The organism is uncultured Enterococcus sp. (assembly GCF_913775425.1).
In the GTDB taxonomy this organism is placed as follows: Bacteria; Bacillota; Bacilli; order Lactobacillales; family Enterococcaceae; genus Enterococcus_G.
Map to the genome: position 1 here is coordinate 57672 of NZ_CAJYIS010000011.1, position 57671 is coordinate 115342.

At 38.3% G+C, this 57671-nt stretch carries 48 protein-coding genes and 1 tRNA gene (2 of these 49 cut by a window edge); 44 read left to right on the forward strand and 5 right to left on the reverse strand.

The window, feature by feature from the left end; translation table 11 throughout:
• The 4 genes from QZ413_RS01075 to thrB all read left to right on the forward strand — a co-directional run.
• Positions 1 to 915, forward strand: partial view of a phospho-sugar mutase gene (locus QZ413_RS01075; RefSeq protein ID WP_297074654.1) — the 3' portion only. Its footprint begins 810 nt before the window's first position; 915 of the gene's 1725 nt are visible here — the last part of the coding sequence; its start codon lies beyond the left edge, outside the window; it ends in the stop codon at positions 913 to 915.
• Positions 916 to 976: 61 nt separating this feature from the next.
• Positions 977 to 1279, forward strand: a complete 303-nt coding sequence (locus tag QZ413_RS01080; RefSeq protein ID WP_297074656.1) for a metalloregulator ArsR/SmtB family transcription factor — start codon at positions 977 to 979, stop codon at positions 1277 to 1279.
• Positions 1280 to 1380: 101 nt separating this feature from the next.
• Entirely contained in the window at positions 1381 to 2649 is a 1269-nt protein-coding gene (locus QZ413_RS01085; protein ID WP_297074657.1) for a homoserine dehydrogenase, read from the forward strand.
• Positions 2646 to 3530, forward strand: a complete 885-nt coding sequence (thrB, locus tag QZ413_RS01090) for a homoserine kinase (protein WP_297074659.1) — start codon at positions 2646 to 2648, stop codon at positions 3528 to 3530. Before QZ413_RS01085 ends, thrB begins: the two co-directional genes overlap by 4 nt.
• A gap of 136 nt (positions 3531 to 3666) precedes the next feature.
• Here the strand turns inward: thrB and QZ413_RS01095 are convergent, their stop codons facing one another.
• Positions 3667 to 4527 (reverse strand): pyruvate, water dikinase regulatory protein, encoded by an 861-nt coding sequence (locus QZ413_RS01095; protein WP_297074660.1) that lies wholly within the window; start codon positions 4525 to 4527, stop codon positions 3667 to 3669.
• A gap of 92 nt (positions 4528 to 4619) precedes the next feature.
• On the opposite strand from QZ413_RS01095, the gene QZ413_RS01100 reads away from it, so the two are divergent.
• The 11 genes from QZ413_RS01100 to glyS all read left to right on the forward strand — a co-directional run bounded on the left by QZ413_RS01100 (position 4620) and on the right by glyS (position 15076).
• Positions 4620 to 5072, forward strand: coding sequence for a Fur family transcriptional regulator (locus tag QZ413_RS01100; RefSeq protein ID WP_297074661.1), 453 nt, complete (start codon positions 4620 to 4622; stop codon positions 5070 to 5072).
• A gap of 147 nt (positions 5073 to 5219) precedes the next feature.
• Positions 5220 to 5396, forward strand: coding sequence for a 30S ribosomal protein S21 (rpsU, locus tag QZ413_RS01105; protein WP_002356740.1), 177 nt, complete (start codon positions 5220 to 5222; stop codon positions 5394 to 5396).
• A 29-nt stretch (positions 5397 to 5425) separates the two neighbouring features.
• On the forward strand, positions 5426 to 5869 hold the full coding sequence (locus QZ413_RS01110; protein ID WP_297075303.1) for a GatB/YqeY domain-containing protein: 444 nt from the start codon (positions 5426 to 5428) through the stop codon (positions 5867 to 5869).
• Between the two features lie 97 nt (positions 5870 to 5966).
• Positions 5967 to 6974 (forward strand): PhoH family protein, encoded by a 1008-nt coding sequence (locus tag QZ413_RS01115; protein ID WP_297075306.1) that lies wholly within the window; start codon positions 5967 to 5969, stop codon positions 6972 to 6974.
• A 14-nt stretch (positions 6975 to 6988) separates the two neighbouring features.
• Complete coding sequence (locus QZ413_RS01120) at positions 6989 to 9187, forward strand: HD family phosphohydrolase (RefSeq protein WP_297075309.1); 2199 nt, start codon at positions 6989 to 6991, stop codon at positions 9185 to 9187.
• A gap of 4 nt (positions 9188 to 9191) precedes the next feature.
• On the forward strand, positions 9192 to 9671 hold the full coding sequence (ybeY, locus tag QZ413_RS01125; protein ID WP_297075314.1) for an rRNA maturation RNase YbeY: 480 nt from the start codon (positions 9192 to 9194) through the stop codon (positions 9669 to 9671).
• Complete coding sequence (locus tag QZ413_RS01130) at positions 9649 to 10053, forward strand: diacylglycerol kinase family protein (protein ID WP_297075317.1); 405 nt, start codon at positions 9649 to 9651, stop codon at positions 10051 to 10053. The genes ybeY and QZ413_RS01130 overlap by 23 nt, the downstream gene beginning before the upstream one ends.
• A 13-nt stretch (positions 10054 to 10066) precedes the next feature.
• Positions 10067 to 10966: a GTPase Era gene (era, locus tag QZ413_RS01135; RefSeq protein ID WP_297075320.1), complete on the forward strand. Its 900-nt coding sequence runs from the start codon at positions 10067 to 10069 to the stop codon at positions 10964 to 10966.
• A gap of 57 nt (positions 10967 to 11023) precedes the next feature.
• Positions 11024 to 11797, forward strand: coding sequence for a DNA repair protein RecO (gene recO / locus QZ413_RS01140; protein WP_297075322.1), 774 nt, complete (start codon positions 11024 to 11026; stop codon positions 11795 to 11797).
• Between the two features lie 292 nt (positions 11798 to 12089).
• Positions 12090 to 13007: a glycine--tRNA ligase subunit alpha gene (glyQ, locus tag QZ413_RS01145; protein ID WP_297075324.1), complete on the forward strand. Its 918-nt coding sequence runs from the start codon at positions 12090 to 12092 to the stop codon at positions 13005 to 13007.
• Positions 13007 to 15076 (forward strand): glycine--tRNA ligase subunit beta, encoded by a 2070-nt coding sequence (gene glyS, locus QZ413_RS01150; RefSeq protein WP_297075326.1) that lies wholly within the window; start codon positions 13007 to 13009, stop codon positions 15074 to 15076. Before glyQ ends, glyS begins: the two co-directional genes overlap by 1 nt.
• A gap of 34 nt (positions 15077 to 15110) precedes the next feature.
• Here glyS and yidC read toward each other — a convergent pair whose 3' ends face one another.
• Together yidC and QZ413_RS01160 are read right to left on the reverse strand one after the other, a co-directional pair.
• Complete coding sequence (gene yidC, locus QZ413_RS01155) at positions 15111 to 16052, reverse strand: membrane protein insertase YidC (RefSeq protein WP_297075328.1); 942 nt, start codon at positions 16050 to 16052, stop codon at positions 15111 to 15113.
• A gap of 109 nt (positions 16053 to 16161) precedes the next feature.
• Positions 16162 to 16437, reverse strand: coding sequence for an acylphosphatase (locus QZ413_RS01160; protein WP_297075330.1), 276 nt, complete (start codon positions 16435 to 16437; stop codon positions 16162 to 16164).
• Between the two features lie 76 nt (positions 16438 to 16513).
• On the opposite strand from QZ413_RS01160, the gene QZ413_RS01165 reads away from it, so the two are divergent.
• The gene (locus QZ413_RS01165) at positions 16514 to 17275 is read left to right on the forward strand and encodes an RNA methyltransferase (RefSeq protein ID WP_297075332.1); all 762 of its coding nucleotides are present in this window, start codon (positions 16514 to 16516) and stop codon (positions 17273 to 17275) included.
• Positions 17276 to 17440: 165 nt separating this feature from the next.
• Entirely contained in the window at positions 17441 to 17944 is a 504-nt protein-coding gene (locus QZ413_RS01170; protein ID WP_297075334.1) for an HDIG domain-containing metalloprotein, read from the forward strand.
• A gap of 31 nt (positions 17945 to 17975) precedes the next feature.
• Here QZ413_RS01170 and QZ413_RS01175 read toward each other — a convergent pair whose 3' ends face one another.
• On the reverse strand, positions 17976 to 19181 hold the full coding sequence (locus tag QZ413_RS01175) for a YdcF family protein (RefSeq protein ID WP_297075336.1): 1206 nt from the start codon (positions 19179 to 19181) through the stop codon (positions 17976 to 17978).
• Between the two features lie 144 nt (positions 19182 to 19325).
• Here QZ413_RS01175 and QZ413_RS01180 point away from each other — a divergent pair, with 144 nt between their 5' ends.
• From QZ413_RS01180 to QZ413_RS01190, 3 genes are all read left to right on the forward strand, one after another.
• Positions 19326 to 19805 (forward strand): GyrI-like domain-containing protein, encoded by a 480-nt coding sequence (locus tag QZ413_RS01180; protein WP_297075339.1) that lies wholly within the window; start codon positions 19326 to 19328, stop codon positions 19803 to 19805.
• 79 nt (positions 19806 to 19884) lie between these two features.
• Positions 19885 to 20901, forward strand: a complete 1017-nt coding sequence (locus QZ413_RS01185; RefSeq protein WP_297075341.1) for a Gfo/Idh/MocA family protein — start codon at positions 19885 to 19887, stop codon at positions 20899 to 20901.
• Positions 20902 to 20908: 7 nt separating this feature from the next.
• Entirely contained in the window at positions 20909 to 22207 is a 1299-nt protein-coding gene (locus QZ413_RS01190) for a DEAD/DEAH box helicase (RefSeq protein WP_297075342.1), read from the forward strand.
• A gap of 154 nt (positions 22208 to 22361) precedes the next feature.
• On the opposite strand, the gene QZ413_RS01195 is transcribed toward QZ413_RS01190, so the two are convergent.
• A tRNA-Arg gene (locus tag QZ413_RS01195) sits at positions 22362 to 22433 on the reverse strand.
• 135 nt (positions 22434 to 22568) lie between these two features.
• On the opposite strand from QZ413_RS01195, the gene QZ413_RS01200 reads away from it, so the two are divergent.
• The 24 genes from QZ413_RS01200 to QZ413_RS01315 form a co-directional block, all read left to right on the forward strand.
• Positions 22569 to 25244, forward strand: a complete 2676-nt coding sequence (locus tag QZ413_RS01200) for a helicase C-terminal domain-containing protein (RefSeq protein WP_297075344.1) — start codon at positions 22569 to 22571, stop codon at positions 25242 to 25244.
• Positions 25245 to 25326: 82 nt separating this feature from the next.
• Positions 25327 to 25830 (forward strand): DUF5590 domain-containing protein, encoded by a 504-nt coding sequence (locus QZ413_RS01205; protein WP_297075345.1) that lies wholly within the window; start codon positions 25327 to 25329, stop codon positions 25828 to 25830.
• Positions 25831 to 25858: 28 nt separating this feature from the next.
• Positions 25859 to 27049: a pyridoxal phosphate-dependent aminotransferase gene (locus tag QZ413_RS01210; protein ID WP_297075349.1), complete on the forward strand. Its 1191-nt coding sequence runs from the start codon at positions 25859 to 25861 to the stop codon at positions 27047 to 27049.
• 41 nt (positions 27050 to 27090) lie between these two features.
• Positions 27091 to 28389 carry an asparagine--tRNA ligase gene (gene asnS / locus QZ413_RS01215; RefSeq protein ID WP_297075352.1) on the forward strand — a complete coding sequence of 433 codons (1299 nt, stop codon included), beginning with the start codon at positions 27091 to 27093 and terminating at the stop codon, positions 28387 to 28389.
• Between the two features lie 180 nt (positions 28390 to 28569).
• Positions 28570 to 28797 (forward strand): transcription antitermination protein, encoded by a 228-nt coding sequence (locus QZ413_RS01220; RefSeq protein ID WP_297075355.1) that lies wholly within the window; start codon positions 28570 to 28572, stop codon positions 28795 to 28797.
• 107 nt (positions 28798 to 28904) lie between these two features.
• Positions 28905 to 29678, forward strand: a complete 774-nt coding sequence (locus QZ413_RS01225) for a glycosyltransferase family 2 protein (protein ID WP_297075358.1) — start codon at positions 28905 to 28907, stop codon at positions 29676 to 29678.
• The gene (locus tag QZ413_RS01230) at positions 29678 to 30505 is read left to right on the forward strand and encodes a glycosyltransferase (RefSeq protein WP_297075361.1); all 828 of its coding nucleotides are present in this window, start codon (positions 29678 to 29680) and stop codon (positions 30503 to 30505) included. The genes QZ413_RS01225 and QZ413_RS01230 overlap by 1 nt, the downstream gene beginning before the upstream one ends.
• Positions 30502 to 31203, forward strand: coding sequence for a glycosyltransferase family 2 protein (locus QZ413_RS01235; protein WP_297075364.1), 702 nt, complete (start codon positions 30502 to 30504; stop codon positions 31201 to 31203). Before QZ413_RS01230 ends, QZ413_RS01235 begins: the two co-directional genes overlap by 4 nt.
• Positions 31204 to 31297: 94 nt before the next feature.
• A complete protein-coding gene (rfbA, locus tag QZ413_RS01240; RefSeq protein WP_297075366.1) occupies positions 31298 to 32164 on the forward strand; it encodes a glucose-1-phosphate thymidylyltransferase RfbA in 867 nt (288 codons plus the stop codon).
• A 13-nt stretch (positions 32165 to 32177) separates the two neighbouring features.
• Positions 32178 to 32750, forward strand: a complete 573-nt coding sequence (gene rfbC / locus QZ413_RS01245) for a dTDP-4-dehydrorhamnose 3,5-epimerase (protein WP_297075444.1) — start codon at positions 32178 to 32180, stop codon at positions 32748 to 32750.
• A 9-nt stretch (positions 32751 to 32759) separates the two neighbouring features.
• Positions 32760 to 33788: a dTDP-glucose 4,6-dehydratase gene (rfbB, locus tag QZ413_RS01250; RefSeq protein WP_297075368.1), complete on the forward strand. Its 1029-nt coding sequence runs from the start codon at positions 32760 to 32762 to the stop codon at positions 33786 to 33788.
• Positions 33789 to 33843: 55 nt separating this feature from the next.
• Complete coding sequence (rfbD, locus tag QZ413_RS01255) at positions 33844 to 34677, forward strand: dTDP-4-dehydrorhamnose reductase (RefSeq protein WP_297075371.1); 834 nt, start codon at positions 33844 to 33846, stop codon at positions 34675 to 34677.
• A 3-nt stretch (positions 34678 to 34680) separates the two neighbouring features.
• The gene (locus QZ413_RS01260) at positions 34681 to 36171 is read left to right on the forward strand and encodes a glucosyltransferase domain-containing protein (RefSeq protein WP_297075374.1); all 1491 of its coding nucleotides are present in this window, start codon (positions 34681 to 34683) and stop codon (positions 36169 to 36171) included.
• A gap of 120 nt (positions 36172 to 36291) precedes the next feature.
• Entirely contained in the window at positions 36292 to 38127 is a 1836-nt protein-coding gene (locus QZ413_RS01265; RefSeq protein ID WP_297075377.1) for an LTA synthase family protein, read from the forward strand.
• Between the two features lie 397 nt (positions 38128 to 38524).
• A complete protein-coding gene (locus tag QZ413_RS01270) occupies positions 38525 to 41608 on the forward strand; it encodes a KxYKxGKxW signal peptide domain-containing protein (protein ID WP_297075379.1) in 3084 nt (1027 codons plus the stop codon).
• A gap of 152 nt (positions 41609 to 41760) precedes the next feature.
• Complete coding sequence (locus QZ413_RS01275) at positions 41761 to 44391, forward strand: GBS Bsp-like repeat-containing protein (RefSeq protein WP_297075382.1); 2631 nt, start codon at positions 41761 to 41763, stop codon at positions 44389 to 44391.
• Positions 44392 to 44555: 164 nt separating this feature from the next.
• On the forward strand, positions 44556 to 45365 hold the full coding sequence (locus QZ413_RS01280) for an ABC transporter permease (RefSeq protein WP_297075385.1): 810 nt from the start codon (positions 44556 to 44558) through the stop codon (positions 45363 to 45365).
• A gap of 11 nt (positions 45366 to 45376) precedes the next feature.
• Positions 45377 to 46588 carry an ABC transporter ATP-binding protein gene (locus QZ413_RS01285; RefSeq protein WP_297075387.1) on the forward strand — a complete coding sequence of 404 codons (1212 nt, stop codon included), beginning with the start codon at positions 45377 to 45379 and terminating at the stop codon, positions 46586 to 46588.
• Positions 46585 to 49827 carry a glycosyltransferase gene (locus tag QZ413_RS01290; protein ID WP_297075388.1) on the forward strand — a complete coding sequence of 1081 codons (3243 nt, stop codon included), beginning with the start codon at positions 46585 to 46587 and terminating at the stop codon, positions 49825 to 49827. Before QZ413_RS01285 ends, QZ413_RS01290 begins: the two co-directional genes overlap by 4 nt.
• A 13-nt stretch (positions 49828 to 49840) precedes the next feature.
• The gene (locus tag QZ413_RS01295) at positions 49841 to 51973 is read left to right on the forward strand and encodes a glycosyltransferase family 2 protein (protein ID WP_297075390.1); all 2133 of its coding nucleotides are present in this window, start codon (positions 49841 to 49843) and stop codon (positions 51971 to 51973) included.
• A 114-nt stretch (positions 51974 to 52087) separates the two neighbouring features.
• Positions 52088 to 53245, forward strand: a complete 1158-nt coding sequence (locus QZ413_RS01300) for an LCP family protein (protein ID WP_297075393.1) — start codon at positions 52088 to 52090, stop codon at positions 53243 to 53245.
• Between the two features lie 246 nt (positions 53246 to 53491).
• Positions 53492 to 55633, forward strand: coding sequence for a penicillin-binding transpeptidase domain-containing protein (locus QZ413_RS01305; protein WP_297075398.1), 2142 nt, complete (start codon positions 53492 to 53494; stop codon positions 55631 to 55633).
• 126 nt (positions 55634 to 55759) lie between these two features.
• Complete coding sequence (locus QZ413_RS01310; protein WP_297075400.1) at positions 55760 to 56053, forward strand: hypothetical protein; 294 nt, start codon at positions 55760 to 55762, stop codon at positions 56051 to 56053.
• Positions 56054 to 56057: 4 nt separating this feature from the next.
• A protein-coding gene (locus QZ413_RS01315; protein ID WP_297075401.1) for a sodium:proton antiporter crosses the window boundary here: on the forward strand, positions 56058 to 57671 show its 5' portion. It continues 408 nt past the right edge of the window; only the first 1614 of its 2022 coding nucleotides appear in the window; its start codon is at positions 56058 to 56060; its stop codon lies beyond the right edge, outside the window.

The following is a 57671-nucleotide window of genomic DNA, read 5'->3' on the forward strand; positions in this document are numbered from 1 at the left end:
GACTTTTCAACAGTGAAATCACCAAATCCTGAAGAAGCAGGAGCATTTGAGTATGCGATGACACTAGGGAAAAAAGAAGAAGCTGATCTTTTGATCGCGACAGATCCAGATGCAGACCGTTTAGGCGCAGCTGTCCGTTTGCCAAATGGTGACTACCAAGTGTTGACTGGAAATCAAATCGGAGCAATCATGATCCACTATATTTTAGAGGCGCATAAACAAGCCAATACGCTACCAGAAAACGCGGCTGTCTTAAAATCAATCGTATCAAGTGAATTGCCAACAGCGATTGCTAAAAGCTATGGCGTTACGATGATGAACGTGTTGACTGGGTTTAAATTCATTGCAGAAAAAATCGAACAATTTGAAGAAGACCATTCACATACTTTCATGTTTGGGTTTGAAGAAAGCTATGGCTATCTTGTAAAATCTTTTGTTCGTGACAAAGATGCAATTCAAGCGCTTGTTTTATTGGCTGAGATTGCCGCATATTATAAAAAAGCAGGAAAAACATTATACGATGCATTACAAGAAATTTTCGAAACCTATGGCTATTATGCTGAAAAAACGATTTCTGTAACGATGAGTGGTCAAGAAGGTGCAGCAAAAATCGCTGCTTTAATGACGCGTTTTCGTGAACAAGCACCGACTGCATTTGCGGGTATCGATGTAGCCGTTGCTGAAGATTTTCAAGCAGGCACGATCACAAATCTAAATACAAATGAAACAAGTGAAATGACAACACCAGCATCTAATGTATTAAAATACCAATTGGTAGACGATAGTTGGATTGCAGTACGTCCTTCAGGAACGGAACCAAAAATCAAATTTTACATTGGTGTTAAAGCAGATACTAAAGAAGCAGCGGATCAAAAAATCAATGATTTAGAAGCAGCGATTAATGCTTTAGCATAAATGAATGAAAACTAGGATGTTCTTGGTCCTAGTTTTTTCTATCGAATAAAGTAGGTGAATTATGGAAACTTCAGCAAATGAACTCGAACAAGTAGTCCAATTATTTAAAGTATTGAGTGATCGTAATCGCTTGAAAATTTTATTGTTTTTACAAACGGGTGAGAAAAATGTGACCACGATTGCTCAAGAAATGGATATGGAACAGTCTGCCGTGTCTCATCAATTGCGCTTACTGCGAGATAAACATATTGTAAAAACTAGACGCGAAGGAAAGGCGATTTTATATAGTTTAGATGATCATCACGTAGTCGAAGTGTTGACGAAGACCTTTGAACATGTTCATCATCAATCAAGCTTCTTTTGATGGATTTTCAGAAAATCCTAGTTTTTGTGGTCGCTTTTTGTTATGCTAATGGAAATTATTAGAAAACAATGAAAGAGATTTCTTTCAGAAAAGGAGTTTATATGGAAGACAAGCCACTAAATATTGCGATTTTAGGACTAGGATCTGTAGGGGGAAAGGTCGTTGAATTGCTCGCGCATCATCAAAAAAAGATGGTAGATCAAACAGGTAGAAAGATTCAAATCAAAACAGCATTGGTTCGCTCAGTAACACAATCTGATAAACGTTCAATTGCACAGCGTTATGGCATCGAGTTAACAGAGTCGATTGAAACAATCACAAACGATCCAGAGATTGAGCTCGTAATTGAATTACTTGGTCGTATCCATCCTGCAAAAGAATATATCGAAGCGTGTTTGATGAAGCAAAAGAGCGTGATCACTGCAAATAAAGATCTGGTTGCTTCTCATGGCGCATCATTAAATGACCTTGCGCAAACTTATAATGTCGCTTTACTCTATGAAGCAAGTGTTGGTGGTGGTATTCCAATTATCCAAACGTTACAACAGCAATTTGCGTTTGATGAGATTACGAAAATGACGGGTATCTTGAACGGAACCACTAATTTTATTTTAAGTAAGATGCTAGATGAATCACTAAGTTACGAGCACGCACTAGCTTTAGCTCAAGAATTGGGATACGCAGAATCGGATCCGTTTAACGATGTTTCGGGAACCGATGCAGCTTATAAAGCGATCGTGTTGGCACAGGTCGTCTATAAAATCGCCCCTTCACTCGAGCAAGTCGCATTAGAAGGTATCGAAGATCTTTCAAGTGACTATTTAGCGCTTGTCAAACAGTTTGGCTACAAAGTAAAATTATTGACGACGGTCAAAGCAGTAGCTGATCAAGTCGAACTACAAGTGGCACCAACATTGATTGATACGCAACAATTACTTGCTCAAATTGATCAAGAAACCAATGCTTTAGTGATTGAAAGTAAACAGATCGGTCAGACGTTTTTAAGTGGTCCTGGAGCTGGAGCTGCTCCAACAGCTTCTAGCGTATTAGCAGATCTTTATCACTATCTCACAACACAAACATCTACTTCTTCATCGCTAAAGCCAGCCACACTTGGTAAAAAAACGCCAAAGATATACGGGATTTGCTTTGAACAACCGACGCAAATCAAGAAATTTACGAATCAACAATTGACGTGGATTGATACGATCGTACATCAAACCGTTGAAACGAAAACGTATATTATGGTACGTACGAAGCCGATTTTAGAGGCTGAAAAAACGCAATTATGTACACAAATCGCAGAACTTACTTCATTTAGTAAATGCCTAGAGATATTTGATGCTAAAGAAAAAGAGGATGGACAATGAAAATAAAAATTCCAGCAACGAGTGCGAATCTTGGACCGGGGTTTGATTCTTGTGGGATCGCCGTCAATCGTTATCTAGAAATTACGGTAAAAGAAACTACAGATGCATGGGAAATCGAACACGATCTAGGTCAAGATATTGCAAGTGATCAAGAAAATTTACTGATTCAAACTGCCTTATCGGTCACAAAAGACTTAGTTCCACACCGAATTCAGATGACATCGACAATTCCTTTAGCCAGAGGATTGGGAAGTAGCTCTTCTGTGATTGTCGCAGGAATTGAATTAGCCAACCAATTAGGACGACTAAATCTTTCGAATCACGAAAAACTTACACTTGCAACTAAAATTGAAGGTCATCCAGATAATGTGGCCCCAGCGATTTTCGGTCAATTAGCGATTGCTTCTTATGATGCGACAAGTGGTCAAGTGGACAACGTCACTGCGCCTTTTCCCGAATGTGGAATTGTCGCCTACATTCCCAAACAAGAGTTATTGACGAAAACGAGCCGTGCAGTATTGCCAGAGACATTTACTTATCAAGAGGCAGTAAAAGCGAGTGCAATTGCAAATGTCATGTTGGGGGCATTGCTCACTAACGATATAAAACTAGCTGCTAGCATGATGGCAAAAGATCGTTTCCACGAATCCTTTCGTGCAAAAATCGTTCCAGAGTTAGCACAATTAAAAAATTTAGCAACAAAAAATGGAGCCTATGGAGCGTTTTTAAGCGGTGCAGGTCCAACAGTATTGTTTTTAACACCAAAAGATCAAGAAGCACAATTGATGAACCAATTGGCTCTTTATGCAAAAGATACTGCAGTAATCGAAGCATTAGCGATCGATACTAAAGGGATCCAAGTCGAAAAAACGGGAGTGTGACAAGCGTCACACTCCCTAAAAGATAGATAAATAGTGCATCAGAAGTAGCATTGCCAACAATAAGTCGAATCATTACCGAAATAGGTACTGATTCGACTTATTTTTTAGCTATCTACTTTTGGCACAGCTTTTTGTTTTAAATTGGTTTGGTACTTTCGTCAGAATCGGTAATGTAATAACTGTGGTCTTCTAATTTTAAGGCATTTAAAATCATAGAGGCTGTCTCTTCGATAGATAAAGATGCCACATTGATCACGACACAACCGATTTTCTCATAAAGATCTTGTGCAAAATCTAGTTCTTCACGGATCTTATCAATATTTGAATAGGCCGTATCGGGATTTAACCCATAGGTCAACATGCGCTCTTTGCGAATCGAATTTAAAACGTCTGGATCATTCGTCAAACCAACGATCTTTTTAGGATCGACGTCCCAAATTTGTTTAGGGATATGCGCTTGCGGTACGATTGGAAGATTGGCCACTTTTAGATTTTTATTCGCTAAAAACAAACTAAGTGGCGTTTTAGATGTCCTAGAAACGCCTAATAATACAACGTCTGCTTCTAAAAAGCCTCTTGGATCTTTCCCATCATCGTATTTGACAGCAAACTCCATCGCTTTGATTCGTTTAAAATAATTTTCATTTAAGTGATGCATCGCACCTGGTTCACGCGAAGGTTCGATACCGGTACGTCTTGCGACTTCATCAACTGCAGGAGAAAGAACGTCCATATGAAAGACGCCACTTTGTTCACAAAATTCATTTGTCAATTCGATCAATTCTGTTTTGATCAAGGTATGTAAAATCACACCGTTTTTTTGTTTTGCGTCTTTTAATGTTTTTAAAAGTGCTTCTTTTGAACGGATAAAGGTTCTGCGATGTAGGGAAAAATCAACTGAAGGATATTGTGCCATGGTTGCTTGGGCAAGTTTTGTAGCCGTTTCACCAGCAGAATCAGATACCACAAAGAAATTAATAATCGGATTGTCTGTCATAAAATTCGCCTCACTTGTTTTTTTTATAGGAATAGTATACCATAAAGTGACTAAAATGAATCGTAATCATTTGGATTTAGGGGTAAACAGCTATGACAAATCACACGCAGCACACGCACGAATCAGGAATTGAGCAAGCGCTAGAATTATTAAAAACTTACGGGTTTAAATATACCAAAAAACGAGAGATGCTCTTGACTTATTTAGCCAAGACCAACCGCTATCTGCCGGCTAGAGAAGTCTACGAAGCATTAAGTCAAACGTATCCTAATGTCAGTTATGATACGATCTATCGTAATTTACATGATTTTTCAGAAATCGGAATCGTCGAACAAACGGATCTAAATGGCGAGATGAAATTTCGCTTTCACTGTAAATTACATGGAATCGGTGAGCATCACCATCATTTTATTTGTTCGGTGTGTGGCAAAACGAAAGAGCTTCAATATTGTCCGATGACGATCTTTGAAGACCAATTACAAGGATGTAAAGTTGAGGGCCATCGTTTTGAGATTTATGGACGATGTGAGGAATGCCAAAATTAGTCAAATCACGAAATTCTCAGAACATTTTAAGAGAACATCTTGACAGTTTGATACCCCTCATATATAATTTTTTAAGGACAGTGTTGTTAGTTGGGTTTCCAATTAGCAAAAACGGTTACTTTTTAAGCTCGGAGGGAGGGAATTTATATGTCAAAAACAGTGGTTCGCAAAAATGAATCTCTTGACGATGCTCTTCGTCGCTTCAAACGTTCCGTGTCAAAAGCAGGTACTTTACAAGAATCTCGCAAACGTGAATTCTATGAAAAACCAAGTGTGAAACGTAAGAAGAAATCTGAAGCAGCTAGAAAACGTAAAAAATTCTAATCTAGCCGCAAAGAATTGGAGCTGGTAGTGTGACGCTACTTAGTACGTTGAACGATGACATGAAAACGGCGATGAAGGCTAAAGATAAAGAACGCTTGAGCGTGATTCGTATGTTGAAAGCATCGCTTCAAAACGAGCAAATCAAGGTTGGCCACGAATTGAATGATGAAGAAGAATTGACGATTTTATCTCGTGAGATGAAACAACGTCGTGATTCTTTGACTGAATTTGAAAAAGCGGGTCGTGAAGATCTTGTTGAAAAAGTAAAAGGTGAAATTATCATCGTAGAAAAATATCTTCCGCAGCAATTGACTGAAGAAGAAATCCGTCAAATCGTTTCTGACGCAATCGTGAAAACGAATGCGACTTCTGCCAAAGAATTTGGTAAAGTAATGGGCGTTGTGATGCCTCAAGTTAAAGGTAAAGCAGATGGAAATCAAGTAAACGCAATTGTGAAAGAGCTATTGAAATAAGAGGTAAGGACACGTCGCAGACAGTTTTGTCTGCGACTTTTTTCAATTTTACAGACAAAATGAAAAGCAGTAACGTTTTAAAACGAGTTATGGTATTATGGTACTAAAGTTCAATCACGAAGGAGCGATCATTTTTTTGTTTGAAAACCAATATTCTAGAGAAATCGAATTAGCATCAACAGATGACTTAGCGATGCTAGTCGGTACACATGATAAACATATGAAAGTTATCGAAGAACATACTCAAACCACGATTTTAACACGAGGCGAGGTCATTCAAGTGCTTGGCGAACAAGCACAAGTCGATCAAGTTGTTGAATTGATCCAAGCGTTATTGCTTTTGATCAATCGTGGGATCAACGTTACCACTCCCGATGTGATTAGCGCATTGAAATTGATGCATCAACATAAATTGGGTTCTTTTTTGACGTTATATGAACAAGAGATTTTAAAAGATCGTACAGGAAAAGTGATCCGTGCGAAAAATCTTGGTCAAATTCGTTATGTCGAAGCTATTGAAAAGCATGACGTAGTATTTGGGATCGGTCCAGCTGGAACTGGGAAGACGTTTTTAGCCGTTGTATTAGCGATCGCGGCACTAAAAAAAGGGCAAGTCGAAAAAATCATCTTGACACGACCAGCAGTAGAAGCAGGGGAGAAACTTGGATTTTTACCAGGTGATCTAAAAGAAAAAGTTGATCCTTACCTACGTCCAGTCTACGATGCGTTGTATCAAATCTTTGGTGTCGAACACACGACGCGTCTAATGGAACGCGGAGTCATTGAAATTGCACCATTGGCCTATATGCGTGGACGAACATTAGAAAATGCATTTGTGATTTTAGATGAAGCGCAAAATACGACGATCGCGCAAATGAAGATGTTCTTGACACGACTAGGCTTTCATTCAAAAATGATCGTCAATGGAGATGCTAGCCAAATCGATTTACCAAAAGGTGTCACAAGCGGTCTCGTTCATGCGCAGCAAACGTTGCAAAACATCAAACAAATTCAATTTGTTCATTTTGATGCAGCAGATGTAGTGAGACATCCCGTCGTCGCTGAGATCATCAAAGCGTATGAGCATGAAACGGCACTTGAATAAAGAAGGGAGAACGTATGATAATTCAACCTTTAGCAAAATTACATCAAAAAATGGGACGGTTTTTTATTCCGACCGTCTTAGTATTCTTTTTTATTATCAGTACATTATTATTGTATCCTAGTGTGCAGCAAAAAAGTGTGAGCTATCAAGAAGGCCAAGTAGCGGAAGAAAATATCCGAGCGAACAAAACGATCGAAAATACGAACGCAACGGAGCAAAAACGCAAATTAGCAGCCGAAGCGGTCACACCAGAATATACCTATCAATCGGATATGGCGAAAAAACAATACGATTTAGTCAATAATCTATTCACCTTGATCTTACGTGTGAAAGATGCGGCAGATAAATCGTATCAACAAAAAGTACAAGCCGCAAAAAATGGAACAGAAGTTGTGAAACCAACTGTAGATGAACTGATTACGGCACTGAAGAAAGAATTCAAATCAATCGATTCAGACGATTTAGATTTTTATCAAAGCATGAACACGAATTTTTTACAAAATGTATTTACACTTTCATCTGCTGAAATTGCAACTGTTCGTGATCAAACACTTGAATTGATGAATGAACAAATGTCTAAACAAATCAAATCCAATGAGGTAGAAACCGCTAGACAAACGGCTGAAAATCAATTGGATCAACTAGAATTAAGTGTTAGTCAAGCAAGTGTCATCCGTTATTTATTAAGTAAGGGGATCGTGGCCAATACTTTCTTAAATGAGAAACGAACGACTGAATTGCAAAATGAAGCAAAAGATGCCATTCAGCCGGTGATGATTTACCAAGGGGAGATCATTGTTCGTGAAGGTTCACAAATCGATCAAACGGCGATCGAAAAATTGAAATTGCTTGGATTGACCAATAAAAATAAAAGCTATTTTTCATTGGTTGCTGTAGTTTGTGCGATTTTACTGCAAATCGGCATGCTGATCTTTTTTGTCAAACAAATGGAAGAAAAAACTAAAGCTACTGATTGTTATCTATTTTATATGACGATTATGACGCTTAGTATGGTCGCGATGAAGTTTTTCCAACTGTTTCAATCAGGGGGACTACCGTATATCCCGTTATTCTTTCCAGCTGCATTTGCGCCGCTTGTGTTGAATCTATTTATGAATCGACGCTCAGGGCTATTAGCAGCGCTGTTCCAAGTAATCTTTGCGATGTTTATTTTCAATAATACCTATAGCGATATTGGAACCAATATTTTGATTTTTATTTTGCTTTCGTATTTGTTCTCAGGTGTGATGGGGGCGATCATTCGTCAACAACGTATCTCCGAACAATTGGTGATCTCAATGATGTGGTTGGTCATCTTCCCGTTGTTGATGAACATTATGCTTGTGATCTATCAAGGAATGAGTATTACCGAAGGACAAACGTGGATCGCCTTAGCTTGTGCTTTAGCTGGGACGCTGTTGTCGTTACTCTTGACGATGGGACTACATCAGTATATCGAATTGCTCGTAACTGATGACAGTGTTATCGTATTAAATGAATTGAGTAATCCCAACCATCCGCTATTGAAACGTCTATTAGAAGAAGCACCCGGCACGTATCACCATAGTATGATGGTAGCTAATTTAAGTGCCAATGCGGTCGCAGCGATTGGTGGCAATTCTTTGCTCACACGTGTAGCATGTTATTATCATGACATCGGTAAATTGAAACATGCAAATTTCTTTGTTGAAAATTTACCTGCCGGAGCGGAGAATCCGCATAATTTCTTGTTGCCAGAAGATAGTCGCGATATTATTTTCGGTCACGTTTTAGATGGTGCAGAAGTCTTAGAAAAAGAGCGGATGCCGCAAATGGTGATCGATATTTGTCGCCAACATCACGGCACAACATTGATGAAATTCTTTTACGTGAAAGCCAAAGAACGCAATGATCAAATCGAAGAAGCGGATTTTCGTTATCCAGGTCCAAAACCGCAGTCAAAAGAAGCCGGTGTCGTAAGTATCGCAGATAGTTGTGAAGCGGCTGTACGTGCGATGGATCATCCAAGTAATGAAGATATCAAACGCTTTGTTTCAAATTTGATTAAAGATCGAATTTTAGATGGACAACTAGAAGATTCTGGGTTAACGTTAAAGGAAATTCGGTTAGTTGAAGAATCTTTAGTCAATGGATTATGTTCGACTTTCCATTCGCGGATTAAATATCCTAAAATGAAACCTACTGCATCACAAGACTCAAAGAAAGAAGCGTAACAAGATGGAAATTACCTTTATTGATGAACAAACACTCGTAACACCAGAAAAAATCAACGAAATTCAAGCATTATTAAATTTTGCAGCAACGCATCTAGGAATTGAAGAAGATGCAGAGATGTCGGTTACGTTTATGAATAACCCAGAGATTCAAGTCATCAATCGGGAGTATCGAGGAAAAGATGCGCCGACTGATGTGATTAGTTTTGCATTTGAAGAAGAAGGGGAGGGAGAGATGGAGATTTTCTTTGATGAAGAAAACGCCCTTGATCTACCACGGACACTTGGAGACATCATGATTTCAGTCGAGCGTGCCAAAGAACAAGCTAGTGAGTATGGTCATTCTTTTGATCGTGAACTAGGGTTTTTGGCTTTACATGGCTTTTTACATATCAATGGATATGACCATATGACTCCAGAAGATGAAAAAGAGATGTTTGACCTTCAAAAAGAAATTCTTGATGCATATGGACTTGAGAGATAAGACGCACGAACAAACAGAAAAAAACAAATCATTTATCCAATCGGTCGACTTTGCCGTTACAGGGTGGAAGACGGCTTTTCATGATGAGCGAAATTTTCGTAGTCATCTTATGACGACAGTCGCAGCCATTTTAGCGGGTCTATTCTTTCGCTTGGCGATGTATGAATGGTTTTGGCTACTAGGCAGTTGTTTTTTGGTTTTATTCGCTGAATTGATCAATACTGCTTTTGAAAATGTAGTCGATATGGTAACGGATCATCATTTTCATCCCGTTGGAAAAAAAGTCAAAGATATTGCAGCTGGGGCTGTTTTACTCACCGCATGCTTTGCTTTTTTAATTGGATGTTTGATTTTTATCCCAAAAATTATAGCATGGTTTTAATTAAGGAGAAGAAATGACAGAACATAAATCAGGATTTGTAGCGATCGTGGGTCGCCCAAACGTTGGAAAATCAACATTATTAAATCGAATCGTCGGTCAAAAAATTGCGATCATGAGTGATAAGGCTCAAACAACACGAAACAAAATCCAAGGGGTATATACGACAGACGATACCCAAATCGTTTTTATCGATACACCAGGAATCCATAAACCAAAGTCACGTCTAGGTGATTTTATGGTTGAAACAGCCTACAGTGCATTACGTGAAGTCGACGTTGTGTTGTTTATGATCAGTGCAGATCAAAAGCGTGGTAAGGGAGACGACTTTATCATTGAACGCTTGAAAAAAAGTGATGTGCCCGTCTTTTTAGTCGTAAATAAATTGGATAAAGTCCAACCAGATCAGTTATTATTGACAATTGAAGATTATGCTAAACAAATGGAATTTGCAGAAGTCGTTCCAATCTCTGCTACAGAAGGCAATAATTTCGAAACGTTAATGCAGACGATCGAATCAAAATTACCAGAAGGTCCACAATATTTTCCAGAAGATCAAGTCACAGATCATCCAGAATATTTTATTGTTGCTGAATTGATTCGCGAAAAAATATTATCATTAACACGCGATGAAATTCCGCATTCTGTAGCTGTGGTAGTGGATTCGATGAAACGTAACGATCAAGATAAAGTCGAAATCCAAGCGACGATCATCGTCGAACGAGATAGCCAAAAAGGAATCGTGATTGGTAAAGGCGGCAAGATGATGAAACAAATCGGTACCAAAGCACGTCGTGACATTGAACAATTACTAGGAGATAAAGTATTCTTAGAATTATGGGTAAAAGTGCAAAAAGATTGGCGTGACAAACAACGTTATCTGACCGATTACGGCTACAAAGAAAACGAATATTAACCAACTAAGTTACACAGCTAACCGTTGTGTAACTTTTTGTGTCAAGAGGAGGACGATATGGGGATTGTAGAGTCAAAGGGACTGATTTTATTTGTGAAAAATCATAAGGAAAAAGATCAGCTTGTCAAAATTTTTACGGAATCAGCTGGAAAACAAATGTTTTATGTTCGAGGGATCCATCGGAAAAATAATCCCTTAAAAGCTGCCGTTATGCCTTATACAAAAGCGACATATATTGGTGCCTTTCATACAGAAGGGCTTTCGTTTTTAAATGCAGCAAAATATATCACACCTTTTCAACAGATTCAACAAGATATCGTACTCGCAGCTCATGCAACGTATTTATTGAATCTAGCAGATGCGGCAATTGAAGATCATGTATACGATCCCCAATTATTTCACTTTTTAGAACAAGCAATGACGCTCATCGATGAAAAAAAAGATGCAGAGATCATTACCAATATTTTTGAGATCCAACTGATGCAACGATTTGGTGTGCGCCTTCATTTTCAAGATTGTGTGGTTTGCCATAAACGGACAGGAAAATTCGATTTTTCTTCAGCTTATAGTGGCATCTTGTGTACAGAACATATGCATCTAGATTCTCATCGTTACCATGCTGATCCTCGTGCAATCCATTTTTTGCGCTTGTTTCATCAAATCGAATACACGCAAATCCAAACAATTACGCTCAATCCTGAGACAAAACAAGCGATTCGTCAGGTGCTAGATGAATTATACGATGAATACATCGGAATCAAGCTCAAAAGCAAAACCTTCCTAGATAAACTAGCCACGTGGTACCCTATGGATGGACCGTCAACGAATTAAGGTACGTTTTATTTTTAGGTTGACAAATGACCTAGTTAGCTACTATCATAGAGGAAACGTAAATAGACCATTGCGATGATCAAAAACAAGTCGATAACCTTCTTTTTAAGCGAATTTGTGATAGTGAGAGACAAATAAAGAACGTCGATATTGAGGCATTTGAGAGCAAGTGAAAAAAAGCGCCAGATTTGTATCTGGAAGTAGGGTGGAACCGCGAGAATCTCGTCCCTATACTCTTTAAGAGTATAGGGACTTTTTTGTATGGACTTTTACAAATAAAAGGAGTGTAGACATGAAGAAACAAACTTTAACGATCCAAGAAATGATTTTGACGTTACAAAAATTTTGGTCAGATAATGGCTGTATGTTAATGCAAGCATATGACACGGAAAAAGGAGCCGGAACAATGAGTCCGTACACATTTTTACGTGCAATCGGACCTGAACCGTGGAATGCGGCGTATGTAGAGCCTTCAAGACGACCAGCAGACGGTCGCTACGGTGAAAATCCAAACCGTTTATATCAACATCACCAATTTCAAGTCGTGATGAAACCTTCACCAGAAAACATCCAAGAACTTTATTTAGAAAGTTTGGCTTTATTAGGGATCGATCCTTTAGAACACGATATCCGTTTTGTTGAAGATAACTGGGAAAACCCTTCGATGGGGTGTGCAGGTTTAGGATGGGAAGTATGGCTTGACGGTATGGAAATTACACAATTTACTTATTTCCAACAAGTCGGAGGCTTACAGTGCCAACCGGTAACATCTGAGATCACCTATGGATTAGAACGTTTAGCGTCTTACATACAAGAAGTAGAGAGTGTGTATGATCTAGAGTGGATGCCGGGGGTGAAATATGGTGAGATCTTTACTCAGCCTGAATATGAGCATTCAAAATACTCATTTGAATTGAGTGATCAAGCATTATTACTCGACAACTTCATCAAATTTGAAGCTGAAGCAAAACGATGTATCGCAGAAAATCTGGTCCATCCAGCATATGATTATATCTTAAAGTGTAGCCATAATTTTAACTTGTTAGATGCTAGAGGTGCGGTATCGGTTACCGAACGAGCAGCGTATCTTTCTCGTATCCGCAATATGGCTAAAGCAGTTGCGAAAATTTTTGTAGCAGAGCGTGAAAAATTAGGGTATCCACTACTTAGTCGCACAGAAGCTGCACAATGGATCAAGGAGGAAAAGTAATGTCTCGAGATATCTTATTAGAAATTGGTTTAGAAGAAATGCCCGCACATGTTGTTGGCAAAAGTGTAGCCCAATTAAAAGAAAAAACAGCGAATTTTTTACAACAAAATCGGTTGAGCTTTGATAGTATTGAAGTCTTCTCAACACCACGACGTTTAGCGGTGAAAGTGATCAATGTACCAGAATCACAAGAAGATATCAAAGAAGAGGTCAAAGGACCCGCTAAAAAAATCGCGTTAAATGATCAAGGAGAATGGTCAAAAGCAGCTCAAGGTTTTGTTCGTGGTCAAGGTGTAACGGTTGAAGAAATTACATTCAAAACGATCAAAGATGTGGAGTATGTTTATGTGACAAAAGAAATCAAGGGTCAAAACACCATTGATGTATTGCCAGGGTTAAAAGAAGTCATTACGAGCCTAACATTCCCTGTAACGATGCATTGGAATCGTTATACTTTTGAATATATTCGCCCGATTCATTGGATCGTGGCTTTATATGGAGCAGAGATCATTGAGTTTACGTTACTAGATGTCCAAACTGGACGTACCTCTCGTGGCCATCGCTTTTTAGGCCAGCCGGCAACGATTGCTGATCCAAGTGCGTATGAAAAAGCACTAGATGCGCAAGCGGTGATTGTAGATGCTGCAAAAAGAGAAGCGATGATTCGAAACCAAATCGAAGCAATCGCAACTAAACACGAGGTCATCGTGGACTTAGATGCAGAATTATTAGAAGAAGTCACAAATTTAGTAGAATATCCGACTGCCTTTTTAGGCTCGTTTGACGAAAAATATCTATCTGTGCCAGAGGAAGTATTGGTCACGTCTATGAAAGAACATCAACGCTATTTCGATGTACGTAATCAAGATCGTGCCTTGTTGCCTTATTTTATTTCTGTGCGTAATGGAAATGAAAAGGGGATCGAAAATGTTGCCAAAGGAAATCAAAAAGTGTTGACGGCTCGTTTAGAAGATGCCGAATTTTTCTATCAAGAAGATCAAAAACTAACGATTGCTCAATGTGTTGAAAAATTAAAACAAGTGGCGTTCCATGAAAAGATTGGTTCTTTGTATCAAAAAATGCAACGTGTTACGAAAGTAGCGCAAATCATCGGACAAACAGTTGGATTAAATGACACACAAGCCAATGATCTAAAACGTGCGAGTGAGATTTATAAATTTGATCTTGTGACCAATATGGTCGGTGAATTTCCAGAACTACAAGGGATCATGGGCGAGAAATACGCCTTGTTACAAGGTGAAACACCAGCTGTAGCACAAGCGATCCGCGAACACTACTTGCCAATCTCAAGTGAAGGAGCACTACCTGAATCAACGATTGGTGCGGTTTTAGCGATAGCTGACAAACTAGATAGTTTGTTGACGTTCTTTGCTGCTGGTATGGTCCCAAGTGGATCAAATGATCCGTTTGCACTACGTCGTCAAACTTATGGGATCATTCGAATCATTGAACAAAAAGAATGGAATCTTTCATTACTAGACTTACGCAACGTTATCAAAGATGCAGTAGCTGAAGATCTAGCTGTACTGGATATCCAATTGGAAGATCAAACACCATTTTTAGACTTTTTAAACGGTCGTGTACGCCAATTTTTAGCAACTAAAGCGATCCGCCACGATATTATCGAAGCAGTGATCCATTCTAGTCAAACAGATCTTAGCCAAATGTTTGAAGCAGCGACTGTTTTAAATGCGCATGTTAAAGATGCTGGGTTTAAACCATCGATCGAAGCGTTGACGCGTGTAATCAACTTAGCGAAAAAACAAGAGATCACAGAAAAAACGGTAGACGAAGCGCTGTTTGAAAATCAGACGGAACAAGAGTTGTACACGGCTATCAAAGAAGTCGAGGCACAATTTACGACACGGACTTTAGAAGAGAATTATGTAGCATTAATGGCATTACAAGAACCTATCGAAGCTTATTTTGAGCAAACGATGGTGATGGTAGAAGATGAAGCGATTCGTCATAATCGTTTGGCGATGTTGACGCGTTTAGCAACATTAGCCTTGACGTTAGCAAGTTTAGATGAATTAATGACAAAATAAAAAAATCGTTCAGAGGATTCTCTGAACGATTTTTTTATTTACGTTTTTGTTGTTTTCCGGCATTACGGCCATTTTTAGCGTTTGGCTTAGTTGTGGTGACTTTTTTAGTAGTTTGTGTTTGTGGCGTTACGTCTTTAACAGTAGGTGTTACAACGATTTTAGGTGGATTTTTTTCCATCTCCGCTGCGATTTTCTGTTTGATTCTTGGTTTCATCAAGACGTTTGTAATAAACGTTTGGACACAGCTGAAAATACCCCCAACAACCCAGTACAATGTCACACCAGCAGGTGCACTAAAGGAGATAAAGACGATCATCAAAGGAGAGACGATCAACATACTACGCATGGTTTTCTTTTGTTCTTCTGGCACACCGATCAAGGATAGGTAGCCTTGGCCGACATATGAAAGACCAGCTAAAATCACTAAGATCAAACTAGATTTTCCAAGATCGATCCCTAAGAAGCTTGCACTGTTGATTCCTTGTGTATAGCTAACTGTAAAGTATAATGCTGAGAAAATTGGCATTTGAATCAGCAATGGTAAGCAGCCGATTCCACCGAACATGCTGACATTGTTTTCTTTATAGACTTGTTGCATTTGCATTTGGGCTTGCATTTGTTCTTCTTTGGTTGTAGCTTTTTTCATATTGGCTTGCGCAATATCGATTTGTGGTTTAAGGTATTGCATTTTTTCTGCTTGGACCATCGCTTTTTTCGACTGACTGATGCCCATCGGCAATAAAATGATCCGAACGATGATCGTAACGATAATGATAGCTAGGCCAAATCCCCAGTTAAAGTTTTCTGCTAAGTACGTTAAAAATCCTCCTAGAGGAACAACCAATGTTTTGTAGATAAACCCATCTGGATCTGGAACACGTGTACCGTTTTGTTCGATTGTTTTGACACAACCAGATAAAAAGAACAACAGCGTGAATAGACCGCTTGCTAAGAACCATGTTTTTTTATTTTTCATTTATTTCTTCCTTTTCATGTAATTTAGACAAAGTTAACTATACTAAAGTTTTTGTGTCTTTTCAATCACACGAGAAAAAAACATCTGTTCCATCCTAAAGACTTAAGAATTAATAAAGAACATCAAACGAAGTATAGTGGGGAGCATTGTCTAGTTCCTCGATTTCTAATGCGCGCACGTTTCCCATTGGCGAAGGAGAGGCTTTGACTGTACTGATAAAAAAGGCAAGCTGTTGTTGACTTCCTTGGGCTATGATTGTAACATCCCCATTTTCTTCGTTTTTGACAGAGCCTGTAATTTGCTGTTCATCTGCTGCGAGTTTTGTTAAATAGCGAAAACCGACTCCTTGAACGCGTCCACTCACGCTCATTTTTACTGTTCGCATAATATCCCTCCTGAAAGCTATATTTGATAGGTTGATTATACTAAATCCGTGCTATAATGCCAATTGAGGTGAAAATATGGACGTAATTACATCAAAAACCAATCCGATAATCAAAGAATTAAAAAAACTGCATCAAAAAAAATATCGGGAACAAACACAACAATATATGATCGAAGGATTTCATTTAGTAGAAGAAGCTGTTAAGACCAATCAAGTAATCACACATCTTTTTGTGAATACCCGTGGAAAACAAGAGTGGGAAACATGGATCGAGCAACAAGCGCTTGAAGCGACTTATCTAGCTGATGAAGTCTTTGCTATGCTAAGTGATTCTGTCACTCCACAAGGAATCTTGGCTTGCGTAAAGATGCCGATAACACCACTAGATCAAGTAGCTGGAAAATGGCTTTGTCTAGATCGCGTGCAAGATCCTGGAAACGTGGGCACCATGATCCGTACAGCAGATGCTGCAGGTTTTACTGGAGTTATTTTAGGAAAAGGAACAGTCGATGTGTATCATCCCAAAGTAGTTCGCAGCATGCAAGGGAGCCAGTTTCATTTAACGATCATTCGAAAAGACTTAGCAGATGTCTGCGATACGTTTACCCAAATGAATATTCCGATTTACGGTACAGAGCTAAATGAAGCCGCAGTCGATTATCGCACGATCAAACCAACTCAAGATATGGCGTTGATTCTTGGCAATGAGGGACAAGGAGTCGCGTCATCGTTACTTGAAAACACGACGAAAAATCTTTACATCCCGCTATTAGGTCAAGCAGAATCGTTGAATGTAGGTGTAGCTGCAGGGATATTAATGTATCATTTTCTCCCTTAAGCATTCATTTGATTAGGATAAAATCGACAGACAGCTCTTTTTTATTTTATAAGAAATGATTAAACAATGAGAAAATACCTCGGTTTTATTAGAAGTGGATGATTGTGCGTGCTATACTTTTTCTTGTACACAATTGTACAGATTGAAAAGGTGGCGTACAAGTTTATGACAGAAAAATGGAAACAAGATGCTGAGTATATGTCTTATGTAGCAGATTTATTGGAACACCCTGAAGTTCAACGTTTATCCGAGTTCGTACAACATCTGCATTCGACTCGCTTAGACCATTCGATCAGTGTATCCTACCATAGCTATCAAATTGCAAAGAAAACAAAAGCCGATGCGCGTGCTGTAGCCCGTGCAGGATTATTACATGATATGTTTTACTATGATTGGCGTACTACGAAATTTGACGGAGGCAGTCATGCCTATATGCATCCTCGAATTGCGGTAAAAAACGCAGAAAAAATCACAGAGCTATCTGAAGTGGAACGCGACATTATCATTAAACACATGTGGGGCGCAACGATCGCACCACCTAAGTACAAGGAAAGTTACATCGTCACGATGGTCGATAAGTACTGTGCAATCAAAGAAGCCGCAACGCCGGTGACTAAAATGATCAAAGAAAAATTATTAAGAAAAACAGTGTCAACTGATCAACAATAAAAAAACTGTAGCCGCATGGGCTACAGTTTTTTTATTGAGACAATACAACGCCGAGTAATGTCATCGCAGTAATCAACGTCAAAATCGACCCAAGTACAATAAGATGCAGGCGTTTTTTCATTGTTAAAATAGCGGCAAATTCACGTAGGAATGCATTTGGCAAATAATAAAAAGCCGTTTTTGCTCCAATTCCGTCTGCATGTAAAGCAGCTTGATGTGCAAAAATCGCTGCTCTAAAGATATGGTAATTGTTCGAAGTAAAAATAACTTTTGGATTTGTTATATTTTGCGCATCGATGATTGCTTTTGAAAACATCATGTTTTCATATGTCGTAGTCGAATTGGCTTCAAGCAAAATATCCTCATGCGCAATCCCTTGTTCGAGCGCATAGTGTTGCATCGCCAATGCTTCTGGGATCTTTTCATCTGGGCCTTGACCACCTGACATAATCAATTTTAATGGATGCCCTGTTTTAATTTTTTGCTCTCGATAAAATAAAATCGCTTTGTCGATTCGTTTTGCGAGCAAGGGCGTCACACGTTCACCATTGATCAATCCGGCACCCAAGACGATAATGAAATCTTGACGCTTTCTGGGTTGATTGAATTGATATAAAATCGATACAGTTAAAAAATTTATAAATACGATAAATAAATAGCCTAGTGTAGTTGACACCAATAATACCGGTAAGGCGATGTACCAAGCAGCATTTTGTGCAACAAAAAAGGTCACAACGACATACACAGTCAATGCGATCGCTAGCAATAAAGTCAATAGGTTAGCTAAAGAACGTGATTCGCGTTTCATGACGATAAAGGCATTCCAATATAAAAACACGATCAAGCCAATGATCCCTAAAGAGGCGGCTAAAATAACTAGAATAAACGCAAATAAAAATAATCCTCCAATCAAGGCATCGCGTGTCACCATAAAGGCATAAATCAAATAAAATCCATAGACTACAATGAATAAATTAAATAAAAAGCCATTTAATGTTCGTGCTTTTTGCCGCTTGTACATCACAAAAAACAAGGCAAAGAAAAAAAGTGGGATCGCAAAGAAAAAACTTCCGTGTATCAATTCAAGTACACTAGTATAAGCGACCAGGGCAATCAACAGCCATGTTCCTTGATAAAAAACGTGTTGGGGCTCGATTTGTTTTTTCCGCCAACGAAAAAGTAACCAAAATCCTAAACTATAATAGAGTAAGAAAAAAAATAATGGTAAAATATGCATATAGTCAACTCCTCTTTTCTAGTATAGCGAATTGTAGGAAGCTTTGTATAGCATAAAAATAAATTATAAAAGTTATTTTATGGAGTAGCTAAGAACAGTCCTGACCAAAGTCATGAGTGATTTGATAGCTAAAGGAGATGAATCATGGACTATTATAAAACTACATTACACGATTTCGCGATTATCGGTCGATTGGCCACACAACAAGAAGATGAAACGAGTGCATGGATGCAACAAAGTTGGTTCGAATTTGAAGAACATCTTATGGACTTACAATCGCTTGTTGCTTATCCCTTACATGAAGCGGTCGATTGTTGGGGGATTTCAAGTGATCAAACAGAATTTTTAGCACCGATTACGACAAAAGGATATTATCTTGCAGGAATCCAAGTCGATAAAAAAAGTCAAGCACCGAAAGGATGGACTTATTGGGAGCTACCTGATCAAGAGTACTTAGTGGTCAAAACGAATGTCCTAACGATCGATCAAAGTGTTCAAACATTATTTGAAATAATCTTGCCCAAAGAACAAGTAAGAATCAATGGTGCTATCCAAGAGTTTTATGCTGCCACGGACACACCTGGTGAACTTTGGTTGTATTGTCCAATCGAGGCACTCGATTGATGAGAAAACCATCATTATACGTTTTTTTTCGTAAAAATTGTGTATATTGTGTATCATAAAAAAGAAATGAGGAATGAAGATGTTACGTTTAGGGATTATTGGGACCAATTGGATTTCGCAACAATTTGTACAAGCAGCACTAGCTAGTACGCATTATCGATTGCATAGTGTTTATTCTCGAAAAATCGCTTCAGCTGAAAAGTTTATTGAAGAGACGAAACAAAATCAGGCATTCGCATCTGCCGATATGGAAGCATTCTTAGCAGATGAAACACTAGATGTCGTCTATATCGCGTCTCCAAATGCACTTCATTTTGAACAAGCTAAACAAGCCATTTTGAACAAAAAACACGTGATCGTCGAGAAACCAGCATTTTCGAATCCAGCAGAAATGGACGAAATCATCCAATTAGCGAATGAACAACGGGTATGTTATTTTGAAGGTGCACGTAATATTCATGAACGAAATTTTCAAACACTGAAAGCGACACTTCCCACGAAAAACCAGATCATGGGCGCGAGTTTTACATATATGAAATATTCTTCGCGTTACGATGAGGTATTGGCCGGCCATATTCCAAATATCTTTTCGCTAGATTTTTCAGGAGGGGCGTTGATGGATTTAGGTGTGTATCCGATTTATGCAGCAGTGGGGCTCTTTGGCGCACCTAAGACCGTTGACTACACGGCACAAAAAATTAGTACTGGCGTAGACGGGTCCGGTTATGGTGTGTTACGTTATGACGATTTTGATGTTGCTGTCCATTTTGGCAAAACTGCAGATTCATTTGCGACATCTGAGATCTATTTAACTGATGGAACGATCGTATTAGATGGGATCAATATCATCACTTCAGCCAAGCGCACACACCGTGCGACCAATGAAACGACAGAAATTTCGCTACACGCAAAACATGAGAATCCTTTATACGAAGAGGCATGCGCATTTGCGACTATTTTGCTTTCTTTAGAAGAAGAGGCAATGGCCACTCAATATGAAGAACTCGTTGAATTATCGCGTTGCGTGAATCTTGTATTATATGAAATGCGACAAAAAGCTGGAATTCATTTTCCAGCAGATCAAAAAATGAATTGAGGATTATATGGAAATTAAACAATTACCTTTAGCATGGCAAATATTATGGGAAGACAAAGCGTTTCGTCAACCAACGGCCATTCAAAAACAAGTCTACAAACCGATGTGTCAAAAACAATCTTTATTAGCTGTTTCACCTACTGGGTCTGGTAAAACGTTAGCGTATTTACTCCCTTCTTTACAACAAGTCGTCCCTGGTCAAGGCAATCAATTGCTGATTTTGACTTCCTCACAAGAATTAGCGGTGCAAGTCTATGAAGTAGCAAAAGAATGGGCACAGGCTATCGATTTACACTGTCAATCTTGTATTGGTGGTGCAAATGTGAAACGCCAAGTCGAACAATTAAAAAAGAAACCAGAAGTAATCGTGGGGACACCTGGTAGGGTTTTAGAGTTGATCAAAGCGAAAAAAATCAATGCATTTAATATTCAATCACTGATTTTAGATGAAGCGGATCAATTGGTAAAAGACGATAGCCAGGGTCTAGTCAAAGAGATCATGCAACGATTAGGGAAAAAGACAACCAATTCCTTTTTCTCTGCCACAGCAGATACTGCTCTAGCAGAAGTCAAAGAATTGGTTACAGATCTTACGGTTATTGATACAACTATGATTGATGACAGTCAAGGTGTCGTGCACCATTATTATCTTAATGTGTCTGCGCGCAAAATTACCGATACATTACGTCGCTTGTGCCATATTGAAGCGTTTCAAGGACTGTTTTTTTTCAATCAGTTAAGTGATCTGGGCAATGCAGAAGAAAAATTAGGATTCCATCATCTAAACGTCGCTTCACTGGCTTCTGATCAAAGTAAAGAAATGCGTAAATTAGCGTTGAATGCGTTCAAGCAACATCGATTAAATGCGTTATTGGCCACAGATATTGCGGCAAGAGGGATCGATTTAGATCGTTTGCCGTATGTCGTCAATGTAGATGTGCCATTGACAAAAGAAAGCTATCTCCATCGTGCTGGTCGTGTTGGGCGGATGGGAGCTGATGGGGTTGTCTTGACGCTAGTGACACCGCAAACACAACGTGATTATCGTAAAATCATGAGTCAGATGCAGTTAAAAGGACAAGAAGTCTTTTTACACACAGGAGAGTTGACGACGGAAAAGCCAATGGTTGAAGAAAAGAAATATAGCAAAAAAACGATAGAACACAACACAAACAAACCGTCAACTACAGTTGAAGTCGGGCAAAAGCGCGTGTCTATTGATACTGAAATGACTACGGTTGTGAAAAAGAAAAAGAAAAAAGTGCGTACGTCTTCTAAAAAAAATAAAGGAAAACGTCAAAAATAAGAGGGGATGACAGATTTCTGTCACACCCTTTAAACATCAATTACACAGTGTTTTAGATGAAATAAGCCGAATAATTCCGATAATGTCTTCACATATTTCGGGGATTATTCGGCTTATTTTTTTAGTGATTCACTTCTGTCACAATCTTTTTTAACGCCCTTGACCAGAATCGAACTGATAATTGGCCCTTAGGAGGGGTCGGTTATATCCATTTAACTACAAGGGCACGTCCATTACTTAGGATAACGTGATTACTTGATAAATTCAAGACTTCTAATAATTTTCTTTTATCCTAAGACCGATTCTAGTCGTAGAATTAAAACTGTAGTATAATTTGACAGGTATGTAGAGGAGGAATTCGATGAAAACCACTTATGCGGTCGTTGATTTAGAAACGACTGGGACGAATCCTAAAGAAGATCGAATTTTTCAATTTGGTTGTGTATTGATTCAAGAAGGACAAATTGTTGGGCGATTTGCAACAGATATCAATCCTGATCGTCCAATCTCAAAACAAATTCAACAATTGACGCAAGTGACTAATCAAAAGGTCAAGCATGCGCCTTATTTTGAAGATGTAGCCGAAACGATCTATCACTTGTTAAGTGATACGATTTTTGTTGCGCATAATATTCATTTTGATTATCGTTTTTTAAGTGCAGAATTGAAACGGTGTGGCTTGCCGGAGTTGACACTTAAAGGAATCGATACGGTTGAATTAGCGCAAATCTTTTTGCCGACAGAAGTCAGCTTTCGCTTAGGAGACCTAGCGGAGAGTTTACAGTTTATCCACGATATGCCCCATCAAGCAGATAGCGATGCAGAAGTGACTGCAAAATTATTTCTATTGATTGAAGAAAAGATGCGCCAGTTGCCGCTGATTACGATGGAGGCGATCAAACGTTGTGCAAAAAATCTTTCGATGCACACCGATTTATTTATTGATACGATCTATCATGAGATGAAAGAGCATTTGCAGCCACTTCCAGAACAGATACAAGTCGTTGGACAACTGGCGCTCGTAAAACCAGAAAAAGAATGGTACGAAGCTCCTACTTATCAGCGCAGCTATCCAAAAACGAAAGCGCAAAAGGCAGAATGGTTGGGTGCACGTTTTACTTATCGTAAAACACAACAAGTGTTGATGGATCAAGTATTTGATCATTTTTCGACAGATGAAGGTACTAAAAATTGTTTTATTGAAGCGGAAACGGGGAGTGGAAAAACGGTTGGGTATCTCTTTCCAAGTAGTTTTTTAGCCACTATAGAAAATCCATTGATCATTAGTACGGCTTCTATTTTATTGCAACACCAATTATTATATCGAGATATCCCGCAATTAAATGGGATCGGTGCCTATCCACTACAAGCAGTGGTGGTCAAGAGCCATCGTCATTATTTAGATCTAGAGCGGTTCCAACAGACATTAGTCGAAACGACCGAAATGAAACAATATGCGTTGTATCAAATGATGATTTTAGTCTGGTTGACTCAAACGACGACGGGAGATTTAGACGAGCTAAATTTATTGCGTTTGGATCATTTATTTTTTACTCAAGTCGCCCATCGAGGGATAGAGTCTGTTACCAAGTATTCTCCATTTTATGAAGTTGATTTTTTACGTCGCCTGTATCAACGTGTCGGCCAAAGCAATGTGATCATCGTCAATCATGCTTTTTTAGCTCATGATCTCAAGCGCGATGTGCCTTTATTGCCCTCAAGTCGTTATTTATTGATCGATGAAGCGCACCATCTACCTTCGGCTTTAGAGCGGGTCGCTACAAGAAGTTTTACGGTCACTTTATTGAGTCAAATGATGGAATCTTTTGTACAAAGTATTTGGCCTAAAGCATGTCAGGAAAAACTTCCCCTCTTTTTTAGAATCTTAGAACAACTTGACGAAACAAGTACACAGCTAAGTGAGTGGATGAAGGATTTACTGTCAGAACACGTCTGTGAGTGGGTGATGGAGAGCAGTGTGCGTAAAGACTTTCCAATTGTGATCGAACGGCTGATCCAACGAATTGCCCAGACCTTTAAGGATGCTTTAGTCGTGAAAGAACAGTTAGCTGAAAGTTTAGTACTAGAAAAAAGTCCACATAGCGGGGAGATTATCGAGTACTTTGCACAGTTGGAAGAAAGCTATGAGGCTTTTTGTGATTTCTTTATACGTGAGGATCTGTTTTTGATCCATCGCGTCATTTGGAGAAAACAAAAACAGCAAATACGATTTGAAACGATCGATCTAACAGCTTCAAAACTAGCCAAACAACAAGTCGGTACCCGTTATCAACGCATTCTTTACTTAGGTGCAACACTGACAACACAAGACCACTTACGATATGTACCAGAGCAATTAGGGTTTGATCAAGCTGTTTTGCGATTGCCGACACAATTTGATTATCAAAAACAAGCAAAGCTCTTTACAGTAGTCGAACCGATAGAAAAAGAGCGTACACAACAACTGATTGCACAGCTACGTAATATTATGCATCACTACTCACAATCGATTTTAGTGTTGTTTACGTCACATGAACAGCTACAAGCAGTCTATCAAGCGCTCCACTTTGAATTTTTTCAAGCAGGACGTGAAATTTTGGCTCAAGGGATCGGAGGATCGCGTCAAAAGTTATTAAAACGATTCACACAATCGGATCAAGCCATTTTATTTGGGGCAGATAGTTTTTGGGAAGGTGTCGATTTACCAGGCGATGATCTGCATTTGCTGATTGTCACGAATTTACCATTTGATAATCCGAATCGACCCTTAGTGAAAGCCAAATATGCTTATCTAGAAGCGCAAGGACAAAATGCTTTTCAAGTAGAGGCACTTCCAAAAGCGGTAATGAAATTGCGTCAAGGGTTTGGTCGTTTGATTCGTACAACGACTGATAAAGGCATGATGATCGTGTTAGATTCACGATTACATACTGCAAATTATGGCGCTAGTTTTATCCGTTCGCTTCCTGAAGGATTGCCTAATTCGACTGGGACAAGTGATGAAGCGATAGAGGCGCTTGAAGACTTTTTTGATTGATACGTTCAAATTGGTGAAAAAGTCTGCCGCAAGTGTCAAAAGTTTGCTATAATATAACCCATTAGAAAAGGAGCGAAATGCTTTGTCTTTACAACCATCAAAAAGTGAAAAACGAATTACCATTATGTTATTTAGTTTGATCGTCGTTTTCTTGATTGCGATCGCCAGTACGGTCATTATCTATCTCCAAGCGACACAACCGATGCGTCAAGCTAAAAAAGAAGCAACGGCTTTAGCGCAAAAGTATGGGAAAGTAGACACAGTGGATGCGTTCTATCGATTATCAAAAGCTGGAACGACATATACTGTAGTAGGAAAAAATCCAGAAAACCAAACGGTTGCCGTCTTCATTCCAAAAGATGGTACAAATATCAAAGTAATGGAGATGCAATCAGGAATCGATCAAAACCAAGCAACCCAACTTGTCCAACAAGCCCACAATGATCAAACGATCGTCAAAGCTAACTTGGGATTACTAGACGATCAACCTGTCTGGGAAGTCATCACAAAAAAAGATAAGGTCTTGAATTATTATTATCTTGCCTTTAGTGATGGAAAAATCGTCAAAGAGCAACAAAATATTTAAACGAATTGATTTTTGAGGAGATGGATGGATGAATTTATCAACACGTGCACAAAATATTGAACCTTCAGCAACATTAAAAGCATCAACAAAAGCGAAGCAATTAAAAGCACAAGGAAAAGATATTTTAAGCTTAACAGTAGGCGAACCCGATTTTGCGACTCCTGAAACGATCCAACAAGCAGCGATTCAAGCGATCACTAGTGGTCAAGCAAGTTACTATACGCCCACTGCAGGTATCCCTGAGCTAAGACAAGCGATCGTAGCGTATCTGCATAAGTATTATCAAGTAGACTATGCCCCTTCACAAACAATCGTTACAGATGGCGCAAAATATGCATTGTATTTAGTATTCCAAGCGATTTTGAATGTTGGTGATGAAGTCTTGATCCCTACGCCATACTGGGTCAGTTATAGTGAACAAATTAAGTTGGCCCAAGGGACGGCTGTTTTTGTAGAAACGACAAGCGCACAGGATTTTCAAGTCACAGTCGAACAATTAGAAGCCGCGCGTACGCCTAAAACGAAAGCGTTGTTGTTGAATTCTCCTTCTAATCCGACAGGAATGATTTACTCCAAAGAACAATTGGCTCAAATCGGTGAATGGGCCGTGGCACATAATATTTTGATTATTGCTGATGACATCTATGGTCGCCTTGTTTATGGCGAAGCAACATTTACACCGATCGTTTCATTATCAGAAGCCATTAAAGAACAAACGATCGTCATTAATGGTGTTTCTAAGACCTATGCGATGACAGGATGGCGGATTGGTTTTGCTGTAGGAAATCAAGCAATCATTACTGCTATGATCGATATTGCTTCACAAGCCACAAGCAATCCAACTGCGGTAAGTCAATATGCGGCTGTAGAAGCATTGAGTGGCGATCAATCTGAAGTTGAACGCATGCGTCAGGCCTTTGAAATTAGACGTAACAAAATGTTTGAGGCGCTTCAAGAGGTCCCAGGATTTGACGTATTGCTACCAGACGGTGCGTTTTACTTCTTCCCAAATGTTCAGAAAACGCTAGATCAATGTGGCTATACAGACGTGGACGATTTTGTAGACGATCTACTTTACGAAGCAAACGTAGCGGTCGTTACTGGAAAAGCATTCGGTGCACCGCAAAATATTCGACTAAGTTACGCCGCAGATCAGCAAACATTAGACGAGGCTGTAGCTAGAATCAAAAAATTTGTTGAAAAAAAACAAAAAAAGTAATATCCTTTGAAAGATGACAGTAAAAGATAGGAGAGACACACGTGAAACAAATTCAAATTATCGAAGCAAAACACCACGTAGGTGAAATCGTGCAAATCGGTGCTTGGGTAGCGAATAAACGCTCAAGTGGGAAAATTGCCTTTTTACAACTACGCGATGGAACAGCTTTTTTTCAAGGAATCGTAGTCAAAAGTGAGGTACCTGAAGAGGTATTTACCTTAGCGAAAGGACTGACACAAGAAACTGCTGTTTTAATTACAGGAGAAATCCGTGAAGATACTCGCTCAAAATTTGGGTATGAAATCGGTGTGACAGCCATTGAAGTAGTAGGGGAAAGCCAAGACTATCCAATTACACCAAAAGAACATGGAACAGACTTTTTAATGGACCATCGTCATTTATGGTTACGCTCTTCTCGTCAACATGCGATCATGCAAATTCGTAACGAGATCATTCGTGCCACATACGAGTTTTTCAACAACAATAATTTTGTGAAAATCGATCCACCAATCTTAACAGGATCTGCTCCAGAAGGCACAACGGATCTATTTGAAACCAATTATTTTGATCAAAAAGCGTACTTATCTCAATCAGGTCAATTGTATATGGAAGCGGCGGCAATGGCTTTTGGTAAAGTATTTTCATTTGGTCCAACTTTCCGTGCAGAAAAATCCAAAACACGTCGTCATTTGATCGAGTTTTGGATGATCGAACCAGAAATGGCCTTTACACATCAAGAAGAAAGTTTGGAAGTCCAAGAGCAATACGTGGCCTTTTTAGTGCAAAGCGTACTAGACAATTGTGATTATGCGCTAGACGTTTTAGGTCGTGATCGTAGCGTATTGGAAAAATATACAAAATTACCTTTCCCACGCATTTCTTACGATGATGCAGTCACGTTATTACAAGAAAATGGCTTTGAGGATATTACTTGGGGCGATGATTTTGGTTCACCACATGAAACGTTTATTGCCAATTCATTTGACCAACCTGTCTTCATCTTGAACTATCCAAAAGCAATCAAGCCTTTCTACATGAAACCACATCCAACACGCGAAGACGTGGTGATCTGTGCGGATATGATCGCACCAGAAGGTTATGGTGAAATTATTGGTGGATCAGAACGTGCAACGGATTATGAATTTTTATTAGAACAAATCAAAGCACATGGTCTAGATGAGAATGAATACTCTTGGTATTTAGATCTTAGAAAATATGGTTCTGTTCCACATTCAGGTTTCGGACTAGGCTTAGAACGTACAGTGACTTGGTTATCAGGAATCGAACACGTACGTGAAGCGATCCCATTCCCACGTTTATTAAATCGAATTTACCCATAAGAAAAAGTAGCGACTTTTAAAATATCGTTTACTTGTTTTTTTAAAGGAGTATGACAGAAATCTGTTATACTCCTTTTTTTGTGAAATTTCTGTATTTTTCAAAAAAATAACTTGTCTATTTAAGATAGACATGTTAAAACTAATAGTGTACTGAAAATAACTTGAATGGGGTATGTGATAATGGGACATTGGGATGCAATTAAAGTTGGAGAACGTTATGAAGTCAAGCCACAACAATTTCAGCGAGCAATGACAGGAAAAGTCAATGAAGTTCGACCACAAACAATCGTATTTGAAGTCGAACAGTGTGAATGGATCGACCAAGCAATTGCCAAAGAGCATCCATTGATCGAAGTAACCTTATTTGATATAAAAAAACCGATTGCAAGTAACTATTTTTTTAGTTAAGGTAAAGAAACTGTTGGAAGCATTTGTTTCCAGCAGTTTTTTCGTTTTGTCAATTCGACTTATGGTATAATGGCCCAATGAAGAACACGACAGTAAGGATGACAAGCATGGAACCCATTATTATTGGTATTGTAACGCATAATAGTAACGATATTTTTCAAACTCTAGATCATTTTGCGACCTTTTTACCTAACCCGCGTTATCAATTGGTCATTTATGATAATGCATCAGAAAAAGAATATGTCGAGAAGATGAAAGATTATCAGTTTGTACACGTAATTGAAGGAAAAGAAAACTTAGGTTTTGGTCATGGACATAATCAAATTTTTCTACACCAAAAAATAGCTGTAGGGGTGATTTGCAATCCAGATATCTTAGTAGAGGAGCAGACGATCGAACAACTGATCTTCTTATTGCAACAAGACCAAACCCTCGCTGGAGTTAGTCCCAAAGTGTTAAATGAAGATCAGACTGTCCAACATCTTGTGCGTCATAAATTGACCGTTTTTGATTATATGTTACGCTTTATCCCTTTTGGTTTTGTAAAAAATGCTTTTAAAAAACGCTTAGCAGACTATGAATGCCGCTTTCTATCCGATACGCAGTATTCATTTATTCGTATGGGATCGGGCTGTTTTATGGTGATCGATGTTGCGAAATTTCAAGCGATCAATGGATTCGATGAGCGCTTTTTCATGTACTTTGAAGACAATGATCTTTGCTTGCGTTTTGAACAAAAAGGGTATCGTTTGCTTTATACCCCATTTGATTCTGTGATCCATCTTTATGGAAAAGGAGCACACCGCAATCCGAAATTATTCTTGATTTTTTTACAATCAATGGGGAAATTTTTCCATAAATGGGGCTGGAGGTTTTTTTGATGAACGAAACTATCCAAGTAGTCATCGTTTTGTACAATATGACAGTTGAGCAAAGCAATGCTTGCCAATTTTTTTTGACGCAGCCATTTTCCAAACACATCCAATTATTGATTTACGATCATACGAAGCAAGCACAGACACATCCTTTTTTTGAACATCCACAAGTGACCTATCAACACGATCCGCGAAATCTTGGTTTAGCTGTGGCATATAATCAGGCTTTTAGACAAGGTAAGGCTCGATGTCGCTGGTTATTATTACTTGATCAAGATACGACATGCACGATGGAGTATTTGACGTATCTTTTGACCCAGCCTAAAACAAATGTGGCTTGTGTGGTCCCTAAAGTGATGGATCACCATCAAATCTCACCCGTTTTAGCTCAAGGGTATGTCGATCATACAGCACAATTTCCTGCAGTAGGTGTGACTAAAAAGCGTATCATGGCGATCAATTCAGGAACGTGCTGGTCGATGGCATTTTTAGATCAAATCGGTGGATTCAACGAAGACTTTCCATTAGACTTTTTAGATCATTGGCTTTTTTTTGAAGTCTTTCAACAAAACCAAGCAGTTGACGTTACAGATTTCACGTTGCAGCATCGACTTTCTGTGTTGGATTATGAGACATTACCTGAGGCTCGATATCGATCGATTTTAGCCAGTGAAGCTCTATATTATAGCCGTTATGAGATCGATTTAAAAAGACGACACCAAAAACAGTTAGTGTTACGGACACTAAAGCAATTATTGACTGTGAAAAACCGTGCCATCTGGAAATTGACTTGGCGTGAATTCAATCGATTTCGTAAGGAGGGCCGTGGATGATTTCAGTTTGTTTAGTGACTTATAATGGAGCTTGCTTTTTAAAACAGCAGTTAGATAGTATTTTGATACAATTAGCAGACGAAGATGAAGTATTGATCTCAGACGACGGTTCGACGGATGAGACATTGTCGATCATTGATGCCTATCATGATCCGCGAATTCAATTATTTCAAGGACCAAGACAAGGTGTGATCAAAAATGTTGAGTTCGTATTGCAACAAGCACAAGGAGAATTTATTTTTTTAGCTGATCAAGACGACATCTGGCATCCAGATAAGGTCAAAAAAATGATCGCTGTATTTAAAAACAATCCGAAAGTGCAAGTCGTTGTGAGTGATTTGGTGATTGTCGATGAGCATGCGCAAGTGTTGCATGCCTCGTATTTTGACTACCGTCAAGTGAAAGCAGGATTTTTTCAAAATATTTTAAAAAATAGTTTTATTGGTGCTGCGATGGCGTTCAGAAGAGAGCTATTGCAAACGGCTTTTCCATTTCCTAAGCATTTACCGATGCATGACATGTGGCTAGGGTTAATTGCTGTCAATCAGGTCTACTTTTTAGCAGAACCTTTAGTTGATTATCGTCGTCACGAAAAAAATGCCAGTGAAATCGCGACGACAAGTTCTTTTAAACAAAAATTAGTTTGGCGTTATCATCTGATTTGCGCTCTGATTTGGCGCTTAATCTTTAAAAAATGATGCGAATTGATAAAAAAACCTTTTTTTTATCAGGTGAAATAGGTAAAATAGAACACGAGATGCTTACGAATAAAAAACAAAGGAGCTTTTTTCTATGAAAGGAATTATCCTAGCAGGAGGTTCAGGGACGCGTTTGTATCCACTGACTCGTGCCACATCAAAACAATTGATGCCGATTTATGATAAACCGATGATTTATTATCCAATGTCTACGCTAATGTTAGCGGGGATCACTGAAATTTTAATCATTTCAACACCACAAGATACCCCACGCTTTGAAGAATTATTTGGGGATGGACATGAATTAGGCTTACATATCGAATACAAAGTCCAACCAAGTCCTGATGGCTTGGCACAAGCCTTTGTTTTAGGGGCTGACTTTATTGGAAACGATAGCGTGTGCCTTGTTTTAGGAGATAATATCTACTACGGTGGCGGGTTGTCGAAAATGCTACAACGCGCGGCTCAAAAAGAAAAAGGTGCTACAGTATTTGGTTATCACGTAAACGATCCTGAGCGTTTTGGAGTTGTCGAATTCGATGATGAGATGCGTGCATTGTCGATTGAAGAAAAACCAACGGATCCTAAATCAAACTATGCCGTAACTGGTCTTTATTTTTACGATAATGATGTGGTGGATATTGCCAAAAATATCCAACCATCAGAACGTGGTGAACTTGAGATCACGGATGTGAATAAAGTGTATTTAGAACGTGGAGACTTATCTGTTGAAGTGATGGGCCGTGGATTTGCTTGGTTAGATACTGGGACACACGAGTCATTATTAGAAGCCTCAACGTTTATTGAAACGATCGAAAAACGTCAAAATCTAAAAGTGGCTTGTTTAGAAGAAATTTCTTATCGTATGGGCTACATTACTAAAGAAGAATTGAAAGAACTCGCACAGCCGTTGAAGAAAAATCAATACGGTCAATACTTATTGCGATTGATTGAGGAGTAAGCAGATGGGGAAAATCAAAGTAACGGATACAAAATTACAAGACGTGAAAATTATTGAGCCAGCCGTGTTTGGTGATCATCGTGGCTTCTTTACAGAAAGCTATTCACAAGAAGATTTTCACGCAGCTGGGATTACGCATGATTTTGTGCAAGATAATCATTCTTTATCCACTCAACCTGGTGTGATCCGTGGTTTGCATTTCCAAAAAGGGGAAGCAGCCCAAACGAAATTGATCCGTGTCGTCACAGGTGCAGTCTTAGACGTGATCGTCGATATTCGCAAAAATAGCCCTACTTATGGCCAATGGGAAGGCTATATCTTATCTGAACATAACCATCGTCAATTGTTAGTTCCTAAAGGATTTGCGCATGGCTTTATGACGTTGACCGATAACGTGAATTTCATGTACAAATGCGACAATTACTACAATGCAGAAGCTGATGGAGGGATTGCGTTTGATGATCCGAATTTAGCTATTGATTGGCCGATGGATCTTACAAAAGCTGTCTTATCAGATAAAGATAAACAACATCCAACATTAAAAGAATTTGAAGCAGAAAATCCCTTTGTATACGGGGAAATTTAAGGAGTCTATATGAAAAAGATTATTGTAACCGGTGGAGCAGGATTTATCGGCTCTAATTTCGTTCATTATGTGGTAAACAACCATCCTGAAGTTCACGTCACAGTATTAGATAAATTGACGTATGCAGGCAATAAAGAAAACTTAGCTGGATTACCAGAAGACCGCGTAACGCTTGTAGTAGGCGATATCGCAGATATGAGTGTGGTCGAACCGTTAGTGAAAGAAGCAGACGCTGTAGTGCATTATGCAGCAGAGTCACATAACGATAACTCTCTAAAAGATCCTTATCCATTTGTGCATACGAACTTGATTGGAACGTATACCTTGATTGAAGCGTGTCGTAACCATCAAGTCCGTTACCATCATGTATCAACCGATGAAGTATATGGAGATCTTCCATTACGTGAAGATTTACCAGGACATGGCGAAGGCGAAGGTGAGAAATTTACGGATCAAACGCCTTATAATCCATCAAGTCCGTATTCTTCAACAAAAGCTGGATCTGATTTATTAGTCAAAGCATGGGTTCGTTCATTTGGCCTACAAGCGACAATTTCAAATTGTTCAAATAATTATGGTCCTTATCAACATATCGAAAAATTTATTCCACGCCAAATCACCAATGTCTTAAGTGGCATTCGTCCGAAGTTATATGGCGATGGCAAAAATGTTCGTGACTGGATCCATACAAATGATCATTCTTCAGCTGTTTGGGCGATCTTAACAAAAGGCCGCATCGGTGAAACGTATCTGATCGGAGCAGACGGTGAAGAAGACAATAAAACTGTGATCGAATTGATCTTAGAATTGATGGGTCAACCAAAAGATGCTTACGATCACGTCAACGATCGTCCAGGACATGATTTGCGTTATGCGATCGATTCAACAAAATTACGTGAAGAATTAGGTTGGACGCCAGAATTTACCAACTTTAAATCAGGACTTGCCGATACCATCAAATGGTACGAAGCCAACGAAGACTGGTGGAAAGCTGAAAAAGAAGCTGTCGAAGCAACTTATGCCAAAAATGGTCAATAAAAACAAGTAAAGGCAGGAAGCTTCCTGCCTTTCTTTATGAAAAGGAGTCAAACAGATGATTTTACTTACAGGTGGAAATGGACAATTAGGAACAGAATTACGTCACCTTTTAGATGAACAAGGACTTGAATATGTTTCAACAGATTCAAGTGAATTAGATATTACAGATGAAGCGAAAACACTCGCATTTATCAAAGAGTTGAACCCAAGTGTGATTTATCACTGTGCAGCTTACACTGCAGTGGATAAAGCAGAAGACGAGGGCAAAAAAGTCAATGAATTGGTGAATGTTGCAGGTTCAGCGCATGTCGCCAAAGCGGCGGAAGCTGTTGGCGCAACGTTGGTTTATATTAGTACGGATTATGTTTTTGATGGAATGAAAAAAGACGGAGAGTATGCCGTTGACGATAAGACGAATCCACTAAATGAATACGGTCGTACAAAATTAGCTGGTGAAGAAGCAGTAAAAGAGTATGCTAGTAAATACTATATTATCCGTACGTCTTGGGTATTTGGACAATACGGGCACAATTTTGTCTTTACGATGCAAAAATTAGCGCAAAGCCATCCTAAATTAACAGTCGTAAATGATCAATATGGTCGCCCGACGTGGACACGTACTTTAGCTGAATTTATGACCTATTTAGTTGCACAAAAAGCAGAATATGGCGTATATCATTTGTCAAATGATAATCGTGCGACTTGGTTTGATTTTGCTAGTGAGATCTTAAAAGATACTGATGTTGAAGTGACACCCGTTACGAGTGATCAATTTCCTCAAAAAGCTACTCGTCCTCAATATTCAGTGATGGATCTGTCAAAGGCAAAAGCAACTGGCTTTGTGATTCCAACTTGGCAAGAAGCTTTAGCGCAAATGCTTAAAGGATAAGCCATGCGAAAAGACAATCAGTGGATCCTTTTAAACCGCCTGTTTTGGTTAGAAAATAAATGGAAATTTATAAGTTTGTTTGCTTTATATCAAGTCGTTTATGTAACGATTGGAACAAAAGACTATCCGTATATCGATGATGTGCTGCGCCAAAATACCGGGATAACTGATTTTGCTGCTAGCTATTCTCGTTGGGGAAGTGAAGTGTTTTCTTGGATGATTCAAGGAAGTAGACATTTAACTGATCTTGGAAATATGTCGTTTTTGATCAGTGGAGCGATTTTAACACTTGCCAGTATTAGTTTAGTCGTCATCGTTGCAGGAGAGCGTCCCTCGTTTCTTACCGTATGCGTGTCTAGTCTTCTTGGTTTAAATCCTTGGGCTTTGCAGTTGGTCAGCTTTCGGTTTGATAGTCCGTATATGGCGTTAAGTATACTTTTTTCGATTTTGCCTTTTTTATTTTGGGATAATCATAAGCGTTGGTTTTTTGTCACGAGTTTTATTGGTGTATTTTTGATGTGCAATACCTATCAAGCTTCTTCTGGAATTTATTTAGGTATCTATCTAACGTTGGTAGCCAAAGCCGTACTGTTTGAAAACATTAGCGTAAAAACATTTGTTTTTAAAACAGGATTAGCAGCAAGTGCTTATAGTTTAGCGCTGATCAGCTTTTTTATTGAATCTTCTTTAAATCCAGAGATTGCAAGTCGTGGCAATACGGTTGCTATCGCTAAACTGACAGATATCCCAGCAACGTTTATCCACAATAGTCTCGTTTATATCCATACAATTTGGGATTATTCTGCGCGTGTATGGCAATTGTGTTTGCTCGTGATGGTCATTAGTCTTTTGGTCACAGTATTTAAAATGACAACGATCAATAAACTCTTGGCACTGGTACTAACTTTCGTTTATCTAGGCTGCTTACTCGTCTTTAGTTATGGCGTTTTGCTTGTATTTAGTGAACCACTTGTAACCGTTATGCCACGTTATGGCGTAGGCATTAGTATTGTCTTTTCAAGTCTTGCCATTTTACTTGTGGCTCAAGCGAGTCAAATGAAAGTTGGACGTCTGGTATCTGTCGTACCAGTTGCGTTGGTTTTTTATTTTACAAGTTTTGGCTTCACGTATGCCAGTACACTCAATTATCAACAGCAGTCATTTGAACAACAAAGTCAACGTTTAACGAGCGATCTAGCGTTAGCGGTGACGGATGAACGTCAAGAGGTTTGGATTAGTAATTTGTTTAAAGATAGCCCGCTGTTAGAAAGTACGAGTATCAATTATCCGGTCTTAAAACAACTCGTTCCGCGTAATGGAGATATGAGTTGGTTCAATCTAATGCTCTTACAGCGAAGTAGTAATCTCCAAATGTCTTTAATTCCGTATGACTTTACGAATTTTGATACGTCAGTGAAGCAACAAGTAGTAGACAATTATTATTGGACGATTTATGTCGATAATGAACGTGTTTATGTTATTATGAAACGATAAAAAAACATCAGCGAACTTTTTGTGAAGTTTGTTGATGTTTTTTTAAGTTGAGCAGATTTTATTGTGTTCAAGGGGCAGAATTAGTATAATGATAAGGCAGTTTATAAAGAGAAGGTGAGAATGATTTTATTTACAGTGTTACTAAGTATTGGTTTATTGTGGTGGATTGAACGTCCGAAATGGACTATTACAACAATATTATTATATAGTTGGTTATTTTTAACAGAGATTGTAACAAACTTATTTGTTTGGAAACGTTTTGGTTTGCCTTTTATGCATAAAATTAGTTGGTTGATCCCATTCCCGCCAAATGAGAATCATACATTAGCAGTAGGCTTAGTATTTTTCTTTATGTTTGGTATTGTGTATATTGGGCGCTATGCCTTTAGTGTATTGCCAAAAGTTGACATTAAATGGAACGTTAAACGCATCGTGAGTTTGCTGATGATTGGATTGGGTGTATTTATCAGTACCCTATTTTTCTTTTCTAGTGACTGGGCCATGAGTTATTTTGGGAACTTACGCTTTGATCAAATCGTATTTACACTAAGCCAGCCTTTAGAAGGCAGTGACAATACCCATTTGTTCGCGTATTTAAAAGGGCCACTGCTAAATAGTGTATTTCTGGTTGCTTGGATGGCTTTGCCAATGGTGTATTTGATTCAATTGGTCTTAGTAAAACAAACGATAAAAAAAGCGCGTTTGCTTCGAATCGGATCGCTTAGTGTAGCGATAGCCATTTATGTATTTGTCTTATTAGGCTTAGGTGTTCATGCATTAGGTTATGCGGATGTCAAAGCATACTATTTTGAGAAAACAAAAATTTATGATGAGTCTTATGTGGATACGAAAAATACAGAAATCGTATTCCCAGAAAAAAAACGTAATCTGATCTATATTTATTTGGAATCGATGGAAAACACGTATGCTGCAAAAGAAGTTGGTGGAGCAGAAGATACTAGCTTGATCCCTAATTTGACGAATTATGCGTTAAATGAAGGTACGAGTTTTTCAAATACGGATCGATTAGGTGGTATGATTTCAATCCCTGGAGCAAACCAAACGGTAAGTTCAATGTTTGCACAAACTTCAGGATTACCCCTTCGAACGAGCGGTGGAATCGATGTCAATGATTACGGTGGTAAAGGAGACAGTTTTATGCCTGGAGCCTATGCTTTAGGTGAGGTCTTACATGAAGAAGGCTACAATCAAATGCTTTATATCGGTTCACCTGCATCTTTTGGTGGTCGGGATAAGTATTTTATGAATCATGGCGAATATGAGATTCGTGATTACTTCTGGATCAAAGGACAGCAATTGATCCCGCAAGATTATTCAGTCTGGTGGGGAGTAGAAGATGAAAAACTATTCCCGTTTGCCAAGGACTCGATCACAGAACTTGCGAATAAGGGCGAACCGTTTAACTTTACAATGTTAACAACAGATACGCATTTTGAGGATGGTTATGCATCTGACCAGACACCAAACTTATTCAATGATCAATACCGAAATGTGATTCATTATTCTGATCAACAAGTATTTGAGTTTGTCAATTGGATCAAAGAACAACCCTTCTATCCTGATACAACGATCATAATCGTAGGTGATCACCCAACGATGGACCGTAAATACAGTCAAAGTGTTTCGGATGAATACCAAAGAAGTGTCTACAATGTCATCTTGAACTCGCCTACTGAAGTCGAAAACTCAAATAAAGACCGCCTATTTAATGCAACGGACATGTTCCCAACAACGCTAGCAGCTTTGGGAGCGAAAATTGAAGGGGATCGTTTAGGGTTAGGAACTAATCTTTATTCTGATCGAGAAACTTTGATGGAACAACTTGGAAAAGATAAATACATTAACGAAATTAGTAAAAAATCTGACTTTTATAATAAAAATATTATCAAAGGAACAGACTATGCAATTGAAACAAAAGAACAAAAAAATGAATAAATAGATGAAATAAACACAAAATCTACTTACTAGATTTTGTGTTTATTTTTATTTAATGAGAAATATTAGAGAAAATCGAAAAAAATCTCATATTTTTTTATGTAAAAAAATTAAAATAATTACAGTAATTTTAATAAAATAATTATTTTTTAAAAATCAATAAAAATGCTTGTGTATAAATGAATTATTAAATAATTACAAAAAATTTAAAACAAATAAAGTTTTAAAAAGCTTGTGTCTTTACATATTTATCGTTCTATTTTAAATTTAAAATAACAAATTTTATAAAGAAATCGTATATCGACCGCGTTGACATTCACAAATGCATGTCCTAGAATTTATGGTGTACTACAAATTGCTTGTAGCATGCAGTTAAAAATGATGGAGGTTTGTTCGGATGAAAAAAAATAAAAACATTCGCCAAGATAATTTATCAGCGGTAAACACGGGGTCAAAACGCATTTACAAAATGTACAAAGCGAAAAAAAATTGGGTCGTTGCACCAGTCTTATTAGCAACTATTTTAGGTACGATCGGTACTGCACCGATTTCAGTCCTAGCGCAAACAACTGATGCACAAACAACAGTTGCAGTAGTGAAAACATTAGAAGCAGCTAAAGAAGATTCATTGAAAAAATTAGACAGCCTAGTCGAATCAATGTCTGCTACACAGATGAACACTGCTAAAAAAGCAATTAACGATGCAACAACAAACGAAGCGGTTTATGCCGCATTACAAACATATGGATATAATGTCGTAACGGCAAATATCGCAATGAATTTTGAAAACACAACAGTTGCCAATGCAAACAAAGAATTAGCAAAATTAACAAATATCTCGACTAATTCTTACATGAACAATAACGCAACTTCTGTACAGACAGTTCAAATGGCACAACAAACATTTGCTAAAGACACTAAAGTAACGGATACAGAAGACAACTATGCAACAACATTTGCGGCATTTAACAAAGTCGTTGCTGCACAAGAAGCAATGGTAGCTCAAAACACAAAAAATGCGCAAACAATGAATGCACAAAATGCAAATGTAGCGACTAAAAAACAAGCTGCAGTAGCAACGGTTAACGGGTTGACTTACTTGTCACAAACAAGAAAAGATGCCTATAACGCGCAAATCAATGCAGTAACAGCAAGTGATGCTGGATGGGCAACAACAATTGACAGCTTAACAAATCAAGCGATTCAAGAAGATGTCACTGCAGCGAAAACGACTGTTCAAAATAAATTAGCTTCAGCTGATGGTCAATTGTTGAGTACTGAAAAACAAACACAATTTGCAACTTCATTAAATCAAGCAACAACTACAGCACAAGTTCAAAAAATCGATGCTGAAGTGACAAAAGCGATTGCAGAAGCAAAAGCTGCTCATGACAAAGCACAATTTGAACAAAACAAAAAAGACTTAATCGGTGCCATCAATACGAATACGACAATTACGGATACAGCAGTGAAAAAAGACTTGATCGCAAAAGCGAATAATGCGACGACACAAGCAGAGTTAGACAAAGTCAATGCTGAATACCAAACCGCAATCAACAATGCAATCAACGATAAAAAAGATATCGAACAAGTACGTACTGAAGGTTTAGCTACAGTAAACAGCTTGCCAAATATCACAGAATTATCTCGTGGAAACTATGTTTATGCGATCGAAAATGCAACTTCTAAAGCTGCGATTAACACATATGTTGCACAAGCACAAGCAGAGAATAATGCAGCACTAGGAACTGCGCGTACTGCAGCGATTGCTGAAGTGAATGCTTACACACATTTATCAGCAGCTGAAAAAACAGCCTTTACAAATGCGATCAATAAAGAAACAACTGTAACTGGCGTACAAGCACAAGCGAAAGCTGCAAAAGATAAAGATGCAGCAAACTACTTGGCATCAACAAAAGCAGAAGCAGTCAAAACAGTGAACAAACTTGAATATTTAGACAATACAGAAATGTATGTCAACCAAATTAATGCTGCCACTTCTGTAGACGCAGTAAATAGTATCGTCGATACTGCAGCAGCAGAAAACTTAAAAATGGGTCTAGAAACAACAGATCTTAACCAAGCGAAAAAAGTTGGTCTAGCAACAGTAGATACGTACATGTATTTAACACCATCTGAAAAAGAAGCAGCAGTAAAAGAAATCAATGCTGCAAAATCTGTAGATGGCGTGAAAAAAGTCTTAGCGAATGCTGAAACTACAAATACTGCCAATAAACAAGCAGCAGATGCAGCGAAAGTCTTAGCTGATGCAAAAGCTGCTGCAGTGAAAACAATCAATGGCTTGTCTAGCTTAACTGAAGCACAAAAATCAGACTACAACAGCAAAGTCAATGCAGCAGATACTCAAGCGAAAATCGATAAAGTTGTTGCAGACGCGCAAGCTGCTGATGCCAAAATCAAAGCAGAAGCACAAGCACTAAAAACTGAAAAAGAAACGACAATTGCTACAGTAACAAAACTTCCATACTTAACAAATCAACAAAAAACGGATTATGTAGCGCAAATCTTAGCAGCAAACACAATCAAACAAGTAGAAGAAGTAAGCTTAGCTGCAAAACAACAAAACTTAAGTCAAACAACAAATCCTAAAGAATACTACGCGAATGCTGTAGATATCATCAACAATGAATTAACTGCATTAAACGCACAACAACAAGCAGGATATGTTGCTGAATTAGGAACAGCGCAATCTCCAAAATCAATTGAATCAATGAAAGCAACTGTTGCAAAAGCAACTGCACAAAATGCAAAACAATTTGACGAACAATTGATTAAAGAAATCGATAAAATGATTGCCGCTGGTAACTTAGAGTTAGCTAAAGACAATGCGAACTTATTGAAAGTTGAAGCGAATAAAACAGCCTATGTTGCAAAAATCAATGCAGCAATCGCATTAAGAACAGCACAAGAAGCTGCTCGTAATGAAGTTACGGCAGCAACTTACTTAACTCCTGCTGAGAAAAAAGCATTTGTAAAACAAATCAATGATGCGAAAACAATGGATGAATTAAACAAAGTCAAAGAAGCTTACACAGCAAAAGCCCCTGCGACTGCAGTTCCATTGTATCGTGCATACAACAAAAACAATGGTGAGCATTTATACACTGCAAGTAAAGAAGAGTATGACCACGTAGTATCATTAGGTTGGACTGCTGAAGGTACTGCTTGGAATGCTGCAAGCAAAGGAAAACCTGTTTACCGTCTATACAATCCAAATTCTGGCGAACACTTCTATACAACAAATGAAACAGAGTACAACGAAGTCGCTTCACACGGATGGAATAAAGAAGGTGTTGTATTCTACTCTGCAGAAGATAAAGCAGTAAATGTTTACCGTGTCTTCAATCCAAATGCTAAAGATGCTGGATCTCACTTATACACTGTTCACTCTGATGAAGTAAATGGTTTAGTGAAACTAGGTTGGAAAGCAGAAGGAATTGCGTTCTTCGGAATGAAATAATCACTACTTTATGAATAGTTGGGATGGATAGTCTGATTCTAGACTATCCATTTTTTTAAGAAAAAATTAAAAATCACATAAGATAATCTAAAGAAATATGTTAAGATAATAATAGAGAACATTTAGAAAAAACATACATAGGGAGTTAGTACATGAAAATGAAAATCAGAAAGTCAGCGATACTACTATCCAGTTTTTTGTTATGGGCACCTCAAGTGATTCAAGCGCAAGAAACAATCCAAACAGATAACACGACATCCGCACAATCAACTGAGACAACGACACCAAGTATAACTTCTAGTACATCTTTAGAAACACCTTCGACTTCAGTGAATCAAATGACGACTGAAACAAGTACTGAAACAGTACCAAACACCCAAATGACGACGAGTAACACGACGACTAGTGAGACAACGACTAGTGAAGAAACTATTCCAGAAAATACTACAGATCCTTATTTTCCAAAGCAACCTACTAAAGAAGATTTAGCGGGAGATAAAATTTTACCTGGGACGGCTAGTGAAGCATTGATGCAAAGTCGGGTCTTTACTGCAAGTTCAGGCATGAACCAAGAAATTATCAAACAGTTTGAAAGTGGGTCATTTAAGCTTGCAACAATCCAAAAAAATTGGCGCGAATATGAGTTGTTTCGTTACCGAACACTCGATGATTCTGGTGAACAGGCTAAACCAAATGGAATCGTGATCCATGAAACAGCAAATCCGAACTCCACGATTTGGGGTGAAATCGCTTATATGGATAGCCATTGGGAAAATGCATTCGTGCATGCCTTTGTGGACGAAAACAATATCGTGGAGATTCATGATCCAAGCTATGGTGCTTGGGGAGCTGGAAGAATTGCCAATCGTTATTTTATGCATGTTGAATTAGTCGAACATGGAAATCGTACCTCGTTTATGAAATCGATCATGAACAATGCGTATTACATGGCGATGAAACTAGATCAGTTTGGTCTAACACCTAGTGCACCAAGTGGAAAGGCCAACGATAATTCAGGAACGCTTTGGAGTCATGCAGAAGTATCAAATTATCTGGGAGGAACAGATCATGGAGATCCAGTCGGATATTTTGCAAAATATGGCTATTCTGTGAATGAGTATCGTGAATTAGTGCGTTATATGTACGATAAATTTTCATTAGCTCCAGTGATCACAAGTACTGCTATTGAGAATATCAATCAAACACAAAAAACATTTGATGTACGTGTCAAGGCGACAGCAAATAGTGGAATCAAAGAAATCAATGTACCAGTTTGGACAACAGCGAATCAGTCAGATATTAAGTGGTACAAGGCAACATTGCAAAATGATGGAAGCTATATAGCTAAAATAGAAGCAAAAAATCATGCGAGTTTCACTCAACCGTTTCATGTCCATGTCTATGCAGTAGGCAATAATACGAAACAAACAGCAAAAGTATTAAGTGACGTGAAATTTGATGGTCCGAGTATTCAAAACGTGACAACAGCTGTGACGGATAATGCAGCCGGAAAATTTTCGATTTCGTTTAACGCTACAGCAGCAGACGCAAAATCGCTACAAACGATCCAAGTGAATGCTTGGTCAACGGAAAGTCCACAAGTGGTTAAAACGGTAAAATTATCACCAAATACTCAAGGAAACTATACCGCATCATTTAATGCGCAAGATTTTGGGTATTCTGAAGGTCCATACCGTTATGAAATCAAAGTGGTTGATAACCAGCAAAAATATGCACAAACCACAGGAAATGGTCCAACGTTTGCCTTTAACTATAAAGTGGTTTCACACAGCGTAACCGAGCTTTCAAAAGACCACTCTTTATATGAAGCAAAACTTAAATTAGAAGACAATCAGATGGTTGATTCAGTAATGTTTGCGGTATGGAGCGAGATCAATGGGCAAGATGATTTAAAATGGTATCCTGGAACGTTTGATGATGCAACGAAAACTTGGTCGGCGAAATTACCTATCACAAATCATAAAGATAGTGGGGTATATCACGTGCATCATTACGTGAAAACGAAAAGTGGGAAGATGCGATCGGTGGGAGCAGATACCTTCACTGTAAAACCACTACAAATCACCACGACGATCGATACGGCGAAACAAAAACAAGGTCAAGCGAGCATCAACGTTCAAACGAATGACAATTCAATGGTTCAATCTGTTTCCGTAACCATTCAGCCAAAAAATAAACCAAACGATAGCCATACGTATGCAACTACTGCTACTAGTGGCGGCTATCAAGCGAGTATGGACATCAAAAATCACGGTTATCAAACTGGAGCTTACACTGGGAAAGTCACGGTAACACGTAAAAATGGTGTAGCAGAAACGAAAACGTTAAGTGAATTTACGGTCTCTGGAACGAACGTCACACTAGCGATGTATCGCGTATACAACCCAAATTCAGGGGAACATTTTTACACGATGCAACAAAGTGAAAAAAATAATTTGGTCAAACTAGGCTGGAAAGATGAAGGGACCGGTTGGATTGCACCAGCTGTTGGAAAACCTGTTTATCGCGTATACAACCCAGATTCAGGTGATCATCATTATACGTTAGCCGTTGCCGAAAAAAATCATCTAGTTAAATTAGGTTGGAAAGATGAAGGAATCGGTTGGTATTCTGCTACAGAGGCAACACACCCTCTTTATCGTGTCTATAATCCAAATGCTAAAGCAGGAAGCCATCACTATACTCAAAGTTTGACTGAGACGAACAATCTAGTGAAAAAAGGGTGGAAAGATGAAGGGATCGCTTGGTATGCGGTAAAATAAAAGTCTGTCTATACAGACTTTTTTTTTTGTAAAGATTCCTTAATAAATCTTAATAGATTGATACAGGAAAGGCTTTTTTTATCTTTCCAACCTTGCTAATAGAGTCAAACTTCTGTAAAATCAAACCGTTAGAACTAAATTTAAATGATTTGGAAGGTATGTAAATGTTTAAAGAATTGTATTATTTTTGTAGAGATATTTATCGCAACAAAAAGTTATTGATCCAATTTTCTGTAAATGATTTTCGTTCTCGTTATGCAGGATCGCTACTAGGTATCTTTTGGGCGTTTGCCAATCCATTAGTGACTGTACTGACGTATTGGTTTGTATTTGATATTGGATTGAAAGCGCCATTAACGGATGGTAAATATCCTTTCATTTTATTCTTAATGACGGGGATCGTACCATGGTTTTATTTTTCAGATGTTTTAGGATCGGCTACGAATGTGTATCGAGAGTACAGCTATTTGGTTAAAAAGGTCGTATTCAATATTCGAATCTTGCCAACCGCTAAATTGCTATCCAATCTATATATGCACGGCTTTTTCGTTGCAGTTGCCTTGATTGCTTCTATTTTATTTGGTGTTTATCCGAATCTACATTTCTTGCAAATTTTCTATTACTTATTTGCGTTGATGTGTTTTTTAACTGGATTAACATGGTTTACGGCTTCGATTCAGCCATTCTTCCCAGATGTCAATCAATTTATTGCGATCATCATGCAAGCATTGATGTGGGGAACGCCAGTATTATGGAGTATCAATCAGTTTCCAAATCCAACGATCCAATTTATTTTGAAACTTAACCCACTTTTTTACGTGATACAAGGGTATCGTGACGCATTCTTTGGTGGCGCATGGTTTTGGCAAAATCCAACACTATCGATTTATTTCTGGGTAGTGACGTTTATCTTATTGATATTAGGAAGTACGATTTTTAGAAGATTGAAACCTCATTTTTCTGACGTACTGTAAGGAGACACAACATGAAAAAACGCGTAGTAGAAATTAATCATTTAACGAAAACTTATAATATGTATCCAAATCCGACAGCACGCTTGAAGGAAGCTTTACATCCAAAACGAAAAAGTTATCATGAGATCTTTTATGCGTTGAATGATGTAAATATTCATGTCAATCAAGGTGAAATGGTGGGATTTATTGGAGAAAATGGTTCAGGAAAATCGACCATTTTAAAAATTATCACAGGTGTATTGACTCCAACTGAAGGTGAAGTCAAAATCGAGGGCAATATTGCCGCTTTACTAGAATTGGGTTCTGGGTTTAATCCTGAGTATAGTGGATATGAGAATATTTTCTTAAACGGAATGGTTTTAGGGTATTCTCGTGATCAAATGCAAGAAAAAGTAGAAGATATTATCAATTTTGCAGATATTGGGGATCATTTATATCAACCAGTCAAAACTTATTCAAGTGGGATGTTTGTCCGTTTAGCTTTTGCGGTGGCCATCAATGTCGATCCAGATATCTTGATCGTCGATGAAGCATTAGCTGTAGGCGATTTGGAGTTCCAATTGAAATGTATGGAAAAATTTACTGAGTTTCGAAACCAAGGGAAAACGGTATTATTTGTTTCGCACGACGTCAATGCTGTTCGCCGTTTTTGTGACCGCGTGTATTGGTTAAAAAATGGAGTCGTTGAAGCAGAAGGCGAAACAATGGAGATCACGGAAGAATACGAAAACTTCTTGAAGAAAAAATCGATCAAAACGGTCGACCGAGAAAAAAGCACAGTTGAAGAACATTCTGCTTTAGATATTGTGGAAGTCAAATCGGCAGTATTGCTTGATGAAGATCAACAACCGATTGATTTAGTGACACAAGATAGTAAAGTATTTGTCAAAGTTGAGTATCAGGTAAACGATCCGTCGATCAAACACCCTGTATTAGGTGTGGCGATTCGTACAGTAAACAATCAATACGTTTGCGGGTTGAATACCTTACTTGATGAAACTGAGATTCCTTGGAAAAAAGGGTTGAACACGTTTTATATCGAATACCCTAAAATGGCTCTTTTAGGTGGGGAATATTATTTTGACGTGGCGATCTTTGAAGAAAATGCAACGGTCCCATTTGTATATAAAACCAAATACATTACCATGTTTATTACAGGAAAATACGTCGGTGAAGGGATTGTCGTATTAGATCATGAGTGGAAAGGATCGGTTCAGGAATGAAATATGATTTTGAAATGACGATCGATGAACAAAGTAGTGTGGGCAAAATTGTCGCACAAGTAAAAGATAAAAGTCGTGTATTAGAATTCGGTCCAGGGAATGGCCGGATGACCAATTATTTAACTACAGAAAAAGAATGTGACGTATCTATTGTAGAGTTCGATGAAGAACTCTACAATTTTGTTATGCAGTTTGCAAAAGATGGATTTTTAGGCAATATCGAAGAGTTTAAGTGGTTTGATTACTTCCAAGATCAAACATTCGATGCCATTATCTTTGCGGATGTTTTAGAACATCTAGTTGATCCTATTGCTGCATTAAATGCTGCTAAAAAGCTGCTAGCAAAAGATGGACAACTACTGATCAGTTTCCCAAATCTGGCACATAATTCACCATTGATCGGATTGTTTAACAACCAATTGGATTGGAACGAATTTGGGTTACTCGACCATACGCATAATACATTTTACACACAAACCGGTTTTGAAAAAGTCTTTGCATCACTTGATTTACATATTGCAATCGAAGATTTCACGTATTCTCAAGTCGGACAAAATGAAATTCAGACAACTTATGAAGATTTACCCGAAAAAATCCGCTATGCGTTTAAAATGAGACCGTTTGGTGAAGTGTACCAATATTTTTATGCACTAACGCTAACACCAGTCGCTCATCCAAAACGCGCAAATCCAATCAACTCTCATTTTATCCATCACGTACAATTGGCCTTTACGATTGCGGGGAAACAAGAAATCCATCCGTTACTTTATAATCAAGTAACACAAGAAAACCAAACGAGTACGCACCAAATCGATCCTAAAGTGGAACAGTTGAAAATCGTGCCATTTGAAGGCAATGGGATAATGGAGTTTACCGCGCAGATCGACGGAAAACGCATTCGACCAATTCAAACAAATGCCGTTTGGAAAACAGAACAAACCTATGTTTTTACAGGTATTGATGAAAATCCTTATTTTATTTTTGATGGCAATCAAATTGCAGGTCAAAACGTGACGCTTTATTTCAAGATGATCGATCAAAATAGCTTTTCTGAACTTGAAACACGTGTATTGGACTATGCACACCAACAAGAAAGCGTGATTGCGCGTTTAAATGAGACACACGCAAAAGAATTGTTAGCGCTAGAAACAGAAAAAGAAGAATTGATTGCAAAAACTGCAGCGTTATTTGATCAATCGACAATCAAGCAAGGTGTTGAAAAATGGCATCAAGAAGCATTGAAACAGTATCATTTATATGATGAAAGTCTATTTTCTGACATTAAGTTGATGGTAGAGACGATTGAAAATGATCCAGATCGAAATGTAGCTATTATTAAAGGCTGGGGCTATTCTGTTTCTGAGAAAGCGCCATTAACGTATCAAGTCCCACTATTTGAAGGGTTATTTTCACTAGTGACGCCGTTATATCGCAAAGATGTTAATGATATGTTTGATTTGCCTAAGGAAGTCAAATATGGATTTATGATCGAAATCGATCACAAACAAATTGATAAAGTAATTGGACTAGACGTGACGATCCCAGAAACAGGACAAAGTTATGCGTTGAAATTCCAAAAGCATAATTTGGACAATACACCATGGGCGAAAAAAGTGCGGTATGTTTTAGGCGCGATTCGCCAACAAGGATTGCGTAATGTGTTGCGTAATCGTAAAATGCGCTTAGATCAAGCAGATCAATACGAAAAATGGATCAAAGAACACGAGCAATACGATGTAAAAGCAGTCAAACAAGAAATTCAAACATTTGCTGTCAAACCGAAGATCTCATTAGTCGTACCGGTTTATAATGTCGAAGAAAAATGGTTGCGTGCATGTATTGATTCGTTGACGCAGCAATATTATGAAAACTGGGAATTATGTTTAGCAGACGATGCCTCACCAAAACCTGAAATCAAACCGTTGATTGAACGATATGTTGAATCAGATCCGCGGATCAAAGCGGTTTTCCGTGAGCAAAATGGACACATCTCAGAGGCAACGAATTCAGCGATTGGCTTGGCAACAGGTGAGTATGTTGGATTTATGGACAATGATGACGAACTTGCACCTCAAGCATTATATGAAGTGGTCAAAGCGATTAATGAAGATCACGATTATGAGTTTATTTATACGGATGAAGATAAATTAAATCTTTCAGGAAAACGGTTTGATCCGTTTTTTAAACCGAATTGGAATCAAACCTTGTTACTAGGCCATAACTATATTACCCATTTTGTTGTAGTGAAACGCACATTGCTTGATCAAGTTGGTGGTTTACGCAGTGAATTTAATGGTAGCCAAGATTATGATTTTGTATTACGAGCGACTCAGGCAGCGAAAAAAGTTCATCATATTCCGGTGATCTGCTATCATTGGCGTACAGTCGAAACGTCAGTTGCCTTTGATCCAAAGAGTAAAGAATATGCCTATATTGCCGGTCAAAGAGCAATTGAAGAAGCATTGAAGCAAAAAGAAATCGAAGCCAAAGTCACGATGACCAAACATTATGGTGCGTATAAAGTCGAGTATCTCTATGCGGAAGAACCGTTAGTGTCGATTGTAGCATTAGGTGAAAATCAGCGTGTGAGCTTGTGGGTGGAAGATATCTTAAAGCAAACTTACTATAGTAATATCGAGATTCTCGTTCCCAAAGCATTTCAACAAGCCTTCCCAACTAGTGATAAACGCGTTTCATTTGTTGAAGGCGATACGATCAACGAACGTGTGAGTCAAGCTAAAGGGGAGTATATCGTGTGTCTAAATGAACAGCTGACACCGTATCATCCAGAGTGGTTAAAAGAATTGATGAATCCTTTGAGACAAGAAAATGTTGGAGCAGTTGTAGGGAAAGTCATTTTAGCAGACGAAAAAGTCTTAAACGTAGGTGTTGGCTTGCGTAAACCTGCTGTTATTTTTGAGGATCAAGGAACGACAAAAGAATCGATCGGATATTATTTCCGTTCAGTGCTGCCAAGAGAAATCTATACAGCAACGATGGATGTTGTAGCAATGCGAAAATTAGACCTACTGGCACTTAAAGATACACCAGTAACTAATGATCCGACGCATACAGTAATTGGACCAGAAGTCTACCATCAATTAGGGAAAAAAGTTGTCTTTACCCCATATAGTCTTTTAGTATATATTGGCACAAAACCAGAAGAAACATACAAGATGGATTGGCAAGCATCGATGGATGACTTACACGATCCTTATCAAAATCCTCATGCATTATAGTAAGGAGTAAATCATGTCTGAAAATGAATTGATTGTCTATATTGATAGTATTCAACAAGATAAAAAACAAAATAGTTATTTGCTGACAGGTTGGGCATTGGATAAAGACCATAAAACGGTCCCAAGCATAAACGTGCGTTCATCCCATAAACGTGCTACCTGTACGATGCTTTCTCGTAGCGATGTGATCATGGCGCAAAAATTAAGCGGTGATATCAAAGCGGGTTTTCAATTAGAAATTGTGCAGCCTAAAAGTCCAATCGAACTAGAATTTACATCAGGCGAGCATGTACGTGTGGAAACAGTCGAATTGACTGGAGCATATCCAGCGATCCCAGGACGTGAAACGACGATGCAAAAGCAACTTGCAACGCTTAAAAAAGTCGTACGCTATTATCAAAAAAATGGATTGAAGGCCACATTGAATCGGTTGAAAAAACAACAAGTCAAATTACAAACAGAAGATTACGCAGCTTTTTTAAAAACTCATGAAAACTGGGATATCGAGGCCATTCAAGCAGAGATCGCATCATTTTCGTATCAACCAAAAATCAGTATTTTGATGCCAGTTTATAATGTCGAAGAAGAATGGTTAACCAAGTGTATTCAATCGGTACAAGGTCAATTTTATGAAAATTGGGAATTGTGCATGAGTGATGATGCCTCTAGCGATGTGAAGGTCAAACCGTTACTTGAAAAATTTGTCGCACAAGATCCACGCATTAGAGTAGTCTATCGCAAAGAAAATGGACATATCTCTAAAGCGACGAACTCAGCATTAGAAATTGCCACTGGTGAGTTTTGTGCCTTATTGGATAATGATGATGAACTTGCACCGATCGCCTTATATGAAGTTGTCAAACGATTAAACGAACAGCCAGATCTCGATTTGATTTATAGTGATGAAGATAAAATCGACATGCAAGGCAATCGATTCGATCCAGCTTTTAAACCAGATTACTCACCTGATTTATTATTGGGTACAAACTATATTTCTCATTTAGGGGTGTACCGTACTGAAATTTTACGTCACATCAAAGGGTTTCGTGTGGGATATGAAGGGTCACAAGATTACGATCTAGTGTTACGTTTTGTGGAGCAAACAACTCCTGAAAAGATCGCACATATACCCAAAATTTTATATTACTGGCGGATTTTACCGACCTCGACTGCGGCGGATCAATCGACGAAAGGGTATGCGTTTGACGCTGGTTTAAAAGCCGTGCAAGATGCTTTGATTCGTCGAAAGATTAAAGGGACAGCGACCCATGCTGCAGGTAATGGATTGTTCGATGTCCATTATGAGATTTTAGAAGAATCTTTAGTCAGTGTGATTATTCCCACAAAAAATGGCTATGAAGATATGAAGCGTTGTTTGGAATCGATCGTGGCAAAGACCAATTATCCAAACTATGAGCTCGTCGTAGCAGATAATGGTAGTGATGATCCACGCATGAAGACACTTTATGAGGAATATCAGACCGTATTAAAAGACCGATTTACAGTTGTTGATCTACCGATTCCTTTTAATTATTCTCGGATCAATAATTTAGCAGCTAAAGAAGCTAAAGGAAAATATCTGTTGTTTTTAAATAACGATACCGAAGTAATCACGGAAAATTGGATGAGTAAAATGGTCTCGTTTGCGCAATTTGAACGAATTGGTTGTGTCGGAGCGAAATTGTATTACCCAAACCATACGATCCAACATGCTGGAGTCGTATTGGGAATGGGAGGCGCTGCAGGGCATCCACATCATACTTACCCGCGTGGCGACTTTGGTTATTTCGGTAAATTAGAAATCAACGTTAATTACTCTGCTGTTACAGCGGCGTGTTTAATGATTCGTGCGCAAGATTTTGCTACGTTAAATGGATTCAATGAAGAGTTAACCGTAGCCTTTAATGATGTCGATCTTTGTCTAAGAGAGCAAGCGCTTGGTCGCAATAATCTTTTCGTGCATGAAGTAGAGCTGTTCCATTTTGAATCACAATCTCGCGGATATGAAAATACCCCAGAAAAGCAAGCACGATTTGAAAAAGAGACTGCCTATATGTATGAAAAATGGGGCGATCTGATTGAAAACGATCCTTTTTATAATCCGAATTTGACGCGTACAGGTGGGAATTTTGCTTTACGTCAATAAATTATTACAAAAAGATTAAATTAAATTGAATTTTCATTTTGCGATTGCAGTCTGTTTTGTCTTATGGCAAAATCAAAAGTGGACATTTAAAGTAGACTAGAACAGGGGTGCAAAATGAAACCATATCAAAAGATTGCCGTATCCGTTTTAGGTGTATTGATTGCACTAGTAACGATCGGTACTGTATACGCCGCAAATTTGTATGGAGCAGCAAGCGATACATTTAATCGAATCAGTAAAACAGCGCCATCACGTAAATCAGATTTACGCGATAGCTCAGTAGATATTTCAAAAAGTGAACCTTTCTCAATTATTTTGATGGGAATCGATACCGGTGCTTTAGGCCGTACTGAACAAGGCCGTTCGGATAGTATGATGGTCGTTACGGTCAATCCACAAAAAAAACAATCGACGATCGTCAGTTTAGACCGTGATATTTTGACGAATATCGTCGGCTATGAACCATACGATACACCATATTTTGATAAATTGAATCATGCATATGCATATGGTAGTGTCGATATGGCGATGGATACAGTAGAACAATTATTGGATATTCCGCTAGATCACTATGTATCGATCAACATGCAAGGATTGAGTGATTTGATTGATGCAGTTGGTGGGATTACGGTCGAAAATAAAATCGATTTTACCTTAGATGGTGTACATGTACCCGTTGGAAAAATCAAATTAAATGGTGAAACGGGTCTGGCTTATGCCCGGATGCGTCATGAAGATCCAGAAGGCGATATCGGACGTCAACGTCGTCAACGTGAAGTCGTAACCAAAATTTTAGAAAAAGTTATCAGCATGGATAGCATAAATAAATACAAAAAAATCCTTGCTGCAGTAGAAAAAAATATGTTGACCGATTTGACTTGGGATGAGATGTTAGCGATTGGGAAAAATTACATGCCAGCATTTGACAAGATTCGTTCAGGGCAATTGCAAGGTGAAAGTGAAACCATCAACGAAACATATTATCAAGTGTTGGGTGTAGATGAGTTGTTAAAAGTCCAAAATGAATTAAAACAACAGCTAAACCTACCAACGCATGAGCAGTTGATCATTGATGAAGATTATTACTATTCAGAAAATGGCTTTATCGGAAATCAATTTTATGACGATACAGATTACACCAAAACGGATACTGCTAAATATACATTTGGTGAAACACTATTTAGTAAAAAATCAGATGCGGCTAATCCAAGCACGCAAAAGAGTGAAGAGGAAACAGTATCTACACAAGAGACAACTCAATACGGTGAATAGGCAAAAGGCAGTTGATATAATCAGCTGCCTTTTCCACATGTTATTTTCGTGTTAAAATGTTTCACGGAATTTCTAAACATGAAAGCTTATTTCAAAAGTGTTTTTAAAATAATGAATGTCATTCGTGAAACATTGCAAGCAGATTTAGAAAAAATTGAAAGTTTTTAAAATATATCAGGTTTTTTGTACGAATGTCTTTTTTTTTGATAAAATAAGGTGAATGGTCTTCTAGGAAGGATTGAAAGAATGAGAAGAAAAGATTTTTTGTCAAAGCACACATGGAAAACAAAATTAAATGACGCCAAGAAAGGGCAAGAAAATAAACGAGGACATATTCCATTTCGATTGAATTTTTTATTTTTGATTATTTTTGTGCTATTTGTGGCGCTGATTTTACGTCTAGGAAATCTACAAATCGTCAATAGTGACAAGTGGGAAAAAGAGATCAAATCCGCCACTGTTACTACTGTCAAACAAAGTACTCCGCGTGGGTCGATCTATGACGCGACTGGAAAAGTTTTGGCGACCAATCAAGCCAATGCGGCGATTACGTTTACTCGCACAAATGATATGAGTGCGACTGACATGTTGGATCTAGCAAAAGAGCTAAACCAATTGATCGATATGCCAGTAGATGAAAACTTGAGCCAGCGGGATTTAAAAGACTATTATTTAGCAGATAAAAAACACTTAGAAGCAGCACAAAAAAAATTATCTGCTAAAGATCAGTTAAAATCAAGTGGTGATCAATATCAGTTAATGATCGATCAAATCAAAGACGATCAGTTGAATTTTGATGACAATGAGTTAAAAATTGCCACTATTTTCACGCGTTTAAACAGCGGACAAAACTTGAAACCTGTTTTTGTGAAGAATGAAGATGTTAGCAATGAAGAGTTAGCCATTGTAGCAGAGAATGCGTCGAAATTACCAGGTATTTCAACAGGGACAGATTGGAGTCGTGAAGTCATTACGGCAAGTAATCCGATTGCAAGTATTATTGGGCGTGTGTCGACATCAAAACAAGGATTACCTTCAGAAGAAGCTGAAGAATACTTGAAAAAAGGTTATTTTTCAAATGACCGTGTTGGAACGAGTTTCTTAGAAAAGCAATACGAAAGTGAGTTACAAGGAAAGAAATCTGAATATGAAGTAACCATTGACAATAATGGGACGATTTCAAGTACGAAAGAATTATCCGCAGGTTCTAAAGGGGACAATTTAAAACTAACGATTGATGAAGCGTTCCAAGACAAATTTGATACGATCGTCAAAAATGGTTACCAACAATTGATTGATTCAGGTGATGCTGAATTTTCAAATGGTATTTATGCGGTAGCGATGAATCCTAAAACAGGAGCGATTTTAGGCGTGTCTGGATATTATCACGAAGAAGGCTCTTCTGAGATCCAAGACGATGCGATTGGTACGTTCGTTGGACGTCAGTTTGAACCAGGTTCTGCAATCAAAGCAGCAACGATTACGACTGGATTTGATCATGGCGTCATTACACCTGAAAGCAATACTTTATACGATCAACCGATCTATTTAGCCGGATCTCCAGCTAAAGCGTCAGTATTTAACCCGTATGGTTCAAATAACCGTTATATCGATGCCGCTCAAGCGTTAGAGATTTCATCAAACTCGTATATGATGCAAATTGCTTTACGTTTATTAGGGATCGACTACAAAGGAGGCACTTTGCAAATTCCAGGGTTAGCCGATCAAAAAACAGCATATGAAGAATTACGTGCAGGATTTGCGCAATATGGATTAGGTGTGAAAACAGGAGTCGATATGCCTGAAGAGGCTGTAGGTGGCCAAGTTGCTTACAATGAATTATCCGATGCGAATTTTGATGGCGGGAAAGTCCTCGATTTAGCATTTGGACAGTTTGATACGTATACACCGATTCAACTCGCTCAATATGTATCCGCGATCGCCAATGGTGGTGAGCGTGTGGCGCCACACTTTGTTGAGGGAATCTATGGAAACAATGAAAATGGTGATCTTGGTGAAGTCAAACAAGCAATCGAAACCAAAGTCTTAAACAAAATTGAGATCACGCCAGAAGAAATGGCAATTATCCAACAAGGGATGCACGATGTTGTTCATGGAAATGATCCGTTTACAACTGCTCGTCCTTTGGCGAGTGCAAAGATGGATCTTTCCGCAAAAACTGGTACAGCTGAAGCATATGCATATAAAGATGGACAAGAAATTCCAGTAAATAATTTAAATGCGGTTGTTTATGGACCAACAGAAGATCCAGAAATCGCTGTGGCGATCATGATTCCAAGAATCAAACAAACGAACCATACGTATCCAAACCTTTCGATTACAAAAGACATCATGGATGCTTATTATGACATGTATTTAGCGAAATAAAAAAGATAGATCAGAATTGGACAAACAATCCGTTCTGATCTATTATTATAGTGTTGCAATTTCACAAAAAGAGAGTATACTTTTGTATTTGTTAGAACTTGAATCGGATATAAGGAGTAAACGCAAATGACAACGGAATTTGAAGTGAAAATGAAACAACTACATGAAAAATATGGGAATCTCACGTTGGAAGAACGCAAGGCGATGCGTGAATGTCTACGTAAACGTTATCCGTTGACATTTAGACGTACAGAGTCACTCAAACATGATATTGTTCGTTTAGAAGCAAAACGCACACAGTTAGAATTAGACGGCAAGCATGAGACAGATCTATCTGAAGTGGAAAAGAAAGTCTTGGAGAAAAAAGAAGCTTTCTTAAAATTATTGGTCGAGGTAAAGAAAAAAGAAGAACGGAGATGATGCTATGGAAATTATCGAGCTACTCGTCATTGTAGCCATAGCCATCACTTTCTCAAATATTTTTAGTAAAGTGGTACCCACTGTGCCAGTTTTTTTAGCACAGATCTTTTTAGGAATTCTTTTGGGGATGACAAAGTATGCATCCGATATTGCGTTTGAACCTGAAATCTTTTTGATTATGATCATTGCCCCTTTGCTATTTAGAGAAGGTGAAGCTGCGGATGTACCAGAAGTATTAAAGAATTTTTCAATTATTTTATTTTTAGCCTTTGGATTAGTGATCGGAACGTTAGTCATTATCGGATTAACACTGAAGACTTTGCTTCCGTCAATTCCTCTTGCGGCGTGTTTTGCCTTTGGTGCGGCATTAGGACCAACCGATGCCGTGGCTGTAGGCTCTCTAGCCAAACGATTAAAAATCCCACCACGTGTTTTGCATATTTTAGAAGGAGAAGGATTGCTAAATGATGCTTCCGGGGTAACTGCCTTTCAATTTGCGGTAGCTGCGCTGATCACCGGCTCATTTTCTTTGATCAATGCCTCTTTGAGCTTAGTCCTTTCTAGTATTGGTGGAGCTGTAGCAGGTTTTGTTGTGGTTTGGATTAAAAATCGTATCATTAAATTGATTGAGCGGATCTCAGCACAAGATGTGATCGTGTATCTTTTGATCGAGTTACTCTTGCCCTTTGTGGCCTATTTACTAGCTGAAATGTTTCATGCTTCAGGAATTATCGCAGCGGTAGTTGCTGGAGTGCTACAATCGATGGGCTATCGAAAAGTAACGTTATTCGAAGCTGAATTAGCAAATATTTCAGATAGTACATGGAAAACAATCAGTTTTACATTAAATTCATTGGTGTTTTTATTCTTAGGGATTGAACTATCACAAGTGTTTTCACCGATTTGGAAAAGTCAAGAATATGCAAATATGCACTTAGTATTTGTAATTTTAGTTATTGCAATCGTCTTGATTTTGATCCGTTTGATTGGGATCTCGCTATTTTTTGGATTTACAAAAGGGTTTACGCACTTAAAAGGGAAGTTTCGTGAAATTTTAATGTTAACTTTTGGTGGCGTTAAAGGAACTGTCAGTTTAGCCACGATCTTTATTTTGCCGGTCTCCATCAATGGATTGGATTTTGATCAGCGGCCCTTATTGCTCTTTTTAACGGCTTGTGTGATTATGGTCTCTTTAGTGGGTGGAATGATTGCTTTGCCATTACTTTCAGATGGAGAAGCGGAAAAGCCGATTGATCCAAATGAAGTCGCCATTTTAAGTGAAGTAATCGAAAACTTACATCAAGATATTGAACAAGCTGATCTAGAAGAGACCGACATCATTGCGATCGAAGCCGTGATTGATCATTACCATTCACGTGTTTGGGAATTGTATACCGAATCGATGACGGAATCAGAGCAACAAGAAGTTCAGGAGATTCAAGCCTTGATTTTAGCAATCGAGCAAGAAGGACTAGAAGAGTCATATCGTAAAGGTGAAATTTCGATGAATGGATACCGCTTGTATTCTCGTTTTCTAAAACGTTATGAAACTTCATTTAAACGCCAAGTCTTTTCATTTTTTAGTTTTAGTTTAGTCTTCTGGCGGCGGATGTTTCGG

What these genes read in the sequence shown, in the direction of transcription:
- QZ413_RS01170 (WP_297075334.1), top strand. Translation starts at nt 17,441, where the DNA reads ATGACAGAAAAATGGAAACAAGATGCTGAGTATATGTCTTATGTAGCA.
- QZ413_RS01310 (WP_297075400.1), top strand. Translation starts at nt 55,760, where the DNA reads ATGACAACGGAATTTGAAGTGAAAATGAAACAACTACATGAAAAATAT.
- QZ413_RS01270 (WP_297075379.1), top strand. Translation starts at nt 38,525, where the DNA reads ATGAAAAAAAATAAAAACATTCGCCAAGATAATTTATCAGCGGTAAAC.
- QZ413_RS01230 (WP_297075361.1), top strand. Translation starts at nt 29,678, where the DNA reads ATGAACGAAACTATCCAAGTAGTCATCGTTTTGTACAATATGACAGTT.
- QZ413_RS01305 (WP_297075398.1), top strand. Translation starts at nt 53,492, where the DNA reads ATGAGAAGAAAAGATTTTTTGTCAAAGCACACATGGAAAACAAAATTA.
- QZ413_RS01095 (WP_297074660.1), bottom strand. Translation starts at nt 4,527, where the DNA reads ATGACAGACAATCCGATTATTAATTTCTTTGTGGTATCTGATTCTGCT.
- QZ413_RS01200 (WP_297075344.1), top strand. Translation starts at nt 22,569, where the DNA reads ATGAAAACCACTTATGCGGTCGTTGATTTAGAAACGACTGGGACGAAT.
- yidC (WP_297075328.1), bottom strand. Translation starts at nt 16,052, where the DNA reads ATGAAAAATAAAAAAACATGGTTCTTAGCAAGCGGTCTATTCACGCTG.
- QZ413_RS01190 (WP_297075342.1), top strand. Translation starts at nt 20,909, where the DNA reads ATGGAAATTAAACAATTACCTTTAGCATGGCAAATATTATGGGAAGAC.
- QZ413_RS01225 (WP_297075358.1), top strand. Translation starts at nt 28,905, where the DNA reads ATGGAACCCATTATTATTGGTATTGTAACGCATAATAGTAACGATATT.
- rpsU (WP_002356740.1), top strand. Translation starts at nt 5,220, where the DNA reads ATGTCAAAAACAGTGGTTCGCAAAAATGAATCTCTTGACGATGCTCTT.
- QZ413_RS01210 (WP_297075349.1), top strand. Translation starts at nt 25,859, where the DNA reads ATGAATTTATCAACACGTGCACAAAATATTGAACCTTCAGCAACATTA.
- QZ413_RS01130 (WP_297075317.1), top strand. Translation starts at nt 9,649, where the DNA reads ATGCATATGGACTTGAGAGATAAGACGCACGAACAAACAGAAAAAAAC.
- era (WP_297075320.1), top strand. Translation starts at nt 10,067, where the DNA reads ATGACAGAACATAAATCAGGATTTGTAGCGATCGTGGGTCGCCCAAAC.
- QZ413_RS01275 (WP_297075382.1), top strand. Translation starts at nt 41,761, where the DNA reads ATGAAAATGAAAATCAGAAAGTCAGCGATACTACTATCCAGTTTTTTG.
- QZ413_RS01120 (WP_297075309.1), top strand. Translation starts at nt 6,989, where the DNA reads ATGATAATTCAACCTTTAGCAAAATTACATCAAAAAATGGGACGGTTT.
- QZ413_RS01290 (WP_297075388.1), top strand. Translation starts at nt 46,585, where the DNA reads ATGAAATATGATTTTGAAATGACGATCGATGAACAAAGTAGTGTGGGC.
- QZ413_RS01285 (WP_297075387.1), top strand. Translation starts at nt 45,377, where the DNA reads ATGAAAAAACGCGTAGTAGAAATTAATCATTTAACGAAAACTTATAAT.
- ybeY (WP_297075314.1), top strand. Translation starts at nt 9,192, where the DNA reads ATGGAAATTACCTTTATTGATGAACAAACACTCGTAACACCAGAAAAA.
- QZ413_RS01160 (WP_297075330.1), bottom strand. Translation starts at nt 16,437, where the DNA reads ATGCGAACAGTAAAAATGAGCGTGAGTGGACGCGTTCAAGGAGTCGGT.
- QZ413_RS01265 (WP_297075377.1), top strand. Translation starts at nt 36,292, where the DNA reads ATGATTTTATTTACAGTGTTACTAAGTATTGGTTTATTGTGGTGGATT.
- rfbB (WP_297075368.1), top strand. Translation starts at nt 32,760, where the DNA reads ATGAAAAAGATTATTGTAACCGGTGGAGCAGGATTTATCGGCTCTAAT.
- QZ413_RS01165 (WP_297075332.1), top strand. Translation starts at nt 16,514, where the DNA reads ATGGACGTAATTACATCAAAAACCAATCCGATAATCAAAGAATTAAAA.
- QZ413_RS01235 (WP_297075364.1), top strand. Translation starts at nt 30,502, where the DNA reads ATGATTTCAGTTTGTTTAGTGACTTATAATGGAGCTTGCTTTTTAAAA.
- QZ413_RS01295 (WP_297075390.1), top strand. Translation starts at nt 49,841, where the DNA reads ATGTCTGAAAATGAATTGATTGTCTATATTGATAGTATTCAACAAGAT.
- QZ413_RS01100 (WP_297074661.1), top strand. Translation starts at nt 4,620, where the DNA reads ATGACAAATCACACGCAGCACACGCACGAATCAGGAATTGAGCAAGCG.
- glyQ (WP_297075324.1), top strand. Translation starts at nt 12,090, where the DNA reads ATGAAGAAACAAACTTTAACGATCCAAGAAATGATTTTGACGTTACAA.
- rfbD (WP_297075371.1), top strand. Translation starts at nt 33,844, where the DNA reads ATGATTTTACTTACAGGTGGAAATGGACAATTAGGAACAGAATTACGT.
- QZ413_RS01220 (WP_297075355.1), top strand. Translation starts at nt 28,570, where the DNA reads ATGGGACATTGGGATGCAATTAAAGTTGGAGAACGTTATGAAGTCAAG.
- QZ413_RS01115 (WP_297075306.1), top strand. Translation starts at nt 5,967, where the DNA reads ATGGTACTAAAGTTCAATCACGAAGGAGCGATCATTTTTTTGTTTGAA.
- QZ413_RS01080 (WP_297074656.1), top strand. Translation starts at nt 977, where the DNA reads ATGGAAACTTCAGCAAATGAACTCGAACAAGTAGTCCAATTATTTAAA.
- QZ413_RS01180 (WP_297075339.1), top strand. Translation starts at nt 19,326, where the DNA reads ATGGACTATTATAAAACTACATTACACGATTTCGCGATTATCGGTCGA.
- thrB (WP_297074659.1), top strand. Translation starts at nt 2,646, where the DNA reads ATGAAAATAAAAATTCCAGCAACGAGTGCGAATCTTGGACCGGGGTTT.
- rfbA (WP_297075366.1), top strand. Translation starts at nt 31,298, where the DNA reads ATGAAAGGAATTATCCTAGCAGGAGGTTCAGGGACGCGTTTGTATCCA.
- QZ413_RS01260 (WP_297075374.1), top strand. Translation starts at nt 34,681, where the DNA reads ATGCGAAAAGACAATCAGTGGATCCTTTTAAACCGCCTGTTTTGGTTA.
- recO (WP_297075322.1), top strand. Translation starts at nt 11,024, where the DNA reads ATGGGGATTGTAGAGTCAAAGGGACTGATTTTATTTGTGAAAAATCAT.
- QZ413_RS01280 (WP_297075385.1), top strand. Translation starts at nt 44,556, where the DNA reads ATGTTTAAAGAATTGTATTATTTTTGTAGAGATATTTATCGCAACAAA.
- QZ413_RS01175 (WP_297075336.1), bottom strand. Translation starts at nt 19,181, where the DNA reads ATGCATATTTTACCATTATTTTTTTTCTTACTCTATTATAGTTTAGGA.
- QZ413_RS01185 (WP_297075341.1), top strand. Translation starts at nt 19,885, where the DNA reads ATGTTACGTTTAGGGATTATTGGGACCAATTGGATTTCGCAACAATTT.
- QZ413_RS01300 (WP_297075393.1), top strand. Translation starts at nt 52,088, where the DNA reads ATGAAACCATATCAAAAGATTGCCGTATCCGTTTTAGGTGTATTGATT.
- QZ413_RS01085 (WP_297074657.1), top strand. Translation starts at nt 1,381, where the DNA reads ATGGAAGACAAGCCACTAAATATTGCGATTTTAGGACTAGGATCTGTA.
- glyS (WP_297075326.1), top strand. Translation starts at nt 13,007, where the DNA reads ATGTCTCGAGATATCTTATTAGAAATTGGTTTAGAAGAAATGCCCGCA.